Source organism: Microbispora sp. CA-135349, assembly GCF_050947365.1.
Classification (GTDB): Bacteria; Actinomycetota; Actinomycetes; order Streptosporangiales; family Streptosporangiaceae; genus Microbispora.
This window is the reverse complement of record NZ_CP192001.1, coordinates 5,279,998-5,337,668: the sequence shown is the minus strand read 5'-3', so window position 1 is coordinate 5,337,668 and position 57,671 is coordinate 5,279,998. Positions and strand designations below refer to the sequence as shown.

At 71.6% G+C, this 57,671-nt stretch carries 47 protein-coding genes and 1 pseudogene (2 of these 48 only partly in view); 27 read left to right on the top strand and 21 right to left on the bottom strand.

The window, feature by feature from the left end; all coding sequences use genetic code 11:
* The 4 genes from menC to ACQPZZ_RS24590 all read right to left on the bottom strand — a co-directional run.
* Window positions 1-510, bottom strand: partial view of an o-succinylbenzoate synthase gene (menC, locus tag ACQPZZ_RS24605; RefSeq protein WP_432922512.1) — the beginning only. Its footprint begins 591 nt before the window's first position; 510 of the gene's 1,101 nt are visible here — the first part of the coding sequence; it begins with the start codon at window positions 508-510; the stop codon falls past the left edge of the window.
* A gap of 53 nt (window positions 511-563) precedes the next feature.
* A complete protein-coding gene (locus tag ACQPZZ_RS24600; RefSeq protein WP_432922509.1) occupies window positions 564-1,970 on the bottom strand; it encodes a gluconate:H+ symporter in 1,407 nt (468 codons plus the stop codon).
* A 106-nt stretch (window positions 1,971-2,076) separates the two neighbouring features.
* Window positions 2,077-2,721, bottom strand: coding sequence for an MBL fold metallo-hydrolase (locus tag ACQPZZ_RS24595; RefSeq protein WP_432922506.1), 645 nt, complete (start codon window positions 2,719-2,721; stop codon window positions 2,077-2,079).
* A gap of 36 nt (window positions 2,722-2,757) precedes the next feature.
* Window positions 2,758-3,648, bottom strand: a complete 891-nt coding sequence (locus ACQPZZ_RS24590) for a maleylpyruvate isomerase family mycothiol-dependent enzyme (protein ID WP_432922503.1) — start codon at window positions 3,646-3,648, stop codon at window positions 2,758-2,760.
* A gap of 271 nt (window positions 3,649-3,919) precedes the next feature.
* Between ACQPZZ_RS24590 and uvrA the strand changes: the two genes are divergently transcribed.
* The 11 genes from uvrA (at window position 3,920) to ACQPZZ_RS24535 (ending at window position 17,215) form a co-directional block, all read left to right on the top strand.
* Window positions 3,920-6,760 (top strand): excinuclease ABC subunit UvrA, encoded by a 2,841-nt coding sequence (uvrA, locus tag ACQPZZ_RS24585; RefSeq protein WP_432922500.1) that lies wholly within the window; start codon window positions 3,920-3,922, stop codon window positions 6,758-6,760.
* A 160-nt stretch (window positions 6,761-6,920) separates the two neighbouring features.
* A complete protein-coding gene (locus tag ACQPZZ_RS24580) occupies window positions 6,921-7,361 on the top strand; it encodes a Rieske (2Fe-2S) protein (protein WP_432922497.1) in 441 nt (146 codons plus the stop codon).
* A gap of 157 nt (window positions 7,362-7,518) precedes the next feature.
* Entirely contained in the window at window positions 7,519-9,570 is a 2,052-nt protein-coding gene (uvrC, locus tag ACQPZZ_RS24575) for an excinuclease ABC subunit UvrC (RefSeq protein ID WP_432922494.1), read from the top strand.
* 249 nt (window positions 9,571-9,819) lie between these two features.
* Complete coding sequence (gene rapZ, locus ACQPZZ_RS24570) at window positions 9,820-10,689, top strand: RNase adapter RapZ (protein WP_346228915.1); 870 nt, start codon at window positions 9,820-9,822, stop codon at window positions 10,687-10,689.
* A gap of 533 nt (window positions 10,690-11,222) precedes the next feature.
* On the top strand, window positions 11,223-12,185 hold the full coding sequence (locus ACQPZZ_RS24565) for a gluconeogenesis factor YvcK family protein (RefSeq protein ID WP_432934516.1): 963 nt from the start codon (window positions 11,223-11,225) through the stop codon (window positions 12,183-12,185).
* A 63-nt stretch (window positions 12,186-12,248) separates the two neighbouring features.
* Window positions 12,249-13,229, top strand: coding sequence for a DNA-binding protein WhiA (gene whiA, locus ACQPZZ_RS24560; RefSeq protein WP_079319876.1), 981 nt, complete (start codon window positions 12,249-12,251; stop codon window positions 13,227-13,229).
* 215 nt (window positions 13,230-13,444) lie between these two features.
* Window positions 13,445-14,449, top strand: a complete 1,005-nt coding sequence (gene gap, locus ACQPZZ_RS24555) for a type I glyceraldehyde-3-phosphate dehydrogenase (RefSeq protein WP_363641034.1) — start codon at window positions 13,445-13,447, stop codon at window positions 14,447-14,449.
* Window positions 14,449-15,636 carry a phosphoglycerate kinase gene (locus ACQPZZ_RS24550; protein ID WP_363641036.1) on the top strand — a complete coding sequence of 396 codons (1,188 nt, stop codon included), beginning with the start codon at window positions 14,449-14,451 and terminating at the stop codon, window positions 15,634-15,636. The genes gap and ACQPZZ_RS24550 overlap by 1 nt, the downstream gene beginning before the upstream one ends.
* Window positions 15,637-16,416 (top strand): triose-phosphate isomerase, encoded by a 780-nt coding sequence (tpiA, locus tag ACQPZZ_RS24545; RefSeq protein ID WP_363641038.1) that lies wholly within the window; start codon window positions 15,637-15,639, stop codon window positions 16,414-16,416.
* A 145-nt stretch (window positions 16,417-16,561) separates the two neighbouring features.
* Complete coding sequence (secG, locus tag ACQPZZ_RS24540) at window positions 16,562-16,792, top strand: preprotein translocase subunit SecG (RefSeq protein WP_363641040.1); 231 nt, start codon at window positions 16,562-16,564, stop codon at window positions 16,790-16,792.
* 75 nt (window positions 16,793-16,867) lie between these two features.
* Window positions 16,868-17,215: an RNA polymerase-binding protein RbpA gene (locus ACQPZZ_RS24535; protein WP_363641042.1), complete on the top strand. Its 348-nt coding sequence runs from the start codon at window positions 16,868-16,870 to the stop codon at window positions 17,213-17,215.
* A gap of 46 nt (window positions 17,216-17,261) precedes the next feature.
* On the opposite strand, the gene ACQPZZ_RS24530 is transcribed toward ACQPZZ_RS24535, so the two are convergent.
* Entirely contained in the window at window positions 17,262-18,149 is an 888-nt protein-coding gene (locus ACQPZZ_RS24530; protein ID WP_432922487.1) for a LysR family transcriptional regulator, read from the bottom strand.
* Window positions 18,150-18,266: 117 nt separating this feature from the next.
* Between ACQPZZ_RS24530 and ACQPZZ_RS24525 the strand changes: the two genes are divergently transcribed.
* Window positions 18,267-19,160 (top strand): MBL fold metallo-hydrolase, encoded by an 894-nt coding sequence (locus ACQPZZ_RS24525; RefSeq protein ID WP_432922484.1) that lies wholly within the window; start codon window positions 18,267-18,269, stop codon window positions 19,158-19,160.
* Between the two features lie 475 nt (window positions 19,161-19,635).
* Here ACQPZZ_RS24525 and ACQPZZ_RS24520 read toward each other — a convergent pair whose 3' ends face one another.
* On the bottom strand, window positions 19,636-21,240 hold the full coding sequence (locus tag ACQPZZ_RS24520) for an amidohydrolase (RefSeq protein WP_432922481.1): 1,605 nt from the start codon (window positions 21,238-21,240) through the stop codon (window positions 19,636-19,638).
* Window positions 21,241-21,310: 70 nt separating this feature from the next.
* Entirely contained in the window at window positions 21,311-22,726 is a 1,416-nt protein-coding gene (locus tag ACQPZZ_RS24515) for an NAD(P)/FAD-dependent oxidoreductase (RefSeq protein WP_432922478.1), read from the bottom strand.
* 197 nt (window positions 22,727-22,923) lie between these two features.
* Between ACQPZZ_RS24515 and ACQPZZ_RS24510 the strand changes: the two genes are divergently transcribed.
* From ACQPZZ_RS24510 to ACQPZZ_RS24500, 3 genes are read left to right on the top strand one after another with little or no spacing between them, the layout of a single operon-like run.
* Entirely contained in the window at window positions 22,924-24,000 is a 1,077-nt protein-coding gene (locus tag ACQPZZ_RS24510; protein ID WP_432922475.1) for a GNAT family N-acetyltransferase, read from the top strand.
* A 56-nt stretch (window positions 24,001-24,056) separates the two neighbouring features.
* A complete protein-coding gene (locus tag ACQPZZ_RS24505; RefSeq protein ID WP_432922472.1) occupies window positions 24,057-26,216 on the top strand; it encodes a sensor histidine kinase in 2,160 nt (719 codons plus the stop codon).
* On the top strand, window positions 26,194-27,132 hold the full coding sequence (locus ACQPZZ_RS24500) for a hypothetical protein (protein ID WP_432922469.1): 939 nt from the start codon (window positions 26,194-26,196) through the stop codon (window positions 27,130-27,132). Before ACQPZZ_RS24505 ends, ACQPZZ_RS24500 begins: the two co-directional genes overlap by 23 nt.
* A gap of 202 nt (window positions 27,133-27,334) precedes the next feature.
* Here the strand turns inward: ACQPZZ_RS24500 and pgl are convergent, their stop codons facing one another.
* The 6 genes from pgl to tkt all read right to left on the bottom strand — a co-directional run bounded on the left by pgl (window position 27,335) and on the right by tkt (window position 35,761).
* Window positions 27,335-28,114, bottom strand: coding sequence for a 6-phosphogluconolactonase (gene pgl / locus ACQPZZ_RS24495; protein WP_363641068.1), 780 nt, complete (start codon window positions 28,112-28,114; stop codon window positions 27,335-27,337).
* Complete coding sequence (locus ACQPZZ_RS24490) at window positions 28,111-29,034, bottom strand: glucose-6-phosphate dehydrogenase assembly protein OpcA (protein ID WP_363641070.1); 924 nt, start codon at window positions 29,032-29,034, stop codon at window positions 28,111-28,113. The genes pgl and ACQPZZ_RS24490 overlap by 4 nt, the downstream gene beginning before the upstream one ends.
* Before the next feature lie 37 nt (window positions 29,035-29,071).
* Window positions 29,072-30,592, bottom strand: coding sequence for a glucose-6-phosphate dehydrogenase (gene zwf, locus ACQPZZ_RS24485; protein ID WP_432934514.1), 1,521 nt, complete (start codon window positions 30,590-30,592; stop codon window positions 29,072-29,074).
* Between the two features lie 280 nt (window positions 30,593-30,872).
* Window positions 30,873-32,498 carry a glucose-6-phosphate isomerase gene (locus ACQPZZ_RS24480; RefSeq protein WP_432922464.1) on the bottom strand — a complete coding sequence of 542 codons (1,626 nt, stop codon included), beginning with the start codon at window positions 32,496-32,498 and terminating at the stop codon, window positions 30,873-30,875.
* Window positions 32,499-32,505: 7 nt separating this feature from the next.
* Window positions 32,506-33,609 (bottom strand): transaldolase, encoded by a 1,104-nt coding sequence (gene tal, locus ACQPZZ_RS24475; protein WP_363641074.1) that lies wholly within the window; start codon window positions 33,607-33,609, stop codon window positions 32,506-32,508.
* Window positions 33,610-33,619: 10 nt separating this feature from the next.
* Window positions 33,620-35,761: a transketolase gene (gene tkt, locus ACQPZZ_RS24470; RefSeq protein WP_363641076.1), complete on the bottom strand. Its 2,142-nt coding sequence runs from the start codon at window positions 35,759-35,761 to the stop codon at window positions 33,620-33,622.
* 213 nt (window positions 35,762-35,974) lie between these two features.
* Here tkt and ACQPZZ_RS24465 point away from each other — a divergent pair, with 213 nt between their 5' ends.
* From ACQPZZ_RS24465 to ACQPZZ_RS24450, 4 genes are all read left to right on the top strand, one after another.
* Window positions 35,975-36,928, top strand: a complete 954-nt coding sequence (locus ACQPZZ_RS24465; protein WP_432922460.1) for a heme o synthase — start codon at window positions 35,975-35,977, stop codon at window positions 36,926-36,928.
* Window positions 36,929-37,070: 142 nt separating this feature from the next.
* The gene (locus ACQPZZ_RS24460) at window positions 37,071-37,895 is read left to right on the top strand and encodes a hypothetical protein (RefSeq protein ID WP_432922458.1); all 825 of its coding nucleotides are present in this window, start codon (window positions 37,071-37,073) and stop codon (window positions 37,893-37,895) included.
* Window positions 37,883-38,647: a protein kinase domain-containing protein gene (locus ACQPZZ_RS24455; RefSeq protein WP_432934512.1), complete on the top strand. Its 765-nt coding sequence runs from the start codon at window positions 37,883-37,885 to the stop codon at window positions 38,645-38,647. The genes ACQPZZ_RS24460 and ACQPZZ_RS24455 overlap by 13 nt, the downstream gene beginning before the upstream one ends.
* A gap of 40 nt (window positions 38,648-38,687) precedes the next feature.
* Entirely contained in the window at window positions 38,688-39,377 is a 690-nt protein-coding gene (locus ACQPZZ_RS24450; protein WP_432922455.1) for a hypothetical protein, read from the top strand.
* Here the strand turns inward: ACQPZZ_RS24450 and ACQPZZ_RS24445 are convergent.
* Window positions 39,304-40,146, bottom strand: coding sequence for an IS5 family transposase (locus ACQPZZ_RS24445; RefSeq protein ID WP_432922452.1), 843 nt, complete (start codon window positions 40,144-40,146; stop codon window positions 39,304-39,306). The genes ACQPZZ_RS24450 and ACQPZZ_RS24445 overlap by 74 nt on opposite strands.
* A gap of 299 nt (window positions 40,147-40,445) precedes the next feature.
* Window positions 40,446-41,306 (bottom strand): enoyl-CoA hydratase/isomerase family protein, encoded by an 861-nt coding sequence (locus tag ACQPZZ_RS24440; RefSeq protein ID WP_432922449.1) that lies wholly within the window; start codon window positions 41,304-41,306, stop codon window positions 40,446-40,448.
* A 154-nt stretch (window positions 41,307-41,460) separates the two neighbouring features.
* Between ACQPZZ_RS24440 and ACQPZZ_RS24435 the strand changes: the two genes are divergently transcribed.
* Window positions 41,461-42,078: a TetR family transcriptional regulator gene (locus tag ACQPZZ_RS24435; protein WP_432922446.1), complete on the top strand. Its 618-nt coding sequence runs from the start codon at window positions 41,461-41,463 to the stop codon at window positions 42,076-42,078.
* Window positions 42,079-42,595: 517 nt separating this feature from the next.
* On the opposite strand, the gene ACQPZZ_RS24430 is transcribed toward ACQPZZ_RS24435, so the two are convergent.
* Window positions 42,596-44,146 (bottom strand): N,N-dimethylformamidase beta subunit family domain-containing protein, encoded by a 1,551-nt coding sequence (locus ACQPZZ_RS24430; RefSeq protein WP_432922443.1) that lies wholly within the window; start codon window positions 44,144-44,146, stop codon window positions 42,596-42,598.
* Between the two features lie 145 nt (window positions 44,147-44,291).
* Between ACQPZZ_RS24430 and ACQPZZ_RS24425 the strand changes: the two genes are divergently transcribed.
* The 3 genes from ACQPZZ_RS24425 to ACQPZZ_RS24415 all read left to right on the top strand — a co-directional run bounded on the left by ACQPZZ_RS24425 (window position 44,292) and on the right by ACQPZZ_RS24415 (window position 48,465).
* Window positions 44,292-45,605, top strand: a complete 1,314-nt coding sequence (locus ACQPZZ_RS24425) for a PrsW family intramembrane metalloprotease (protein WP_432922440.1) — start codon at window positions 44,292-44,294, stop codon at window positions 45,603-45,605.
* 361 nt (window positions 45,606-45,966) lie between these two features.
* On the top strand, window positions 45,967-47,181 hold the full coding sequence (locus tag ACQPZZ_RS24420; protein WP_432922437.1) for a CaiB/BaiF CoA transferase family protein: 1,215 nt from the start codon (window positions 45,967-45,969) through the stop codon (window positions 47,179-47,181).
* 231 nt (window positions 47,182-47,412) lie between these two features.
* A complete protein-coding gene (locus ACQPZZ_RS24415) occupies window positions 47,413-48,465 on the top strand; it encodes a lytic polysaccharide monooxygenase auxiliary activity family 9 protein (RefSeq protein WP_363641090.1) in 1,053 nt (350 codons plus the stop codon).
* 377 nt (window positions 48,466-48,842) lie between these two features.
* Here ACQPZZ_RS24415 and ACQPZZ_RS24410 read toward each other — a convergent pair whose 3' ends face one another.
* Window positions 48,843-49,583, bottom strand: coding sequence for a SanA/YdcF family protein (locus ACQPZZ_RS24410; RefSeq protein WP_432922433.1), 741 nt, complete (start codon window positions 49,581-49,583; stop codon window positions 48,843-48,845).
* Between the two features lie 6 nt (window positions 49,584-49,589).
* Entirely contained in the window at window positions 49,590-50,597 is a 1,008-nt protein-coding gene (locus ACQPZZ_RS24405; protein WP_432922430.1) for a COX15/CtaA family protein, read from the bottom strand.
* A 138-nt stretch (window positions 50,598-50,735) separates the two neighbouring features.
* Between ACQPZZ_RS24405 and ACQPZZ_RS24400 the strand changes: the two are divergent.
* A pseudogene (locus tag ACQPZZ_RS24400) lies at window positions 50,736-51,341 on the top strand (GntR family transcriptional regulator); the annotation flags it as partial.
* Window positions 51,342-51,452: 111 nt separating this feature from the next.
* On the opposite strand, the gene ACQPZZ_RS24395 reads toward ACQPZZ_RS24400, so the two are convergent.
* The 3 genes from ACQPZZ_RS24395 to ACQPZZ_RS24385 form a co-directional block, all read right to left on the bottom strand.
* Window positions 51,453-52,364 carry an EamA family transporter gene (locus tag ACQPZZ_RS24395; protein ID WP_432922427.1) on the bottom strand — a complete coding sequence of 304 codons (912 nt, stop codon included), beginning with the start codon at window positions 52,362-52,364 and terminating at the stop codon, window positions 51,453-51,455.
* Window positions 52,365-52,492: 128 nt separating this feature from the next.
* Window positions 52,493-53,209: an ABC transporter permease gene (locus ACQPZZ_RS24390; protein WP_432934510.1), complete on the bottom strand. Its 717-nt coding sequence runs from the start codon at window positions 53,207-53,209 to the stop codon at window positions 52,493-52,495.
* A 56-nt stretch (window positions 53,210-53,265) separates the two neighbouring features.
* Window positions 53,266-54,222: an ABC transporter ATP-binding protein gene (locus ACQPZZ_RS24385; RefSeq protein WP_432922424.1), complete on the bottom strand. Its 957-nt coding sequence runs from the start codon at window positions 54,220-54,222 to the stop codon at window positions 53,266-53,268.
* A 262-nt stretch (window positions 54,223-54,484) separates the two neighbouring features.
* On the opposite strand from ACQPZZ_RS24385, the gene ACQPZZ_RS24380 reads away from it, so the two are divergent.
* The 3 genes in view from ACQPZZ_RS24380 to sufD are tightly spaced (each overlapping or abutting the next) and all read left to right on the top strand, a layout consistent with a single transcriptional unit that may run on beyond the window.
* Window positions 54,485-55,297 (top strand): helix-turn-helix transcriptional regulator, encoded by an 813-nt coding sequence (locus tag ACQPZZ_RS24380; RefSeq protein WP_432922421.1) that lies wholly within the window; start codon window positions 54,485-54,487, stop codon window positions 55,295-55,297.
* Window positions 55,294-56,706 carry a Fe-S cluster assembly protein SufB gene (sufB, locus tag ACQPZZ_RS24375; RefSeq protein ID WP_432922418.1) on the top strand — a complete coding sequence of 471 codons (1,413 nt, stop codon included), beginning with the start codon at window positions 55,294-55,296 and terminating at the stop codon, window positions 56,704-56,706. The genes ACQPZZ_RS24380 and sufB overlap by 4 nt, the downstream gene beginning before the upstream one ends.
* Window positions 56,706-57,671 carry the 5' portion of a Fe-S cluster assembly protein SufD gene (sufD, locus tag ACQPZZ_RS24370; RefSeq protein WP_363641100.1) on the top strand. It continues 159 nt past the right edge of the window, so 966 of the gene's 1,125 nt are visible here — the first part of the coding sequence; its start codon is at window positions 56,706-56,708; its stop codon lies off the right edge, out of view. Before sufB ends, sufD begins: the two co-directional genes overlap by 1 nt.

The window sequence follows — 57,671 nt, the reverse complement described above, 5'->3', positions numbered from 1 at the left end:
CGGCGTCACGTCCCACCCCGGTCCGATCTTCAGCTTGACCCGTACGTATCCCTCCGCGACGTACGCGCCGACGGTGTCGAGCAGTTCGTCCACCGAGCCCGAGATCCCGACCGAGACACCGCAGGGGACGCGGTCGCGGGTGGCGCCGAGGTATCGGGCGAAGGACTCGCCGGTGATCCGGAGCGACGCGTCGAGCACCGCGGCCTCCAGCGCCGCCTTGGCCATCCGGTGGCCCTTGAACGGCGCGAGGGCGGGGCCGACGGCCTGGGGATCCAGCCTGCGGGGGAGCGCGGGAATCAGGAAACGCCGCAGCACGTCGGCCGCCGCGTCCACGTACTCGGAGGAGTACAACGGCTCGGACATGGCGACGCACTCGCCCCAGCCCTCGGCCTCCGGCGTCACCACCCGCACCAGCAGGACGTCGCGTGCGGTCTCGGTGCCGAACGACGTCCGGAACGGCGCGACGAGCGGCATCGCGATCCGGCGCAGTTCGATTCCAGTGATCTCCATGAGGTGCCCGGCTCCAGGGAAGGGACGGTGTGCGCCGTTCACTATACGGACGTTCAGACCACCAGTCCGAGCAGGAGCACGCAGCAGAACGACACCACGGAGATGACCGTCTCCATGATCGACCAGCTTCTGATCGTTTCGCCGACCGACATCCCGAGATACTCCTTGACCAGCCAGAACCCGGCGTCGTTCACGTGGGAGAAGAACAGCGACCCGGCGCCGATGGCGAGCACGAGCAGGGCGACGTGCGCGGGGGACTGGCCGGCGGCCAGCGGCGCGGCGATCCCGGCGGCGGAGATCGTGGCGACCGTGGCGGAACCGGTGGCCAGCCGGATCCCGACGGCGATCAGCCAGCCGAGCACGAGCACGGGCACGTTCGCGCCCTGCGCGGCCTCGCCGATGACCTTGCCGACACCCGAGTCGACCAGGGTCTGCTTGAATCCTCCGCCAGCGCCGACGATGAGCAGGATCCCGGCGATCGGCGGCAGCGAGTCGGCGATCGCCGAGGAGATCCGGGCCCGGTCGAAGCCCGCGGCGCGGCCCAGCGTGAACATCGCCACGATCACCCCGATCAGCAGGGCGACGAGGGGAGTGCCGAGGACGTCGAACACGGTGCGCACCGCGTGGTCCTCCGGCAGGGCGATCTCCGCGACGGCCCGGCCCAGCATGAGCACGACCGGCAGCAGGATCGTGGCCACCGTGACGCCGAAGCCCGGCCGGGGGCGGTCCGCGTCCTCCGGCGCCGTGTCCCCGGGCTTCTGGACCTGCTCGCGTTCGAGCCGCTCGGGCGGCGCCGGCCGCACCCATCGGGCGGCGAACCTGGCGAACAGCGGGCCGGACACGATCACCGTCGGGATCGCCACCAGCAGGCCGAGCCCGAGCGTGAGCCCGAGGTCGGCCTTGAGCGTGTCGATCGCGACCAAGGGCCCGGGATGCGGGGGCACCAGGCCGTGCAGGACGGACAGGCCCGCCAGGGCGGGGACCGCGATCAGCAGCAGCGGGCGGCCGCTGCGCCGGGCCACCAGCAGGATGACGGGCATCAGCAGGACCAGCCCGATCTCGAAGAACATCGGCAGACCGATGAGCACCGCGATCAGCGTCATCGCCCACGGCAGCGCCCGGTCGCCGCTGCGGCGCAGGATGCCGTCGACGATCTCCTCGGCGCCGCCCGAGTCGGCCAGCAGCTTGCCCAGCATCGCCCCGAGGGCGATGAGCACGCCGACGCCGGCCACGGTCGAGCCGAGCCCGCCGGAGAAGCTGTCGATCAGCTTCTCCGGGGCCATGCCGGCCACCAGGCCGAGCACCCCCGAGCCGAGCGCGAGGGCGAGGAACGGGTGGGCCCGCAGCTTCGTGATCAGCAGCACGATGACCGCGATGCCGGCCAGGGCGGCCACGATGAGGCGGGTGTCGTGGCCGCTCCACGCGGCCGCGCTCGCGAGGGGGGTCACGAGGGGGGTCATCTGGGGGCTCCTCCGACGGTTCGTGCGGTAGCCGCTGCCCCGCAGGAGCCCCCTGAATCACGCGGACCGGATCAAGCGCCCGGCCGGCCGCCCGGCCGGGTGTGCGTCACCAGCCGCGGGCCTTCCACTCGGGCAGGTGCGGCCGCTCGGCGCCGAGGGTGGTGTCCCTGCCGTGGCCGGGGTAGACCCATGTCTCGTCCGGCAGGCGGTCGAAGATCCGCTCGACCACGTCCGTGAACAGCTGCTCGAACCGTGCCGGGTCCTTCTGCGTGTTGCCGACGCCGCCGGGGAACAGGGAGTCGCCGGTGAACAGGTGGCGGTCCTGGTAGAGCAGCGCGATCGAACCGGGCGTGTGGCCGCGCAGGTGGATGACGTCCAGCGTCACCACGCCGACCGTGACCCGGTCGCCGTGCTCGACCTCCCTGGTCACCTTCACCGGCAGCTCGGGGGCGTCGAGAGGGTGGGCGACGGTCTGCGCGCCGGTGGCCCGGGCGACGTCCTCCAGGGCCCCCCAGTGGTCGGGGTGCCGGTGAGTGGTCACGATCGAGCTGATCGGCATGTCGCCGATGAGTTCGAGCAGCCGGTCGGGCTCGGCCGCCGCGTCGACCAGCAGCCCGTCGCCGGTCTCGGCGCACCGCAGCAGGTACGCGTTGTTGCCGAAGTCGCCGACCTCGATCTTCGAGATCGTCAGCCCCGGGATCTCTCGTACGTCGGCGGGCCCGCCCTTGGTGACGTCTCCGGTGTAAGTCATGATCGTTTCCTTTCTGCTACTGGACGGCGGACTGCTCTAGTAGGCGGTGGGCGGCCAGGACGACGGAGGCTCGGAGGGCAGCCCCGCCGGGGACGGCTTCGGCCAGGCCGGCGGGGTCGGCAGCCCCCCGGCCGCGTCGTGCCGGAGGCGCGCGCCGAGATGGTCGTGCCGGGGGCGCGCGCCGAGATGGTCGTGCCGGAGGTGCGCCTCGGGGACGTCGTGGGCGGGGCGCGCCTGCGGCGAGCCGAGGAGCCGCAGCCCCGCGCCGTCGGTCCTGCCGGCGAGCCACGCGAGCAGCTCGCGCGGCGTCCCCTCCACGACCGGGCCCTCGCCGAGTCCCGTCCAGATCCGCACGACCTCGCCGGTGCCCGGCTCGCGGGCGACGACCTCGCTCACCGGGCTCTCGCTGCCGAGCCAGAGCATCGTGTCGTACAGCTCTCGTCTCACGTACGTTTCCGGCCAGTCGGCCCATCCGTAGCCTGCCCCGAGGTCGGCGTGGTGCACCTCGACCTCCCTGAGACGGCGGATCGGGACGTACCAGGCGGGGTGCTCGGGCGGGGTCATCCCCGAGACCGGCGCGGTCCACGCCTCGGCGGGCATCCGCCCGGCCGCCGCCGCGAACCGCTCGGCACTGTCGCGCAGGTCGGCGAGCTGTTCGGCGGCCGGGCGGGCGGCGCCCGCCTCGATTCCGGCCTCGCGGGCCCGCGCCGAGGCGTACTGCGGGATGCGCACCCCGGTGCGTGCCCACTCCAGCAGGTTGACGCAGCTGTCGGCGTTGCGGGCGATGTGCGCGAGCACGTGTCCCCTCGTCCAGCCGGGCAGCAGGGACGGCGCGCGCAGATCCTCGTCGGTGAGGCGGGCGGCGGTCGCCAGCAGGCGTTCGGTCGCCTCGGCCAGCTCTCGCTCGATCTCGTCGATAACGGACATGGAAAGAATCATGGACCCTGGAGTCCCCCGCCGCCGTCCACGGGCGCGCGGGGGAAGAGGACGGCGCTCCCGGCGGTTGTATGAGCAGGGGTTTCGCGCGGAAGACAGGCACGGGTTTGACGAAGCTCATACCCTGGTTCACGGAGCGTGTCCCACGAAGCACGCGGGGCCGCCCCCTCCGGCCGCCGGACGACGCCCCCCGAAATTGTCGGTGGCTCTGGATAGCCTGCCCGTGCACCTCCATTCACCTCATCGACCTATCGGGACCACCGTGGCTGACCGCCTGATCGTGCGTGGCGCACGCGAACACAACCTGAAGGACGTCTCGCTCGATCTCCCGCGAGACGCTCTGATCGTCTTCACCGGGCTCTCGGGCTCCGGCAAGTCCAGCCTGGCCTTCGACACGATCTTCGCCGAGGGACAGCGACGGTACGTGGAGTCCCTGTCCGCGTACGCCCGGCAGTTCCTGGGCCAGATGGACAAGCCCGACGTCGACTTCATCGAGGGCCTGTCCCCGGCCGTCTCCATCGACCAGAAGTCCACCAGCCGCAACCCCCGTTCGACCGTCGGCACGATCACCGAGGTCTACGACTACCTGCGGCTGCTGTGGGCGCGCATCGGCAAGCCGCACTGTCCGCAGTGCGGCCGCCCGATCGCCCGCCAGACGCCGCAGCAGATCGTGGACCGTGTGCTCGAACTGGAGGAGGGCACCCGGTTCCAGGTCCTCGCCCCGATCGTCCGCGGCCGCAAGGGTGAGTACGCCGAGCTGTTCCGCGAGCTGCAGACCAAGGGCTACGCCCGGGCCCGGGTCGACGGCACCATCGTGCGGCTGGAGGAGCCGCCCACGCTCAAGAAGTACGAGAAGCACGACATCGAGGTGATCGTTGACCGCCTGTCGGTCAAGGAGAGCGCGCGGCGCAGGCTCACCGACTCGGTGGAGACCGCGCTGCAGCTGTCCGGCGGCACGATCACGCTCGATTTCGTCGACCTTCCGGACGACGACCCCAACCGTGAGCGCTTCTACTCCGAGCACCTCTACTGCCCCTACGACGACCTGTCGTTCGAGGAGCTGGAGCCCAGGTCGTTCTCGTTCAACTCGCCGTTCGGCGCCTGTCCCGAGTGCACCGGCCTCGGCACCCGCATGGAGGTCGACCCCGACCTCCTCGTGCCCGACCCCGAGCGCACGCTCGGCGACGGCGCGATCAGCCCGTGGGCGAACGGCCACACCAGTGACTACTTCGTGCGGCTGCTGGAGGCGCTGGGCAACGCGCTCGGCTTCGACCTCGACACCCCGTGGGAGCGGCTGCCGAAGAAGGCGCAGAAGGCGATCCTGCACGGCCACGACGAGCAGGTCCACATCCGCTACAGCAACCGGTACGGCAGGCAACGCTCGTACTACACCGACTTCGAGGGCGTGATCCCCTGGGTCCAGCGCCGGCACGCCGAGTCGGAGAGCGACGCCAGCCGGGAGCGGTTCGAGGGCTTCATGCGCGAGGTGCCCTGCCCGGCCTGCAAGGGCCGCCGCCTCAAGCCGGTCTCGCTGGCCGTGACCGTCGGTGACGCCTCGATCGCCGAGGTCTCGGGGATGTCGATCGCCGACTGCGCGAAGTTCCTGTCCGGCCTGCGGCTGTCGGAGCGGGACATGCACATCGCCGAGCGGGTGGTCAAGGAGATCAACGCCCGGCTGGGCTTCCTGCTCGACGTCGGCCTCGACTACCTCACGCTCGACCGTGCCGCCGGCACGCTCGCGGGCGGCGAGGCGCAGCGCATCAGGCTGGCCACGCAGATCGGCTCCGGTCTCGTCGGCGTGCTGTACGTGCTGGACGAGCCGTCCATCGGCCTGCACCAGCGCGACAACCAGCGTCTGCTGGAGACGTTGATCCGGCTGCGCGACATGGGCAACACGCTGATCGTGGTCGAGCACGACGAGGACACGATCGCCGCCGCCGACTGGGTGGTCGACATCGGCCCCGGCGCGGGCGAGCACGGCGGCCAGGTCGTCGTGTCCGGCACCGTGCAGGACCTGCTCGCCAGCGAGGAGTCGCTGACCGGGGCGTACCTGTCGGGCCGCAAGGCGATCACGGCGCCGGAGGTCCGGCGCCCGCGGGACAAGAAGCGGCAGCTCGTGGTGAAGGGCGCCCGTGAGCACAACCTGAAGGGGGTGGACGTCGAGTTCCCGCTCGGCGTCTTCACCGCTGTCACCGGCGTCTCGGGGTCCGGCAAGTCGACGCTGGTCAACGACATCCTGTACGCCGCGCTGGCCAAGGAGCTGAACGGCGCGAAGACCGTGCCCGGCCGGCATTCCCGGGTCGTCGGCACCGACCTGGTGGACAAGGTCGTCCACGTCGACCAGTCGCCGATCGGCCGCACGCCGAGGTCCAACCCGGCGACGTACACGGGCGTCTTCGACCACGTGCGCAAGCTGTTCGCGGCCACCACCGAGGCGAAGGTCCGCGGTTACCTGCAGGGCCGGTTCAGCTTCAACGTCAAGGGCGGGCGCTGCGAAGCGTGCGCCGGCGACGGCACCATCAAGATCGAGATGAACTTCCTGCCGGACGTCTACGTCCCCTGTGAGGTCTGTCACGGCGCCCGCTACAACCGCGAGACGCTGGAGGTCCATTACAAGGGCAAGACGATCTCCGAGGTCCTCGACATGCCGATCGAGGAGGCGCTGGAGTTCTTCGAGGCGATCCCCGCCATCCGCCGCCACCTGAAGACCCTCAACGACGTCGGTCTCGGGTACGTGCGGCTTGGCCAGCCGGCGACCACGCTGTCCGGCGGCGAGGCGCAGCGGGTGAAGCTCGCCTCCGAGCTGCAGCGCCGTTCGACCGGCCGCACCGTGTACGTGCTGGACGAGCCCACCACCGGCCTGCACTTCGAGGACATCCGGCGGCTTCTCGGCGTGCTCAACCGGCTCGTGGACGCCGGTAACACGGTGATCGTCATCGAGCACAACCTCGACGTGATCAAGACCGCCGACTGGATCGTCGACATGGGGCCCGAGGGCGGGTCCGGGGGCGGCAGGGTCGTCGCCGCCGGCACGCCCGAGGAGGTCGCCAGGGTCGAGGAGAGCCACACCGGGGCCTTCCTCCGCAAGATCTTGGGCGTATGAGTATTCGTCTCATTATTTCTCCCTACTCTTCTCCTTCCGACCGCGTCGTCGAACCGGCCACGGGGTGATGGCCGCGCCTGAGGACACACAGGGTGACGCGTCGCGAAGGGGAAGGACCCGGGGCCGTGGAGGTCCCGGGCGCCATCAGGGAAGGAAGAGCATGACGGATACGACACGCCGGACCGTGATCTTCGGCGCCGGAGGCGCCGGGCTGGCCGTGGCGCTGAGCGCGTGCGGCGCCTCAGACGGGGACGACACGACGGCGTCGGCCGGCCAGAGCGGTGCGTCCGAGGGTGGTCAGGCGGCCCAGGCCGGGGGTGAGATCGCGAAGACCGCCGACATCCCCGAGGGCGGCGGCAAGGTCTTTAAGGACCAGGACGTCGTCGTCACCCAGCCGGCGGCCGGCGAGTTCAAGGCGTTCAGCGCGACCTGCACCCACCAGGGCTGCCCGGTCGCCAGAGTCGCGAACAACGAGATCGTCTGCCCCTGCCACGGCAGCAAGTTCAGCGCCAAGGACGGCTCCGTGACGAACGGCCCGGCGACCAAGCCGCTCGCCGAGAAGAAGATCACAGTGAGCGGCGACAGCATCACCCTCGCCTGACGGGGGCCGCCGGGTCCGCCGTCCCGGCGGACCCGGCGTCCGGGGGTGGCGAAGGCGCGGTGGCGGCGGGCTCGTCTTTCACCGTCGCCGGGGACGGCGGGACCGCCGGCCCGGATCGTCGGCAGGGATTGTCAGCAGGGCCCAGTAGTCTTTGGGTGTGGCGGATCCGGCAACCTATCGACCGGCGCCCGGATCGATTCCCGAGTCGCCAGGCGTCTATCGCTTCCGCGACCCGGGCGGCCGGGTGATCTACGTGGGCAAGGCGAAGAGCCTGCGGCAACGGCTCAACTCATACTTCGCGGACTTCGCCGGCCTGCACCCGCGGACGCAGACCATGCTCACGACCGCGGCGTCCGTGGACTGGACGGTGGTCGGCACCGAGGTCGAGGCGCTCCAGCTCGAATACTCCTGGATAAAGGAGTTCGACCCCCGGTTCAACGTCAAGTACCGCGACGACAAGTCGTACCCGTACCTGGCCGTGACGATGGGGGAGGACTTCCCCCGGGTGCAGGTGATGCGCGGGGCCAAGCGGAAGGGCACCCGCTACTTCGGCCCCTACTCGCACGCCTGGGCCATCCGGGAGACCGTCGACCTGCTGCTGCGCGTCTTCCCCGTGCGGACGTGCTCGGCCGGGGTCTTCAAGCGGGCGGGGCAGATCGGGCGGCCCTGCCTGCTGGGATACATCGACAAGTGCTCCGCGCCCTGCGTCGGCAGGGTCACCCCGGACGAGCACCGAGCCCTCGCCGAGGACTTCTGCGACTTCATGGCCGGCAACACCGGCCGCTTCATCAAGCGGCTGGAGCGCGAGATGCGCGAGGCGGCCGCGGTGGAGGAGTACGAGCGGGCCGCGCGGCTGCGCGACGACATCCAGGCGCTGCAGCGGGCCCTGGAGAAGCAGACGGTGGTGCTCGGCGACGACACCGACTGCGACGTGATCGCCCTGGCCGAGGATCCGCTGGAGGCGGCGGTCCAGGTCTTCTACGTGCGCGGTGGCCGCATCCGTGGCCAGCGTGGCTGGGTGGTCGACAAGGTCGAGGAGGCCACTCCCGGCGAGCTGGTGGAGCAATTCCTGCTCCAGATGTACGGCGAGGCGGCGATTCCCCGCGAGATCCTCGTGCCGGCGCGGCCCCCGGACGAGGCCGCGCTGATCGAGCTGCTGAGTGAGCAGCGGGGTTCCCGCGTCGACCTGCGCGTTCCCCAGCGCGGCGACAAGAAGAGCCTCATGGAGACCGTTGAGCGCAACGCCAAGGAGTCGCTCGCGCAGCACAAGCTGCGCCGTGCGAGCGACCTGACCACGCGCAGCCTGGCCCTGCAGGAGATCGCCGACGCCCTCGACCTCGATCAGGCGCCGCTGCGGATCGAGTGCTACGACGTGTCGCACATCCAGGGCGAGAACGTCGTGGCCTCGATGGTGGTCTTCGAGGACGGGCTGGCCCGCAAGAGCGAGTACCGCCGTTTCTCCATCAGGACGACGGAAGGCGACGTCGCCTCGATATACGAGGTCATCTGCCGGCGGTTCAAGCGTTACCTGGAGGAGCGGGCGGCGACGGGCGAGCTGGACGCGGAGACGGACGACGCGGCCGGGCATGACGGGGCGGGCTACGACGGGGCAGAGCACGAGGGGGCAGAGCACGAGGGGGCAGAGCACGAGGGGGCAGAGCACGAGGGGGCAGAGCACGAGGGGGCGTGGCGCGGCGGTGCGGCGACGCCGATCGACCCGGAGACGGGCCGTCCCCGCAAGTTCGCCTACCCGCCCAACCTGGTCGTGGTGGACGGCGGCCCGGCGCAGGCGGCGGCCGCCCAGCGCGCCCTCGACGAGCTCGGCATCGACGATGTCGCGGTGTGCGGGCTGGCCAAGCGGCTGGAGGAGGTCTGGCTGCCCAGCGACGACCAGCCGGTGATCCTGCCGCGCAGCAGCGAGGGCCTCTACCTGTTACAACGCGTCCGCGACGAAGCGCACAGGTTCGCTATCACCTACCATCGGACGAAGAGGTCGAAATCGCTCAAGGAGAGCGCGCTTGACCAGGTGCCGGGCCTCGGTCCGGCACGCCGTCAGGCCCTGCTGCGTCACTTCGGTTCGGTGAAGCGGCTGCGGGAGGCGAGCGCCGAGGAGATCCGCGAGGTCCCCGGCATCGGCCGCGCGACCGCCGAGGCCATCGTCGCGGCGCTGCGCGGTGAAAGCCCGTCCCCGGCGGGGCAGGGGTCGTGACGTGTCCGCGCCGGCGTCGCGGCACGTTCCGTCCCAGGCAGGGCGGCAGGAAGGGCGCCGTGGGAGTCGCCCGGCGCGGCGGTGGCGCGATCAGGTGAAGAGGTGTCATGCTCCGGCACCAGAGAGTCGTTCCCACGGGGGAACGGACCCGGTTTCCGACGGGGGTCGGCCACCCCGGCGTGGGTGGCGGAAAGCGGACGGGGCTGACGTTGGGCGGGCTGACATGGGCGGCAGGACGGTGAGCGGGCGATGAGCACGACTGAGCCGGCATTCGTGGTGATCACCGGAATGTCGGGGGCGGGGCGCAGCACCGCCGCGAAGTCTCTGGAGGACCTCGGCTGGTACGTGATCGACAACCTGCCGCCGGGGCTGCTGTCCTCGCTCGCCGAGGAGGCCGGCCGGGTGAACATGGCGACCGACCGCGTCGCCGCCGTGGTCGACGTGCGCAGCCTCGCCTTCACCACCGACCTCAACGCGGCCATCGAGGAACTCGACGGGCGGGGTGTCGGCGTCCGGGTGGTGTTCCTGGAGGCGAGCGACGAGGAACTGGTCCGCAGGTTCGAGAACGTCCGGCGTCCCCACCCCCTCCAGGGTGACGGGCGGCTCGTCGACGGGATCGACCGCGAGCGCGGCATCCTGCGCGAGGTCCGCGCCAACGCCGACCTCGTCATCGACACGTCCCTGCTGAACGTGCACGAGCTGCGCAAGAAGATCGTGTCGTTCTTCGGCGGCGAGGACCGCCCGGGGCTCAAGGTCAACGTGGTGTCCTTCGGCTACAAGTACGGCCTGCCGGTCGACGCCGACCTCGTCGTGGACTGCCGGTTCCTGCCCAACCCCCACTGGGTGCCGGAGCTGCGGCCGATGAACGGGCTCGACGCGCCCGTGCGCGACTACGTGCTCAGCCAGCCCGGGGCCAAGGAGTTCCTCGACGGATACGAGGAGGTTCTCGGCGTCGTCGCCGCCGGATACACGCGTGAGGGCAAGGGCTACGCCACTCTCGCCGTGGGCTGCACCGGAGGAAAGCACCGCAGCGTCGCGATGGCCGAGCAACTCGGCGCCCGGCTGCGGGAGCGCGGCATGGACGTCCAGGTCAGCCACCGGGACGTGGGCCGCGAGTGACGGTCGCCGCCCGGGCCTGTCCGCGCCGGCTCGGCGGGAGCCGATCCCGTCGTCACAGCGTCGCGGCCGTAAGCCGGGCCGGCGGGATGCGCATGTGGTCCGGCGGGACGGGTCGCGCCCCGATTGCCCCGCTTCCGCGCGGGTAGCTGGAGCCTGGCGCACAGGCGGATCGGCAGGGCACCCCGCACGCCGCCCGCCCTGTCGCCGGGTCGCGAGCCGTCGCCGTGACCCCCGTCCGGCCGGCTCCGCCCCGGCAGCGCCGCGAGGGGCGGGCCGCCCCTTTCAGGGCGTACGGTGGCGGGCATGCGGCCCGTGGCCGGTCCGGGCCCGCGCGACGGCCGCCGAGGCGCGCGCGGCCGGTTCCGGCCACGGCGACCGGGTGAGCGTGACAGATCAGCACGACCTGAGCGCCACGGCTCCGCAGAGCGGTGCCCGTGGCGAGCGCGAGGAGGACGATGAAGGACCCCGCCCCGGACCCCGCGGACCCCTCCGTCCCCGATCATCCCCGCAAGTCCCCCACCTTCGGCGCATCGATGCTCCCTCCGCACTCCGTGACCGCCGCCGCGAGCGGTCCCAGGGTCGTCGCTCTCGGCGGCGGCCACGGCCTGTACGCCTCCCTGTCGGCCCTGAGGACCGTCACGGACGACCTGACGGCCGTGGTGACGGTCGCGGACGACGGCGGCTCCAGCGGGCGTCTCAGGCGTGAGCTGGGGGTTCTGCCGCCCGGCGACCTGCGGATGGCGCTCGCGGCTCTGTGCGGCGACGACGAGTGGGGCAAGACATGGAGCGAGGTCGTCCAGCACCGCTTCAGGAGCGAGGGCGAACTGCACGGTCACGCCGTCGGCAACCTGCTCATCGTCGCGCTCTGGGAACTGCTCGGTGATCCCGTCGTGGGCCTGGAGTGGGTGGGCCGGCTGCTCGGCGCGCACGGCCGGGTGCTGCCCATGGCCTCCGTGCCGCTCGACATCCAGGCGGAGGTCGATCTGGACGGGACGATCGCGACGGTGCGCGGGCAGGTCGCCTGCGCGCTGACGCCCGGGCGGGTGCGCTCCATCTCGCTGCTGCCGTCCGATCCGCCCGCCTGTCCGCAGGCGATCGAGGCGATCGAGGCGGCCGACTGGGTGGTGTTCGGGCCGGGTTCCTGGTTCACCAGCGTCCTGCCCCATCTCAAAGTGCCGGAACTGGCCCGGGCGCTGCACGAGACGAGCGCCAGGCGGCTGGTGATCCTCAACCTCGCGCCGCAGGCGGGGGAGACCGACGGCTTCTCGCCGGAACGGCACCTGGAGGTGCTCAGGGAGCACGCCCCCGCGCTGGTCGTCGACGCGGTGGTCGCCGACGGCGGGGTGGTCGCCGATCCGAGGGCTCTGGAGAAGGCGGCGTACGCGATGGGCGGCCGAGTCGTTTTGGCCGATGTGGCCGCCTCTGACGGATCCGACCGGCACGACGGACCACGTCTTGCCGCTGTCCTGGATGAGATTTTCCGTGAGAAGCGGTGATTGCGTGCTCACCAGGTGCGAGAGACTGACGGGCAGAGTCTGTTTGGGGGAGGACACGCGCTGATGGCCATGACGGGTGTGGTGAAAGACGAGCTGAGCCGCCTTCCGGTGCTCAAGCCCTGTTGCCGGAAGGCGGAGGTCTCCACGCTGCTGCGCTTCGCCAGCGGGCTGCACCTGGTGGGCGGGCGCATCGTGATCGAGGCCGAGCTCGACACCAACGCCACCGCCCGCAGGTTGATCAAGGACATCGGCGAGGTCTTCGGACACAAGGCCGAGGTGCTGGTGCTGGCGCCCGCGGGGCTGCGCAAGGGCTCGCGCTACGTCGTGCGCGTCTACAAGGACGGCGAGGCGCTGGCCAGGCAGACCGGCCTGATCGACAACCACGGGCGCCCTGTGCGCGGGCTGCCCCGGCAGGTCGTCTCCGGGGCCACCTGTGACGCCGAGGCGGCCTGGCGGGGCGCGTTCCTCGCGCACGGCTCGCTGACCGAGCCCGGCCGGTCGATGTCGCTGGAGGTGACCTGTCCCGGCCCTGAGGCGGCGCTGGCCCTGGTCGGCTCGGCGCGGCGACTGAAGATCCACGCCAAGGCCCGGGAGGTGCGCGGTGTCGACCGCGTGGTGGTGCGCGACGGCGACGCGATCAGCGCGTTGCTGACCCGGCTCGGCGCGCACGACAGCGTGCTGGCCTGGGAGGAGCGGCGGATGCGCCGCGAGGTGCGGGCCACCGCCAACCGCCTGGCCAACTTCGACGACGCGAACCTGCGCAGGTCGGCCCGGGCGGCCGTCGCCGCCGGGGCGAGGGTGCAGCGGGCGCTGGAGATCCTCGGCGACGACGCCCCCGAGCACCTGGTGATCGCGGGCCGGCTGCGGGTGGAGCACAAGCAGGCGTCCCTGGAGGAGCTCGGCCAGATCGCCGACCCGCCGCTCACGAAGGACGCCATCGCCGGGCGCATCCGGCGCCTGCTCGCGATGGCCGACAAGCGCGCCCAGGACCTCGGCATCGCCAACACCGAAGCCAACCTCACCGCCGACATGCTGGCGCAGTAGCGCTTGGAGCACGCCGCGCGCCGCCGGTTCGCCTCCGGCGGCCGCGCGACGCCCGGGCGGGAAAGGGCCCGCTCACGGGCCCGTCCGGCCTGACACGCCGTCAAAGTGCGGCCCGGTGGTCTACACCAATTTGGGTCCGATAAGGTCTGTCATTGAGGTTTAACACAGCCCTGGCGCCGGTACACCGGCGCACGACGTACGAGGAGATCGGATCCGTGAGCATCCGCGTAGGCGTCAACGGCTTCGGCCGTATCGGCCGCAACTTCTGGCGCGCTGTGGCGGCCAGCGGCAAGGACATCGAGGTCGTCGCCGTCAACGACCTCACCGACAACGCCACGCTGGCCCACCTGCTGAAGTACGACAGCATCCTGGGCCGCCTGCCGTACGAGGTCAAGTCCTCGGCGGACGAGATCACCGTTGACGGCAAGGCGATCAAGGCGTTCGCCGAGCGCGACCCCGCCAAGCTGCCCTGGGGCGACCTCGGGGTGGACGTGGTCGTCGAGTCGACCGGTCTGTTCACCGACGCCACCAAGGCCAAGGTGCACGCCGACAACGGCGCGAAGAAGGTCATCATCTCCGCTCCGGCGAAGAACGAAGACGTGACGATCGTCATGGGCGTCAACCACGAGAAGTACGACCCGGCCGCTCACACGATCATCTCCAACGCCTCCTGCACCACCAACTGCCTGGCCCCGATGGCCAAGGTCATCAACGACACCTTCGGTATCGAGAAGGGTCTGATGACCACCATCCACGCCTACACGCAGGACCAGAACCTGCAGGACGGCCCGCACAAGGACCTGCGCCGCGCCCGCGCCGCCGCGCTGAACATCGTCCCGACCTCCACCGGCGCCGCCAAGGCCATCGGCCTGGTCCTGCCGGAGCTGAAGGGCAAGCTCGACGGCTACGCGCTGCGCGTGCCGATCCCGACGGGCTCGGCCACCGACCTCACGGTCGAGGTGCGCAACGAGACCAGCGTCGAGGAGGTCAACGCCGCGATCAAGGCCGCCGCCGAGGGCGCGCTCAAGGGCTACCTCAGCTACACCGAGGACGAGATCGTCTCCAGCGACATCGTCACCGACCCGTCGTCCTGCATCTTCGACGCCGGCCTCACCAAGGTCATCGGCAACCAGGTCAAGGTCGTCGGCTGGTACGACAACGAGTGGGGCTACTCCAACCGCCTCGTGGACCTCATCGAGTACGTGGGCGCCTCGCTCTGATGATCGGAATCGACGAGCTCGACGTGAAGGGCCGGCGCGTGTTCGTGCGCGCCGACCTCAACGTCCCCCTCGACGGGGAGACGATCACCGACGACGGCCGCATCCGGGCGTCGGTGCCGACCATCAAGAAGCTGGTCGAGCGCGGCGCCCGGGTCGTCGTCGCCGCCCACCTCGGCCGCCCCAAGGGCTCGGTCACGCCGAAGTACTCGCTCGCCCCGGTCTCCCGGCGGCTGGCCGAGCTGCTCGGCGAGGACGTGGCGTTCGCCACCGACGTGGTCGGCGAGTCCGCGCAGAGCGTGGTGGCGGGCCTGCGGGACGGGCAGGTCGCCCTCCTGGAGAACCTGCGCTTCGAGCCGGGCGAGGAGTCCAAGGACGACGCGGTCAGGGGCGAGTTCGCCGGCAAGCTGGCCGCCCTCGCCGAGCTCTACGTCGGCGACGGCTTCGGCGCGGTGCACCGCAAGCACGCCAGCGTCTACGACCTGCCCAAGCGGCTGCCGCACGCGGCGGGCGACCTCGTCCTCGCCGAGGTCGAGGTGCTGCGCAAGCTCACCGAGGACCCGGCCAGGCCGTACGTCGTCGTGCTGGGCGGTGCGAAGGTCTCCGACAAGCTCGGCGTGATCGCGAACCTGCTGTCCAAGGTGGACCGCCTGCTCATCGGCGGTGGCATGGCCTACACCTTCCTCAAGGCCCAGGGCCACGAGGTGGGCAAGTCCCTGCTGCAGGAGGACCAGATCGACCAGGTCAAGGGCTTCCTCGAGGAGGCGGCCTCCCGCGGCGTCGAGCTGGTGCTGCCGCTGGACGTGCTGGCCGCGACCGAGTTCGGTCCCGACGCGCCGCACGAGGTCGTGGACGCCACCGCGATCCCGGCCGACCGCGAGGGCCTCGACATCGGCCCCCGCACCCGTGAGCTGTTCGCCTCGAAGCTGGCCGACGCCCAGACCGTGTTCTGGAACGGCCCGATGGGCGTGTTCGAGTTCGACGCGTTCTCCGGCGGCACCCGTGCCGTCGCCCAGGCGCTGGTCGACTCCAAGGCGTTCACCGTGGTCGGCGGCGGCGACTCGGCGGCGGCCGTGCGCAGGCTCGGCCTGCCCGAGGACGGCTTCTCGCACATTTCCACCGGTGGCGGCGCGAGCCTCGAGTACCTCGAAGGCAAGACGCTGCCCGGACTCGCGGCGCTGGAGGAGTAGATGTCCCGCAAGCCGCTGTTCGCCGGCAACTGGAAGATGAACCTCAACCACCTCGAGGCCATCAATCTGGTGCAGAAGCTGGCGTTCACGCTGACCGACCGCGACTACGACAAGGCGGACGTCGCGGTCATCCCGCCGTTCACCGACCTGCGTAGCGTGCAGACGCTGGTGGACGCCGACAAGCTCCGCATCGCCTACGGCGCGCAGGACCTGTCGGCGAAGGACTCCGGGGCGTACACCGGGGAGATCTCCGGGGCGATGCTCGGCAAGCTCGGCTGCACCTATGTGCTCGTGGGGCACTCGGAGCGGCGGCAGTACCACGCCGAGGACGAGGCCCTGTGCAACGCCAAGGTCAAGGCCGCCTACCGGCACTCGCTGACGCCCATCCTGTGCGTGGGCGAGGGGCTGCCGGTGCGCCAGGAGGGCCGTCACGTCGAGCACACGCTGGCGCAGCTCGACGGCGCGCTCGAGGGCGTCCCGGCCGAGCAGGCGAAGTCCATCGTGATCGCGTACGAGCCGGTCTGGGCGATCGGCACCGGCGAGGTCGCCACCCCGAAGGACGCCCAAGAGGTGTGCGGCGCGATCCGGGTGCGACTCGCCGAGCTTTACGGTGACGATGTGGCCTCTGTTGTCCGTATCCTTTACGGTGGCTCGGTGAAGTCGGACAACGTCGCCGGCATCATGGCGGAGGCCGACATCGACGGCGCCCTCGTGGGAGGGGCCAGCCTCGATGCGGGAGAATTCGCCAAGATCTGCCGATTTGGCGAGACTTCCAGCTAGCTGAGCCGTTCGGGGGGTGCGACTTGACAACAGGTCGTACCCTCGTAGGACACAACTGAATCGTCACGCGATGGCATCGTGCTCTCGCATGTGGATGACGCCGTGCACCCGCGTCGTGCACGCCCGGATATAGGACAGGTCTACGGTGATACTCGGAATTTCCATCGCCCTCATCCTGGCGAGCTCCTTGATGGTGCTGCTCGTGCTGCTTCACAAGGGCAAGGGTGGCGGCCTGTCCGACCTGTTCGGCGGCGGCTTCTCGTCGTCCTTCGGCGGATCGTCGGTGGTCGAGCGCAACCTGGACCGTCTCACCATCATCACGGGCGTCGTCTGGTTCGTCTGCATCATCGCGCTGGGCCTGCTGCTCAAGCCGTAGCGGACGGCCTCCGGCCACGCGTGACAGAGATTCACCTCCCCCCGTCCGCGGGGCGATCGAGCAAGGAGTTCATCGGTGGGTAGTGGCAACGCGATCCGTGGCAGCCGAGTCGGCGCCGGCCCCATGGGAGAGGCCGAACGCGGCGAGGCCGCCCCCCGTGTCCGGGTCTCGTTCTGGTGCGCGAACATGCACGAGACGCGCCCGAGCTTCGCCAGTGACGCGGCCGTCCCCGAGCTCTGGGACTGCCCGCGGTGCGGACTGCCGGCCGGGCAGGACCAGTCGAGCCCGCCTGCTCCGCCGAAGAACGAGCCGTACAAGACGCACCTCGCATACGTGAAGGAGCGTCGTAGCGACAAGGACGGCGCGCAGATCCTCGCCGAGGCGCTGGAGCGGCTGCGCTCCTCCTCCCGCCCGATCTACTGATCCGGACGACTGTGAAGGCCCTTTCCGCCGCCGGCGGGAAGGGCCTTCACGTTTGCGCGGGTTCCCGCGTCGCGGAGCGGTACACGGCCGCGGCGATCTGGGTGAACGAGCGGACGAGCGGGTTGACGTCGTCGCTGTTCCAGGCCACGACGAGGCGGCTGGGCGGCATGTCGGCCAGCGGAACCGATGTGAGCCCCTCGGGCAGCGCGTGAGTCGCCGGCGCCAGCCCGACCGTGCCGTTCCACAGAACGGCCTGGAGGCACTCGTGAACGGTGCGCACCACCGGGCCGTCCCTGAGTTCGCCGCCGGGCGTGACGGCGTTCCAGTAGGCGCACCAGACGGGATCGACGCCGTCGGGCAGCCGGAACCACGGCCGGTCGGCGAGATCGCTCAGCCGCAGGGTCTCGCGGCGGGCGAGCGGATCGTCGGCCCGCAGGACCACCCCCATGGGGTCGGTGCGCAGCGGGTGGGTGGTGATTCCGGTGTCGTCGAAGGGCGCCCTGGTGATCGCGACGTCGACGAGGCCGGCCCGAAGGCCCGTCGTCGGGTCGGTGAAGTCGGCTTCGCGGACGCGGACCCGGACTTCGGGGTGACGCCGGCGGAAGGCCGCGGCGAGGCGGGCTCCGGCCTGCTCCGCGCTGTCCGCGACAGTGCCGATGGTCAGGGTGGCGGCGCCGGCCGCGGCGGCGACCCGGGCGCGCACCCGCTCGGCCTGCTCCAGCAACGCGCGTGCCTCGTCGTAGAGCGCGGCGCCGGCGGCGGTCAGTGTGACGCCGGTGGGCGAGCGGTGGAGCAGGAGGGCGCCGAGGTCGGCCTCCAGGTGCCGTACGGCGCGGCTCAGCGGCGGCTGGGTCATGTGCAGGCGGGCGGCGGCCCGTCCGAAGTGGCGCTCCTCGGCGACGGCCACGAAATAGCGCAGCGAGCGTAGGTCCATCACCGGCGACGATACCGGCACGGTATCCGGCCTGCGCAACCGGTGTTGGACCCGGCGGAGCATCCCGTAATGGACTGGAGCGGCCCAGTTGTCAGGCTCTCCATGAGGATGGATGCGATGTCCGAATATCTGCTGCCCGAGCCCGTCGTGCGTACCGAGGAGGTGCGTGAGCTCGCCCGCGACCTGATGGTGATCCCCAATCGCGGGGTGCAGCTGGTGCCCAACATCGGCGTCATCGGCGGCACGCATTCCGTGCTCGTCGTCGAGACCGGAATGGGCCGGCGAAACGCCGAGACCGTGCTCGCGTTCGCGGCGGAGTACGCCGCGGGCCGCAGGCTGTACCTGACGACGACGCATTTCCATCCGGAGCACGCGTTCGGGGCGCAGGTGTTCGCCGGGGAGGCGACGTTCCTGCTCAACCGGGCGCAGGCCGAGGACCTGTCCACGAAGGGCGCCGCCTACCTCGAGATGTTCAGAGGGCTCGGCGAACCGGTCGCCCGGCAGCTGGAGGGCGTCGAGATCGCCGCCCCGGACGTCGTCTACGACGACGCGTACGACCTGGACCTGGGCGGCCGGGTGGTGCGGATGCGGGCCACGGGCCGCGCGCACAGCAAGGGCGACCAGGTGATCACGATCCCCGACGCCGGGGCGATGTTCACCGGTGATCTCGTGGAGGCCGGGCAGTTCGCCATCTTCCCGTGGTTCCCACCGCACGACACCGACGTGTCCGGCACCCGGTGGATCGCGGTGATCCGGCGGCTGGCCGACGCGTCACCACGGGTGGTGGTGCCCGGCCACGGCGACGTCGGCGGCCCGCAGCTGCTCGCCGACGTCCGCGACTACCTCGAACTGCTGCGTGACGAGACCTGGGTGCGCAGGGACTCGGCCGTGAGCGAGCGGACGATCGTCGAGGAGGTCACCGCGCTCATGATCGAGCGGCACCCTGAGTGGGCCGGCCGGGAATGGATCGAGAAGGGCGTCGGCTGCCTGTGCGCCGAGCATCCCGCGTGACGCACGCGGCGGCGCCCGCGGGGGAGCGCGTCAAAGGCTTCCCCGCTTGGCCGGACGACCGTCGGTCTTCCGGTTTCCGGTGCCACGTCGAGGGAGAACATCGATGACGACATCGGCCACTCAGGCCCACACCGGACCTGCCGGCCTGCCGTACCGGCTGGCATAGACCGGCCTGATGACGGGCGCGGCGTCGGCCGCCGTGCTCGCCCTGCTCGACCTGTTCAGCTCCGTTCCGCCGCACGACCGGCTGGTCGGCGCCGCCGGCTACGCCTTCACCGCGGACGGGTTCCCCCTCGCCCTGGGCATGCCGGTGTCGGTCGCGCGATCCACGCGCTGCACGGCGGCCGGGACGGTCGTCCCGGCTCGGTGGCGCTCGTCCTCACGACGGCCGGCATGCTCGGCTTCCTGCCTCCGCTCGCGGTGTCGCTCGTCAGCGGCGACGCCCTCGCCGGGGACCGCTGAGGCGCCGTCTCCGTCAGCCGTGCACCTGTTCGCCGTCGAGGAAGGTCATGACGACCTCGGTCGTCCAGATGTCCTTCGGGTCGAGGGCGAAGGGGTCGCGGTCGAGGACGACGAGGTCGGCCGGGCGGCCCTCCTCGATCACACCGGCGGGGGAGCGGTTGATCCAGGCGGAGCCCTCGGTGTAGGCCGTCATGATCGTCCGCAGGTCGAGGCTCTGCTCGGGCAGGAAGGGCGTCTGCGCCGTGGGGTACGTCGCGTGGACCGAGCTGCCCGGCTCGGTGCGGTTGACCGCCACGTGCATGGCCTCCAGAGGGTTGGCCGAGGAGACCGGCCAGTCCGAGCCGCCGGCGAAGCGGGTGCCGTGCCGTACGAGGTCGGCGAAGGGGTACTGCCAGGACGACCGCTCCTCACCGAGGTAGGGGATGCACAGCTCGTCCATCTGCAGGTGGTGGGTCGCCCAAAGAGGCTGCAGGTTGGCCGTGACGCCCAGCTCGGCGAAGCGCGGCACGTCCTGCGGCGTGATGATCTGGACGTGGGCGATGTGGTGCCGGTTGGAGGGGTCGGTGCCGGTCAGCGCGTCGAGCGCCTCGCGCACGGCTCGCTCGCCGATGGCGTGGAAGTGCACCTGGAAGCCCAGGGCGTCCAGCTCCTTGACGCATTCGCCGAGCAGCGCCGGGTCGACGTACGACAGGCCGGTGCCGCCGCAGCGGCAGTAGGGCTCGATGACGGCGGCGGTGAAGTTCTCCGCGATGCCGTCCTGCATGATCTTGACCGAGGTCGCCCGGAACCGGTCCAGGCCCTTGGCCGTCGCGCGCCGTTCGACCAGGTCGGGGATCTGCTCGGCACCGCGGGTGCGGTCCCACCACAGGGCGCCGACGACCCGCGCCCGCAGCCGTCCGGAGGAGGCCGCCGAGAGGTAGGCGGGCAGCTGGTCGTCCGACCCGGCGTACGACCCCACGATGGCGTCCTGCCAGCCGGTGATGCCCAGCGAGAACAGGTGGGCCTGTGCGTCCATCAGGGCGGCGTCGACGTCGGCCGGGGTCGGGCGGGGAGTGAGCAGGCCGACGAGGTCCATCGCGCCCTCGTGCAGCACACCGCTCGGCGTGCCGTCCGGGTCGCGCTCGATGCGGCCGTCCGCGGGGTCGGGGGTGTCCCTGGTGATCCCGGCGAGCTCCAGCGCCCGCGTGTTGACCCAGGCGGCGTGGTGATCGCGCTGCACCAAGTACGCCGGGCGGTCGAGGAAGTCGAGCTGGGAGCGGTGGGGAAGTCCGCCGGGGAACGCCGACATGTCCCAGCCGCCGCCGTCGATCCACTCCTTGCCGGGGTTGTCCGCGGCGTAGCCGGCGATTTCCCTGGTGTAGGCCTCGAGGCCGTACACCTCTGCCAGGTCGCATCTGGCCCGCTCGAGCCCGGCCTGCACCGGGTGGACGTGGGCGTCGGTGAACCCCGGTGTCAGCAGGCCGCCGCCGAGGTCCACCGGTTCGGCGGCGGGCGCCAGCCGTACGAGGTCGGATTCGGCGCCGACGGCGGCGATCACGCCGTCGCGGACGAGGACCGCCTCGGCGAACCCGCCGGGGACGAAGACGCGGCCGCCGCGGAACAAGATGGTGGAGCTCAAGGGTGTCGTGTCCTTCTGTGTGATGTACGGGCGTCCGGCGAACAGTGCAAGATCACGGAGGAGGAGGGGGTCAGTGACCGGTGATCGTGTCGGCGATCCTGGCCAGTACGGACGTCCTGGTCATGCCCCTGTTCTCGCGGGCGTCGGCCAGGCGGTAGAGACGGTACATCGAGTGGACGCCGAGCCAGCGCAGCGGCTCGGGCTCCCAGGCGCGCACCCGCCGGTCCACCCACGGCATCCGGATCAGGTCGGTGTCGCGGCGCAGCACCAGGTCGCGGAGCGTGCGCCCGGCGAGGTTGGTGGTGGTCACGCCGTGCCCCGTGTAGCCGCCCGCCCAGCCGAGGCCGGTCGCGTGGTCCACGTGGACGGCCGAGCACCAGTCGCGCGGCACGCCCAGCACGCCCGACCAGGCGTGCTCCACCCGTGACCGGGCGACGGCGGGGAAGAACGCGACCAGCAGGTCCCACAGGGCGTCCACGGTCCAGCTGTGCGTGTGCCCCCGCTCGTCGACCCTCGACCCGTACAGGTAGGGCCTGCCGCGGCCGCCGAAGGCGATGCGGTCGTCGGCCGTCCGCTGCGCGTACATGTAGTAGTGCGCCATGTCGCCGAGCAGCTCGCGGCCCTGCCAGCCGATCTCCGCCCAGACCTTCTCCGGCAGCGGCTCGGTGACGATCATGGAGCTGTTCATCGGCAGCCAGTCGCGGTGGTGGCCGGCGATCGTCGCGGTGAACCCCTCGGTGCAGCGCAGCACGTGGTCCGCCCGCACGGTCCCGTACGGCGTGACCGCCGCCGCGGGCTGCCCCGCCCCGCCCGGGACGATCTCGGTGACCGGGGTCCGCTCGTAGATCTCGACGCCCAGGTCACGTACGGCCCGCGCCAGGCCGCGGGCGAGCTTGGCGGGCTGGATCCTGGCGCAGTGAGGGCTCCAGGTGGCCCCCATGGCGTCCGCCACGCGCAGCCGGTCGTTCATCTCGTCGGTGGTCAGCAACCGGACGTCGTCGCGGTCCCAGCCCCACTCGCGCTGCGCGGTCAGTTCCTCGCGCAGCCGCAGCGCCTGCGCCGGGCCCCGGGCGACGGTGAGCAGGCCGCCCTTGACGATGTCGGCGTCCACGCCCTCCTCGCGGGCGACGCGGATGACCTCGTCGATCGCCTCGAACATCGCGCGCTGCAGCCGCCTCGCCGCGTCCCGGCCGTGGGTCTTCGCATACCGATCGGGCGATCCGGCCAGCGCGCCGGTCAGCCAGCCGCCGTTGCGCCCCGACGCGCCGAACCCGGCGAACTCCTTTTCCAGCACGACGACCCGCAGCGACGGGTCGGCCTTCTTCAGGTAGTAAGCGGTCCACAGTCCGGTGTAGCCCGCGCCGACGACGGCCACGTCGGCCCGCAGGTCGCCGCCGAGGGGTTCTCCGGGGGCCGGCACCCCCAGCGCCCGATACCAGAAGGACACCTCACCGTTGACGAAACCGGGGGACAGGGGAGCGGTCATGATGCACATCCTGCTATATCCGTGACAATCCCGCCATTCGGCCACGGATGTCGTGGAAATCCGGCGAGACACATGCGGATAACGGTAGTCGTAACGCGCCACAGTGAAAGGAAACGGGTGGCTCACCGCCGTGTAGCACAGGGGTAACAGCGCTCCGGCAGGCTGAAGGCCGGCGCAACGGAGGGGAGCGGGTACCGATGGGGTTCTTCCGGATTCGTACGACCGTGGACGAACGGCCCGGGCGGCTGGCGTCGCTGGCGACCGCACTGGCCGACAAGGGCGGCAACATCCTCGGCCTGTCGGTGCAGCCCGACACGGACGGCACGGTCGACGAGTTCGTGACGGACATCCCGGCCTCTCCCGAGGCCGTACGCGAGGCGCTGGAGGCCGCGGGCGGACGGCGGGTGCGGATCGTGCCCGCCACCGCGCACGAACTGACCGACGAGCCGACGCGGGCGCTGCTGCTCGCCGCCCGGCTGCGCTCGGCTCCCTGGCGGCTGCCGGAGATCCTGGCCGAGCTGCTGCGCGCCGACGACGCCCGCTGGGTGTACGGCGCGGCCCCCCGCCGGGCGCGGAACGGGGAGGACGAGGGGGACGGCGATGAGATCGCGGAGCTGCCCGACCCGACCCTGCTCGTGGTGCCCGTCGCGCCCCGCCGGTCGATCCGGCTGCGACGTGCCGGGCTTCCGTTCACGCTGACGGAGGCGGCCCGCGCCGCGGCGATGGCGAGGCTGGCGCAGCCGCCGGCCGAGCCGTCCGCGGCCGAGGGGCCGGTGCGGCTCGCCGACGGTGCGGAGGTGCAGGTCAAGCCACTGACGTCGCTCTATCGCGAGGCACTGCGCGACCTGCATGAGCGCTGCTCGCCCGAGACGCGCAGGTTCCGCTACTTCACCGCCAACCCGACCCTGCCGCCGCGCCTGTTCGAGCGGCTGTGCGACCGCGCCCGCGGCCAGTCGCTCGTCGCCGGTCACGACGGGCAGGTCGTCGCCCTGGGCTCGTTGATCTTCACCTCGGACCCCGGCATCGCGGAGATCGCGTTCCTCGTGGAGGATCGCTGGCAGGGCCGGGGGCTCGGCACCCGGCTGGCCCGCATGCTCCTGGCCCAGGCCAGGGACCTCGGCCTGGCCGAGGTGCGGGCGACTTTCCTGCACGACAACACGCGCATGCGCAGGCTGCTCGGCTCCCTCGGTGCGACGCTCACTCCCACCGAGGATCCCGGTGTGATGGAGGCGCGGCTCGCCGTGGGCGTGCTGACGACGGCGTCCCCGAGCTGACGTCGTGACCGCGCGAGCCGCGGCCGATTCGCGGTCGTTCGCTTACGGTGCTTGTCGTGCGGGGGACGATGCGGCCGTTGGCGGACGGCGGCGCGGCGGCCGGCGTCGTGCTGGTTTTCTGGGCGGGGCCGACGGCCGGTGCCGGATCGTGGCCGTCGGCGGTCACGGGGGCGGTGCTGGCCGCGGTGACGGCCGGCGCGATGGTGCTGCGGCGGCGGGCGCCGTTGGAGGCGACGGTGGCCGCCGGGGTCGCCACCGTCGCCGCCGCCGTGCTGGGAGTCTGCCAGGATCCGATGCTGGCCGCGGCCTGGTGTCTGTACCCGCTGGCGATCGAGCGGGCACGCCGTACGCGGGTCGTGGTCGCGGTGCTGGCCGGGGTCTTCGCGGGCCTCGCTCTGGTCACCGCGGTGCCGGAGCAGGACGCGCTCGGGCTGGGGCGGCAGGTGACGCTCGCCGTGGCCGCGCTGAGCGTGGCCTGGGTGCTGGGCACCACCACCGGCAAGCAGATCGCGACCGCGCGGGAGGCGGAGCGGATGCGGGTGCAGCTGGAGGTGGCGCGGGACGTCCATGACGTGGTCGGGCACGCGCTCGGGGTGATCCTCGCGCAGTCGGGGGTGATCCTCAGCCTGCCGGACACCCGGGAGGAGGAGTTGCGCGACACGTTGTCGGAGGTGGAGACGCACGCGCGCACGGCGCTGGAGGACGTCCAGGGGCTGGTGCGTCAACTGCGCCGCCCGGACGGCGGGCCGGACGGGGGGCCGGGGCGCGGCCCGGCCGGCCTCGACGGGCTCGCGGAGATCGTCCGGGCGGCCCGGGCCGCCGGCATCGACGTGGAGACCCGCATCGACGAGGGCCCGTCCCTCGACGAGGGGACGAGCGTGGTGGTGTTCCGCGTCGTGCAGGAGGCGTTGAGCAACATGGTGCGGCACGCCCCGGGCGCGCTGCACCGTGCGGGTCCATCGGGAGGGCGACGTGCTGGTGGTGCGGGTCCGGGACGGCGGTGCCCGGACAGCGGGCGGCGGGCAGGAGTTCCGGGCCGGCCAGCTCGGGATGTCCCTGCTCGCGGTTCCGCGGCGGGGGCGTCTGGTCGTCGCGAAGACGCTCGCCGCGGGCGGCTTCCTGCTGTTCGCCGCCGTCGTCATCGCCGCGATCAGCGCGGCGTTCACGTACGTCACCGTCAGGGACTGGGACCCGGGTCTGGTGGTGAGCGCGGACGCGTGGACCGCCCGGGCGAAGTTCCTCGCCTTCAGCCGGCGGGACGCGCGATGACCGCCGTCGAGCCCGGCCGCGTCGCGGGCGGCATCGGGGTGCCCGATCTCGTCCGCGCCGAACTCACCAAGATCTGCACCCTGCCCGCGACGTGGATCGCGCTCGCCCTCGCCCTGTCGGCCGGCACGCTGCTCGGCCTGCTGGCCGCCACGGACGCCGTACGCGTCGCGGGCCAGGACGGGCAGGTCGCGATCGCCCGGCTCGGCACCGTGCTGTCGGCCCCGGTGTACGCCTTCGTGGCCGTGCCGGTCTTCGCGGCCGGCGGGGAGTACCGGACCGGCCAGGTGCGGGTGAGCCTGCTGGCGGTGCCGGACCGCAACCGGTTCTTCCTGTCGAAGCTCCTGGCGATCCTGGCGGTGATGGCGGCCACGGCGCTCCCCGTCGTGCTGCCGGGCCATCTGGCCCGGCACGCGCTCGGTGACGCGGGCGAGACGGCCGGTGGCCTGTTCGCCAAGGCGGCGGCCTACCTGTTGCTCGGCTCGGTGGCGTACGGGTTCGCCGTGCCGGCGAGGACCGGTCGTCACGCCGTTGGCCGTGCTGGTCGTCCTGCCGATCCTCGCGTCCCCGCTTCTGGGGGGCCTCGCCCCCGGGATGGTGCGGTTGCTGCCGCACGAGGCGACGCTGAGCTTCCTCGGCGTGCCCGAGGGGCCGGAGCTCGCGCTGGCCCGGCCGGTGGGGCTGTCGGTGGTTGTGGCGTGGACCGTGACGGTCGTCGGCGCCGCCTGGGCGGCCACCGTCCGGCGCGACGGCTAGGAAGTGTCCTACCGTCCGGGGCCGAGCACGGGGCGGCTGTCGACTCGCGGCTACCTGGTGTGGCACGGCGCGCGGAGGCGGCACGGGCCGTGGCATGGCTGTCCGGTGCCGGAATGAGAGATACCGCCGGTGCCGGTAGAACGGCACGGGAAACTCAGGTACAGGTGGTCTGTGGACTTCGACGAGGCGGCTGATCGGCTCTACGGCATGATGCCCGAGGACTTCACCGCGGCCCGTGACGCGCTCGCCAAGGAGGCGAAGGCGGCCGGCGACGCCGCGCTGGCCAAGAGGATCAAGGCCCTGCGTAAGCCCGCCGTCGTCGCCTGGGCCGTCAACCGGACGGCCCGCGAACAGAGCCAGGAGCTCGGCCGGCTGCTCGACCTCGGCCGCCGGCTGCGGGAGGCCTGGCGGGCACAGGACGCGGACGCCCTGGCCGAGGCCGGACGCGAACGGACCCCGCTCATCGCCCGTCTCGTGCGATCCGTGCGCGAGGTGGCGGAGACGGCCGGGCATCCGCTGGCCTCCACGGCCGAGCTGGAGATCGAGCAGACCCTCGACGCCGCCGTCGTGGACGAGGACGCGGCCGAGCAGGTGCGCCGGGGACGGCTGAGCCGCCCCCTGAGCTACAGCGGCTTCACTCCCGCCCCCGTCGTACGGCCCGCACCCGAACCGGCAGCACGCGAGCAGCCCGCACCGAAGGCGCGAGACAAGGGCACCGTCCGGCCGTCGAAGGCCGAGCGCCGGGCCGCCGAGGAGGAACGCGACAGAGCGGAGCGGGAACGGCTGGAAGCGGAGCGCGAACGCCGCATCGGGAGACTGGAGGAGGCCCTCGCCGAGGCCGAACGAGCCGCCGCCGAGGCGGAGCGGGACCGTGCCGGCTGGGAGGCCGAACGGGCCGAGGCCGTACGCGAGCACGAGCGGCGCACGGTCAAGGTCGAGACGCTCGCGGCCAAGCTCGCCAAGGCCAGGACCAAGCTGAATTCGGCCGAACACCGGCTGGAGGTCGCCCGCCGGGAGGAGACGAGCGCAGAACGGGCCGCCCGTTCCGCCCGTGTACGCGTGGACGAGGCCCGTGCCGCCCTCGACGAGGCCCGCTCCGGCCGGGAATGAGGGCGCGGCGGGGAGGAGCGGAGCGGGCGGGAGGGAGGACCGCAGCGAAGGCCCAGCGGAGCGGGCTTCGCGAGGACCGGAGCTTCCGGCCGGCGCAGTGACGTCTCACCACGGGCGAGGCCGTCTCACCGTGGTGACGTCTCACATCGGAACGGCCGGGCGGGGGTGAGCCCCGGCCCGGCCGTTCCGATGTGATCTCCCGTCAGGGGGAGGCGATCCGTCCCAGAGACGGCGGGATCTTGTGCGCGGCGGCGCGGTCGAGCAGGAACAGCGTGCGCTGCCGCCCGCGTGCCCCGGCGGCCGGGATCTGGAAGGGCCCGGCGTCGGACAGCGCCATCCTGACCGCCTGCGCCTTCTCCTCGCCCGCGGCGACGACCCAGACCTCCCTGGCGGCCCGCAACGCGGGGAACGTCAGCGACACCCGGGTCGGCGGCGGCTTGGGGGAGCCGTGCACGGACACGACCGGCCGCTCCTCCTCGTAGACCGCGGGCTTGTCGGGGAACAACGAGGCCACGTGCCCGTCGGGGCCCATGCCGAGCAGCAGCACGTCGAACGAGGGCACCGGCCCGTGGTCCTCCGGCCGTGCCGCCTTGGCCAGCTCCACCGCGTACGCGTCGGCCGCCTCCTCGGCGGTCATCCCCGAGTCGGGGCCCGGCATGGGATGCACCCGCGCCGGGTCCACGTCGACGTGGTCGAGCAGGGCCTGGCGGGCCCCGGTCTCGTTGCGCTCGGGGTCGCCGGTCGGCAGGAACCGCTCGTCGCCCCACCAGATGTCGAGCGCCCGCCAGTCGATGGCGTCGCGCGCCGCCGTCCCGGCGAGGGCGGCGAGCGTCGCGATGCCCACGCTGCCGCCGGTCAGCACCAGGTGCGCGGAACCGCGGGCCGCCTGGGTGTCCACCAGCCGTGTGATGAGGCGGGCGGCCACGGCCTGGGCCAGCAGTTCGGCGTCGCGGTGGACGATGACGCCGGGAACGTCGCTCACCCGCCCCCCTGACCCTTCATCTCCGCCAGGCGGCGGATCGCGGCGGCGTAGATGTCGTCGGGGTCGAGCCTGCGCAGCTCCTCGGCCAGCAGCTCCGAGGTGGGCCGCCGGGCCAGGGCGACCCGCCGGTCGGGGTTGCCGGGCCGCGACAGCGTGGCGAGCCTGGCGTCGCTCCTGCTCACCGTCAGCTCGCCCCCGCCCTCGATCGACAGCCGTACGCCGGTCAGGCCGGGGCCGGAGGAGTCGGCGACCTCGATCGGCGCCTCCAGCCGGTCGCACAGCCAGGCGGCCAGCAGCGGCGCGCTGGGGTTGCCCGCCGCGGCCTCCACCACACCCCTGGTGATCTTCCCCATGGGCTGGTCGAAGGCGGCGGCCAGCAGGCTGCGCCACGGCGTGAGCCGGGTCCAGGTCAGATCCGTGTCACCGGGGACGTAGCTGCCGGCCCGCGAGGAGATGGCGGCGACCGCGTCCCCGGCCGATTTGGCGTCCATGATCCGCCGGCTGCCCAGGTGCCCGACCGCGTTCTTGGCGGGGACGTCGGGGCATTCGCCCGGCCACCACACCACCACCGGCGTGTCGGTGAGCAGCAGCGGCGTGATCACGGAGTCGGCGTGCTCGGTCAGCTCGCCGTACAGGCGCAGCAGCACGACCTCGCCCGGCGCCGACTCGCCCACGCGGATCTCCGCGTCCAGCCGGTTGGGCTCGGCCGGGTCGCGGTTGATCACCATGAGGATGCGCGAGGGGTGCTCGCGCGCCGCATCGGTGGCCGCGCGCAGCGCGTCGTACTGCCCCGCCTCGTCCACCACCACGACGAGCGTCAGCACCATGCCGACGGCGGGCGCGCCCATCTGGTGCCGCAGGCGGGTGAGCGTCGAGGAGATCTTCGACGCGGTCGTCTCGGTCAGGTTGAAGGTCGTCACACCGCTCTCCGCTCGATCCGCCCCGGATGCGTCTTGCTCACAACCGCCTCCAGGCGCGTCCGTCCCTGGCCAGCATCGCGTCGGCCGAGGCCGGCCCCCAGGAGCCGGACTCGTACCCTTCGGGCTGGCCCTGGGAGGCCCAGAACTCCTCGATCGGGTCGAGGATGTTCCACGACAGCTCCACCTCCCGCTGGTGCGGGAACAGCGGCGGGTCGCCGATGAGCACGTCGAGCAGCAGCCGCTCGTACGCCTCGGGGGAGGACTCCATGAACGACTCGCCGTAGGCGAAGTCCATGTTGACGTCCCTGACCTCCATGGCCGTGCCCGGCACCTTGGAGCCGAAGCGCACCGTGATGCCCTCGTCCGGCTGCACGCGGATGACCAGCGCGTTGTGCCCGAGGATCTCGGTGTCGTCCTTGCTGAACGGCAGGTGCGGCGCCCGCTGGAAGACGACGGCCACCTCGGTCATCCGGCGGCTGAGCCGCTTGCCGGTCCGCAGGTAGAACGGCACCCCGGCCCACCGGCGGTTGGCCACCTCCAGCTTCACCGCGGCGTACGTCTCCGTGGCGGAGTCGGGGGAGATGCCCTGCTCCTCCAGGTAGCCGACGACGGGCTCGCCGCCCTGCCAGCCCCGCGTGTACTGCCCGCGGGCGGTGCCGGTGGCCAGGTCGGCCGGCAGCTTGACCGCACGCAGCACCTTCTCCTTCTCCCGGCGCAGCGCGTCGGCGTCGAAGGAGGTGGGGTCCTCCATCGCGACCAGCGCGAGGAGCTGGAGCAGGTGGTTCTGGATCACGTCACGGGCCGCGCCGATGCCGTCGTAGTAGCCGGCCCGGCCGCCGATGCCGATGTCCTCGGCCATCGTGATCTGGACGTGGTCGACGTAGCCGCGGTTCCAGATCGGCTCGTAGAGCGTGTTGGCGAAGCGGAGCGCCAGGATGTTCTGGACGGTCTCCTTGCCGAGGTAGTGGTCGATCCGGAAGACCGAGCTCTCCGGGAACACCGCGCTGGTGGTCTCGTTGAGCTCCCTCGCGCTCTTCAGGTCGTGTCCGAACGGCTTCTCGATGACGACCCGGCGCCAGGAGCCCTCGGGCCCCTTGGCCAGGTTCGTCCGCTTGAGCTGCTCGATCACGAGCGGGAAGAACTTCGGCGGCACCGACAGGTAGAAGGCGTAGTTGCCGCCGGTGCCCCGGGTCTCGTCGATCTCCTTCAGCATCATGGCGAGCACGTCGAAGGCGCCGTCGTCGCCGAACTCGCCGGGGCAGAAGTGGATGCCCTCGCTGAGCTGCTTCCAGACCTCCTCGCGGAACGGCGTCCGCGCGTGCTCCTTGACCGCCTCGTACGTGACCTGGGCGAAGTCCTCGTGTGCCCAGTCGCGGCGGGCGAAGCCGACCAGGGAGAAGCCCGGGGGCAGCAGCCCCCGGTTCCCCAGGTCGTAGATCGCCGGCAGCAGCTTGCGCTTGGCGAGGTCGCCGGTGACGCCGAACAGCACGAGCACGCACGGCCCGGCCACCCGCGGCAGGCGCCGGTCGCGCGGGTCGCGCAGCGGGTTGGCAGCCATGGTCACTTCGGTCGTCGCGGTCGTGGCGGCCTGAGCGGCGGCCAGGACCACACGCTCGGCGGCCGTCAGGTCGTCCCCCACCTGTTGCGGCAGCTCCTCTCCCGCCTGCCGCGCAGTGCTGCCAGGCACCTCGGGCGCAGTGCCACTGCGCGCATCGGGCGTGGCGCCGCCGCCCGCCTCCGGCTCCTGCCGGGCGTCGTCGGCGGGGGCCTGCGGCTCCTGTTGCTCCGTCATGTGTCCTCCCTGCGGACGGGCCCTTCGCCTGTAACGCATCGCATGGTCAGAGCTCCTCCGCCACGGAGAGCAGGTGCCTGACTCCGGCGACGCGATCGGTGAGGTGCAGGCGGACGGCCGGACGGCCACGGGAGGTGAGGGCTCCCAGGTCGCCCAGCGCCTGCGCGAGCTGCAGCCTGCCCAGCGTGTACGGCTTGCCGGGGACCTCGACGTCGTCGGTCACCGCCCCGGTGATCTGCAGGAACACGCCCGCCTCGGGCCCGCCCTTGTGGTACTGGCCCGTGGAGTGCAGGAAGCGCGGCCCCCAGCCGAACGTGACCGCGTGGTCGGTCCGGTAGTCGAGCAGCGCCCGCAGGGTGGCGACGTCGGCGCTCGCCCAGGTGTCGGTCATCTCCTCGAAGGACGCCTCGCCGACGACCGCCGCGTCGAACGCCGCCTCGCGGTCGAGGTACGCCATGACGGCCAGGTAGCCGCGCTCGGGGATCGCGCGCAGCAGCCAGGTGAGGACGTCGGCCAAATTCTTGAGGTCGCCGGGCACGTCGCCGTACACCTCGACCGGGCCGTCGGTGAGCATCGGAGTGCCGGTCGGCAGCGGGCCGTCCCCGGCCTCCTGCAGGATCCGGGTGGTGTTCTCCTTCGACTCGGCGACGTTCGGCTGGTCGAACGGGTTGATGCCGAGCACCCGGCCCGCGACCGCCGTCGCGTACTCCCAGACGAGGAACTGCGCGCCGAGCGGTCCGTCGACGGTCGTGCCGCTGTCGGGGCCGATGGTCACGAGGAACTGGTCGCCGGCCTCGGCCGCCTCCGCGCCGACGACGGGCAGGATGCCCTTGCCCTCCTTGCCGGTCGACTCGGCGATGAGCTGCTCGATCCAGTCGGGCAGGCCGACGATGTCGGAGGGCGCGTCGCGCAAAATGAGCTTGTCGCGCCCCTGCAGCGCCCGCGCGCCGAGCAGCGCGCCGAGCTCCAGGCCCGGATTGCCCTCGTCCTGCGCCAGCAGCGGAGCCACCGCGGCGGCGTCGTCGAGCAGCCTGGCCACGTCGGCGCCCGCCAGGGCGCTCGGCACCAGGCCGAACGCGGTGAGCGCGCTGTAGCGGCCGCCCACGTTCGGGTCGGCGAGCACGACCGTGTATCCGGCCTCGTCGGCCGTGCGCTCCAGCGGGGAGCCGGGGTCGGTGACGACCACGATCCGCTCGGCCGGGTCGATGCCGGCGTCGCGGAACGCCTGCTCGTAGACGCGCCGGTGGCTGTCGGTCTCGATCGTGCCGCCGCTCTTGCTCGCCACCACGACGATCGTGCGGTCGAGCCGGTCGGCGAGCGCCCGCCGCACCTGGTGCGGGTCGGTGGTGTCGAGGACGGTCAGCGGCGCGTCCTCGGTGGCGCAGATCACCTCGGGGGCGAGGGAGGAGCCGCCCATGCCGGCGAGCACGACGTGGTCCAGGCCCGCGGCCCGGGCCCGCTCCACCAGCGTGTCGATCTGCGGCAGCAGCTCACGGCTCGTCTGCGGCAGGTTGAGCCAGCCCAGCCGGATGGAGGCCTCAGGCTGCGCCTGCGGGCCCCAGAGGGCGGGGTCGCCCGCGGCGAGAGCCGCGGGCACCCCCTCGGCCACGAGCTTGTCCTTGACCGCGGTGACGGCGTCAGCCTCGTCGCCGAGGGTCACCTCGATTGTCATATGAAGATCAGGCCTTCCGCAGTTCGCCGTCGACGGTCTCCAGCAGCTCGCTCCAGGACGTCTCGAACTTCTCGACGCCCTCCTCCTCCAGCGCGCGGACGACGTCGTCGTAGTCGATGCCGGCCTGCTTGAGCGAGGCCATGACGTCCCACGCCTGCTGGTAGAAGGGGCGGATCGTGTCGCCGGAGATCCGTCCGTGGTCGGCCGTCGAGTCCAGCGTCTTCTCCGGCATCGTGTTGACGACGCCGGCCGTGACGAGCTGCTCCACGTACAGGGTGTCGGGGAAGTCGGGGTTCTTCACACCGGTGGAGGCCCACAGCGGCCGCTGCGGGTGCGCCCCGGCCGCGCGCAGCGTCTGCCAGCGCGGCGAGTTCATGACCTCCTCGTACGCGGCGTACGCCAGGCGGGCGTTGGCCACGGCGGCCTTGCCCTTGAGCTCGGCGGCCTCCGGCGTGCCGACCTTGTCGAGGCGCTTGTCGATCTCGGTGTCGACGCGGCTGACGAAGAACGACGCGACCGACTCGATCGTGGCCAGGTTGAGGCCGTTGGCCTTGGCCTTCTCCAGCCCGCTCAGCCAGGCGTCCATCACCTGACGGTACCGCTCCAGCGAGAAGATCAGCGTGACGTTGACGCTGATGCCCTCGGAGATGGCCTGCGTGATCGCCGGCAGGCCCTCCACGGTCGCCGGGATCTTGATGTGCACGTTCGGCCGGTCGACCAGCCACCACAGCGCGCGGGCCTCGGCGATCGTCGCCTCGGTCTTGCGGGCCAGGCGCGGGTCCACCTCGATCGACACGCGCCCGTCGACGCCGCGGGTGGCGTCGAAGACCGGCCGCAGCACGTCGGCCGCCCAGCGGATGTCGAACGTGGTGATCGCGCGTACGGCCTCCTCGACCGTCACGCCGCGGGTGGCGAGGTCGCGCAGCTGCGCGTCGTAGGCGTCACCCTTGCTGAGCGCCGAGGCGAAGATCGTGGGGTTGGAGGTGACACCCGTCACGTTCTTGTCGCGGATCAGGGCGGCGAGGTTGCCGGAGCGCAGCCGCTCCCGGCTGATGTCGTCGAGCCAGATGGAGACTCCGGCGTCGGTCAGCCGCTTCAGATTCTCATTCATCCTTCGTCCCTCAGTTTCCGGTCGTCTCGCCCTTGTCGGCGCCCGTCTTGGCCAGGCTGGCCTTGGCGGCGGCGACGACGCGGTCGGCGGTGAGGCCGAACTGCTCGTAGATCGTCTTGTACGGCGCGGAGGCGCCGAAGTGGTCGAGACCGAGGACCTCGCCCGCATCTCCCACGAACTCGCGCCAGCCGAGCGTGATTCCCGCCTCGACCGCGACCCGCGCCTTGACGGCGGGGGGCAGCACGGTCTGCTTGTAGGCGGCGTCCTGCTCACGGAACCACTCCACGCACGGCATCGAGACCACGCGGGTCGGGATGCCCTGCGACTCGAGAATCGTGCGGGCCTCGACGGCGAGCTGCACCTCGCTGCCGGTGCCGATGATCACGACCTCGGGCTGACCGTTGGACGCGTCCTGCAGGACGTAGCCGCCCTTCGCGACGGCGTCGGGGTCGCCCGCGCCGTCCAGGTTGGGGACGTTCTGCCGGGTCAGGGCGAGGCCCGCTGGGCGGTCGTTGTTCTCCAGAACGGCCTTCCACGCGGCCGCCGTCTCGTTGGCGTCGGCCGGGCGGACGACGTCGAGGCCGGGGATCGCGCGCAGCGCCCACAGGTGCTCGATCGGCTGGTGGGTCGGGCCGTCCTCGCCGAGACCGATCGAGTCGTGCGTCCAGACGTAGGTCACCGGCAGCTTCATCAGCGCGGCGAGCCGCACCGAGGGCCGCATGTAGTCGCTGAACACCAGGAACGTGCCGCCGTAGGGGCGGGTGCCGTTGTGCAGCGCGATGCCGTTCAGGATCGCGCCCATGCCGTGCTCGCGGATGCCGAAGTGCAGCGTCCGGCCGTACCGGTTCCCGGGGAACTCCTTGGTCTGGTACTCGTCCGGGATGAAGGACGGCTCGCCCTTCATGGTGGTGTTGTTGGACTCCGCCAGGTCGGCCGAACCGCCCCACAGCTCCGGCAGCACCGGCGCGAGCGCGCTCAGCACCTCGCCGGACGCCTTTCGGGTGGCGACCTGCGAGCCGATCTCGAACGACGGCAGGGCCTTGTCCCAGCCCTCGGGCAGCTTGCGCTTGGAGATCCGGTCGAACAGCTCCGCCCGCTCGGGGCTGGCCTCGCGCCAGCTCTGGTACCCCTTGTCCCACTCGGCGCGCAGGGCCCGGCCGCGCTCGACGACCTCACGCGCGTGGCTCAGCACCTCGGCCGGGACATCGAAGCTCTTGTCGGGGTCCAGGCCGAGGACGCGCTTGGTCGCGGCGACCTCGTCGGCGCCCAGGGCCGAGCCGTGGATCTTGCCGGTGTTCTGCTTGTTGGGCGCCGGCCAGCCGATGATCGTACGGAGCTTGATGAACGTCGGCCGCTCGGTCTCCGCGCGGGCCGCCTCCATCGCCTCGTACAGCGCCTGGACGTCCTCCTTGTACTCGCCCGTGGCGGTCCAGTCGACCTCCAGGACCTGCCAGCCGTACGCCTCGTAGCGCTTGGCGATGTCCTCGGACAGGGCGATCTGGGTGTCGTCCTCGATGGAGATGTGGTTGGAGTCGAAGACCACGGCCAGGTTGCCGAGCTTCTGGTGGCCCGCGATCGCGCTGACCTCGTGGCTGATGCCCTCCTCGAGGTCGCCCTCGGAGGCGAAGCACCAGATCATGTGGTCGAACGGCGAGGTGCCGGGCGCGGCGTCCGGGTCGAACAGGCCGCGCTCGCGCCGGGCCGCCATGGCCATGCCGACCGCGTTGCCGATGCCCTGGCCGAGCGGGCCGGTCGTGGTCTCCACGCCGGCCGTGTGGCCGTACTCGGGGTGGCCCGGAGTGAGGCTGCCCCACTGCCGGAGCGCCTTGAGGTCGTCCAGGGTCAGGCCGTAGCCGGACAGGTACAGCTGGATGTAAAGCGTCAGGCTCGAATGCCCGCAGGACAGGACGAACCTGTCCCGTCCCGCCCACTTGGGATCCGAGGGGTCGTGACGCAGGACCCGCTGGAAAAGAAGGTAGGCGGCGGGGGCGAGGCTCATAGCGGTGCCGGGGTGACCCGATCCCGCCTTCTCCACGGCGTCCATCGCCAGGGTCCGCACGACGTCGACCGCCTGCCGGTCAAGGTCACTCCACTCAAGGCTTGCGCTGCTCAACTGCTCGATCCCCTCTTGTTTTCGCGCCGGTTCTGGCATTTCCCGCCCACAGGGGACCCTAACGGGTTCCTCGTAATACCGTTTGGTAGCCACCTCGGTAAGGGTGCCTGCGGCTTCGGCCCCGGTTCGGGGACCACCTGCGGTGGCGACTACAGTGATTGACCAAGTGCCGGCCGCTGCCCGGAGACAGGCTGCCCGGAGATCCGCCCTAATCAGAGGTTACGCGTTGACCCCGCACGTGTTGGAAGCGCCTTGACGGTCTTGACGAACAAGCAGACGGTGGCCCCCATCGGGTCCACCGCGACGGCCACGGCTCCCCGCTCCGTCGGGGCGCTCGTGAAGGCCTACGTGGCGCTCACCAAGCCCCGGATCATCGAGCTGCTGCTGATCACGACCCTGCCGGTCATGTTCCTCGCGGCGCACGGTCTTCCCGATCTGTGGATCGCCACCGCCACCATGGTGTTCGGCACCCTGTCGGCGGGCAGCGCCAACGTCCTGAACTGCTACATCGACCGGGACATCGACCGGACGATGCGGCGCACCCGCAGGCGGCCCCTCGCCAAGCACGACGTGTCGCCGATGGGCGCGCTGGTTTTCGGTGTGATTCTCGGCACTCTTTCCACGCTCGGACTCGCGCTCGCGGTCAACGGGCTGGCCGCGGTGCTGTCGCTGGGCGCGATCCTGTTCTACGTCTTCGTGTACTCGCTGGTGCTCAAGCGGCGCACCTCGCAGAACATCGTGTGGGGCGGCATCGCCGGCTGCATGCCGGTGCTGATCGGCTGGGCCGGCATCACCGGAGAGCTGTCGTGGGCCCCGGTCGTGCTGTTCGGCGTCGTGTTCTTCTGGACGCCGCCGCACACCTGGACGCTCGCCATGCGATACCGCGAGGACTACGCGGCGGCCGACGTGCCCATGCTCCCGGTGGTCACCACCGAGCGCCGGGTCGTTCAGCAGGTCGTCGCCTACACCTGGGCCACCGTGCTGTGCTCGCTGCTGCTGTGGCCGATCGCCGGCACCTCCCTGCTCTACCCGGCGGCCGCGCTCGTGCTCGGCGTGGTCTGCCTGGTGGAGGTCTACCGCCTCCTCGGCCGGGTGAACGCCGGCAAGACCGGCGTCGACCTGCGCCCGATGCGGTTCTTCCACTGGTCGAACATCTATCTGGCGCTGCTGTTCCTCGCCGTCGCGCTCGACTCTCTGCTCGTCTGACCCTTTCCGGCCCGGCCGCCGCTTCCGGCCGGCTGGAACGCGCCGCCGCACGGGCCGTGGCGTTCCTGCGAAAGCAGGAGAGGTCCCATCCGAACGTCGGACGGGACCTCTTTTTTGTGCCGGTTCAATTCCGGAGAACTGGGTGCCGACGGCGGCCTGGTCGGGACCCGAGGACGACTGGCCCGAGGCTCCGCCCTACTGGATCTGGTGGGTGAAGGACCCGGCCGCCGCCACGGAGGTCGAGGCGACGCCAGGTCGGGCCGAGCCCGCGGACGGCACGCCGCCACGTGTCCGGGTCGCGCTCATCGCCACGGCGGTCGCTCTCGTGGCGATCGTCGGGACGTTCGTCGCCGTCGGGGACGACGGGACGGGAACGGACCCGGCAGGCGCGGTGGCCGAGGCGCCCGCGGGGACGGCGCCCGAATCCGTGTCGGCATCGGCGGCCCGGGCCGCTGCCGCGGCTGACACCCCGGAACCGGAGCCGGACGCGGAGAGCATCCCGACTCGGGAGCAGGCGGCGGCCGTCGACGCGTTGCTCGACCAGAGCAAGCCCAGCCGCGGAACGTTGCGGCAGGCCCTGAGCCGGATCCTGCGGTGCTCCGAGGTCGCCGAGGGGGTCGAGGCCATCGAGAGAGTGACCGGTCAACGAGGCGGGCAGGCCGGCCAGGCCGAAGAACTCGAGACGGACGCCCTGCGGGACGGGGACGAGCTCAAGGACGCCCTCGTACGGGCGCCGATCACCTCCTACCGGGCGGACAAGGCGTACCTGAAGTGGGCCAAGCGGTATCGCGACGGCGGATGCCGGGGGCGTACCGTGGGCGACTCCGCGTACGACGCGGGCAACGCCGCGTCCGAGGACGCCACCGCGGCCAAGACCGAGTTCGTGCGGCTGGGGAATTCCGCGCCCGATTCGCGCGGGAGACCGCGGTCGCCGGCAGAGTCGCCGGTGCGTGCATCGCCCATGTGATCGAGGCCGACACCACCGCCGAGAAGCCCTGGCTGGCCATCGAGTACGTCGCCGGGCCGACGTTGGACGCCTACGTACGCGGACACGGCCCGTTGGCCGCGGACGGCCTGTACGGTCTTGCCGCCGGTCTGGCGGAGGCGATCGTGTCCATCCACGCCGCCGGTGTGGTGCACCGCGACCTGAAGCCCGCCAACGTCATCCTGTCTCCGGACGGACCGCGCGTGGTCGACTTCGGCATCGCCAGGGCCCTGGACGAGACCGCCATGACGAGCACCGGTGTGATCGTCGGCTCGCCCGGGTGGATCAGCCCGGAGGAGTACCGCGGGGACGACGCCGGGCCACTCGCCGACGTCCACAACTGGGGCCTGCTGGTCGCCTACGCCGCGCCCGGCGCAGGAGGAGACCGCCACCCTGGTCGAGGACCCGGCGGGGGACGTCACGGCGCGGCTGGACCGGACCTGGGTCCTGCCCGGCGTCGGCACGACGCCCTGGCCACCGGCTCGATTCACCACTGGCCCTGCTCCCGCTTCCGCCCGGCGCGGTCTGTGGGCACTGGCGGTCATCGCTGCCGGTGCCGTCGCCATCGCGCTGCTGATCTACGCGCTCCCTCTCCCGGACGCGCCCCCGGCGCACCGGGCCCCTGGCGTTACGCACACGGCGCCTGCCGCGGCCGGAGCCGTCCCGGCCGCCGTCACCTCGCCGAGCCCCGCGGCGCCGCCCAGTCCACCGCCCCTGGCCTACGCGGCGGCTGACAGGAACACGCTGGTCGCTTTCGACGCGGAGACCGGCGAGGTGCGCAAGAGCATCACGCTGCCGGTCGAGGACGTCGACAGCTTCCAGTTCGACCAGGAGGACTCGACCCTCTACTTCGCGGAGAACCGGTACGACGGGGATCCCGTCACCGGGACTCCTCTCGGCGGTCACCTCTACCGGATGGGAGAAACCGGAACGGCGGAAGTGATCGCCACCGAGAGAAACGCCGGCATCGGCGTGATCGCCGTTCGCGGAGGGACCCTGGCCTATGCCTCCTTCGCCGCAGGAAAGGCGTCATACGACTCGGAGTCGAATCTCCACGTGGTGAAGAACGGCGAAGAGGTCAGGCGCGTCTACGTCGGTGCGATCGCCGTTTTGGGGCTCTCCCTGGCACCGGACGGCAGCATCGGAGTCACCACGCATGATCTCGGCGCAGGTGGCACCACCCACGTCTTCGTCGTTCCGCGAGACAAGACCGGCCTGGGCGACGGAGTGGAGGTGTCGCCCGGCGGTGATCCGGATTGCCGCTTGTCCGGGATCACCTGGGTGGGCGAGCAGTGGGTGGCGTTGGAGGACCGTCTCGAATGGGGAGGGGGGAAGTGCCGGGACGGCGCTCATCTGGTCGCGATAAGAGGTGGCGCGGGAAGGGGTGCGGTCATGGTCGGCGGTTCGGGCGTTCGTCCCAGCGGTGAGTCATCCATGCTCGCCGGATCAGGCTGCGCACGGTGATGATCGTGTCGGTGAGGTCGAAGAATGCGTTGACAACGGGGGCGCGCGGCTCGTAGCAGCGGGCGAGCCGGTGGAAGGCGTTCTGCCATGCATGGGTGCGTTCGACGTGCCAGCGCTGATTGGCCTGGATGGGCGCCTTCTCGCCTTTGTACGCGATGCGGCCGTGCAGGCCGCGTTCGTCGAGCACCGTGCGGGTCTTGTTCGAGTCGTAGCCGGCGTCCAGGTGGACGGTGACCTCGTCGGGCAACGGACCCAGGTCGTCCAGGAGGTCCAGGGTGGGGGCGAGCAGCGGGGAGTCATGGCAGTTGGCGCCGGCCAGAACGCGACCCAGTGGAATGCCGTATCCGTCCGTCATTCCTGAGCGTTTCAAGCCCTGTTTGCCGCGATCGACCGGGGAACGCCCGGCCACCTCACCGCCTCCTGGAGCTTTGGTGATGGAGCCGTCTACGGCGATCTGGTCGAGGACGAGACCGACGATCCGGTCGTTGGCGTCGAGCGCGATCTGCTTGAGTCGGGCGAAGACGCCCAGTCGTATCCATTCGTCGCGGCGGCTGCGGATCGTGGTGGCCGAGCAGGTTGTGTCGGCGATCGCCTCGTAAGAACAGCCGAAGCGCAGCAGTTGCAGCATCTTGTCGAAGATGATCCGGTCGCTGATGCGTCGGCGGTGGCAGCCAAGTGGATGGTCCGGGTGGTATTCCGGCCGCTCGGGCAGCAGGACCGCGAATTGGTCCCAGAGTGGCTCGGTCAGCCATGATGGAAACGCAGGCACAGGTCTCCTCGGTGATCACAGAGCGTCAGCAACTCCATGATCAACGGGACCTGTGCCCGCTCGGCTACCTACCTTCCCAACCGTGCCTATCCGCGCGGCCGAATAGCGTCGTCAAGCTTACGGCTACTTGCGCCATCCACTCCCCTGCCCGCCGTTTCCGGCGCTTGAGCCGGTCGTGTTCCCGGCAGGCCCAGCGAACCAGGGTGGTCGACCTCACCACTCGACAACGCGCGTGCCGACAATGGCTGAGGAACTCTTCCCGCGGAGCCTCTGCGCACGGATGGCGAGAGCTTGGGCGCTCAGATGCTGTTGGCGATGCGCTCGTGGTCCCTTTCGCCCTCGCGGGTCTGGATACCGGCAGCGAGCAGTTTGTGGGCGAGCTCGGTGACCTCGTCGCCGAACGCCGCGAACAGGGCCTTGTTCTCGACGGCATAGGCCGCGTGGGGGATCGGTTGCGCGATCGTGTCGACGGTGGTCTTGACAGCGGAGATCACTTCTGGCCGTAGGCCGGCGATCCGCCTGGCAAGGGCGTCGACGAACGCGTCGAGCTCGGCGGCGGGCAGAGCGCGGTTGATCAGGCCGTAGCGTTCCGCGAGTTCCGCGCCGACGAGTTCGGCGCCGAGGATGAGCTCAAGGGCACGGGCCCTGCCCGTCAGGCGCGTCATGTTCACCGTGCCGCCGCCTCCGGGGAGGATCCCCATCAAGGACTCGGGCTGTCCTTGCCCCGACTTGCCGATCGCCGCGAATCGCATGTCCAGGTACATGAAGAACTCGTTGCCCGCGCCGCGCGCGAAGCCCGCCAGCTTGCCGATGGTGACCTGCGGCAGCGAGCGGACCTCGTCGCTCATCGCCTGGAGGATGTTCATGCCTTCCGGGACGGTCGAGCCCGGCGCGGCCGCGATCGCAGCGCGAGTGGCTGCAGGCAGCGCGTCAGGGTCGGTGAGGTAGGCCATGTCACCGTGCGCAACGAAGAACTCCGGGTCAGCGCTCTCGAAGACAATGACGCGGATGTCGGCGTCGTCCCGCACACGCGCGACGAATGCCCGGAGTGACGGCAGGAGGACCGCGTCCATCAGATTGAGCGGCGGGTGATCGATTGTCACCGTGGCGACCCCGTCCGAGACGTCGATCGTCAGGGCGGGAAGGTCTTCGTAGGTCATGAGGTGGCTCCATATCGCGGTAGGGGACGGCCCGTGACCGGGCCGCCAGCCGGGGACAGCGTCGCGAATCTCAGCATCGCGATTGACACTGAGTATCAGATTAGGAACCTGTATCCGAAAAAGCAAGCGAGTGTGTCGAAGTACACTCTTCCCCATGAGCGCAGCGCCAGTCGGTACCCGTGAGATCAGCCGCCACGCGGTGCGAGCAGAGCTGGCCCGCGTCGCGTTCAACCGGTTCTGCCTCACCGGCTTCGACCAGGTCACCTTCGCCGACCTCTCCGAAGCCGCCGGAGTGTCGCGGAGCACCTTCCTGCGCTACTTCGGCACCAAGGAAGACGTGGTCCTGTTCGTCTTCGACCCTGTCGGTGACGTCATCACTGACGCGCTCGATGCCGAGCGGGCCAACCAGGACGACTGGAGCAGGCTGCGCAACGCCCTGGAGTCAGCCGTGAGGTTCCTCGTGCGCGACGTCCAGGAACTCGTGACGATCCTCGGCCTCATCGAGCAGACCCCAGCCCTGTGCGCACGCCTCCGCGAGAAGCAGGCTGAATGGCGACCAGAGATCGTCGCCCGACTGCAGAAGACAACCTCCTCGACCGACGGGTCATCGGTCATCGCCAACGTACGCGTAGCGGCGGCGCTCGAAATCTTGTGGATCGTCCTCGGGCAATGGAGTGCGAGCGACGGCCAAGAGGACCTCGGCAAACTGCTGGACGCTGCGTTCGCCGCCTTCTCGATCCCGGCACGCCAGCAGACGGACGCTCCGTTGTAAAGGGCCGAGGCGGCGGCTTCCTCGGCGGTGCCGAAACGGCCGAAAGGAGTGGGCGACCCGGCGGCGGTGATCGCGTCGTCGGAGTCCAGCCCCGGCCGCGAGTGCAAGAGTGGGGTGTCGATCCGGACGAAGCGGACGGTGTCCACGCCCAGCCGTGCGGGGCCGCCGAGGCCCCCCACAGCACCTATCTGCGCGACCTCTAAATCCCACTACGCGCGAAATAGCTTCGGTCGGCCCAAAGCTGCCGAAGAATTCCCCCTACGCGCTTCAGGAGGATCTCTACGGGCGGGTCTACGCATGGGGGGACAAGAGCTTCATCGTGAACGGATCGGGGTTCAGGGGCGTCCCCGGCCCTCGGTACCGGTGCGGGAAAGCCGGGGACTCCTGTCTCGAAGGAGGCGGGATCTGGCCGGCCGCTGCTCTCTGACGCCCTGTCAGCCGGCCCAGGCGCGGCCACCCGGCGACCGACCAGACCCGGCCGGGGTCGTGGACGGCCCTGCCGGCGACCGCGTGGGCGTCAGCGGCGGTAGGTCTTCCGTACGTTGTCGTCGGGCGTGGGAAGGCGCTCGGCGGCGGGGCCCTCGGCGAAGCCCTTCAGCAGGTTGGTCGTCGCGGTGGTGACGAAGGCCCGCGTACGCGCGTCGATCCCGTGCGCCCGCGGCAGGTCGCGGGTGCGTGCCATGAGCGTCTCGGCCCACCGCATGGTCCCCGAGGCGAACACCCCGGCCCCGCTCCGCGCCGTGTAGTAGGCGGCGTCGGCGAAGCTGGGCCGCCCTGCGCAGGTCACCGGCGAGTGGGCGAGGATCTGCAGCGGCCTCGGCGTCGGCACGTCCGTGTTGACCCGGTCGTACTCCACGCCCACAAGGTGCGGGAACGCGTCGCCGCGGCGCACGCCGGTGCCCTCGAAGATCCAGTGGCCGGGCTCGTGCACCACGAAGGGCGCGTCCACGGGATATCCGTCGTAGTAGACCCCGATGAGGGACGACTCGGGATCGGCCTTCGGCGCCGCCCGGAAGTCGGTCGTCGCCAGCGACGGGCGCGTGCGGACCAGCGGGTCGCGGTCCACCGCGGTCTTGTAGCAGACCACCAGCTTGCCGTCCTCCTCCATCCGCACCCGGCGGTAGCAGGTGTTGGCGCCAAGGAAGGCCAGGTTGGCGCCGGCGTCGCGGGCCTCGGTCACGGTGCGGCGCACCCCGGGCGTCCAGTACTCGTCGTGCCCGAGGAAGATCACCGCGGAGGCGCCGGTGAGCACGTCGTCGCCGGCCTCCAGGTCCCCGCCCGTCGTGTACGCCAGGGGCAGGCCGAGCCGCTCGGCCAGCGCCACCACCGGCCGCTCGTGGATGAGGAACTTCTCCATCCCGGTGCTGTCGTAGGGTCGGTCGAAGCTGACCGCGAGCGAGCGGCTGTCGTAGCGGCCGTCCTCGCCGTAGTAGAGGCTGTAGCCGCCCCACCGGTTGTACGCCTGCCAGGTCGGGGTGGCGTGGACCAGGACCGTGCGGCCCGCCCCGGAGGCCGAGCGCACGACCAGCGGCACGTACCGCTGGTGGCCGCGCTCGGTGTCCAGCCGCAGCAGGTAGGCCCCCTCCGGCCAGCCTTCGGTGGTCACGGTCAGGGTGCGCCGCCACCCGGCCCGTATGGTGCGGGTGTCGCCGACGAGCCGTCCGCGGCCCTGGTCGCGTCCCCTCATCCACCCCGAACGCCACACCCGGCGGGCGAGTGTCCCGCCGTACCAGCCCATCCGGTAGGCCGTGACCCGGTAGCGGCCCTCGGTGGTGGAGACGTGCAGCCCGAACTTCTCCCCGGGCAGCACGCTCGCGCGGTCGCTGTAGCCCTCGATCGCCTCATCGGGGCCGCGCCTGCGCACCCGCCAGTCCGGGTCGCCGGGCAGCAGCCGTTCCGCCACCGGCTTCCCGGCCGCCGCAGCGGGGGCGGGAGTGGGGGCGGGGGAGGCGGGAGCGGAGGCCTCGCGGGACCCGGGCGCGCATGCGGCGACCGAACCGACGGCGGCGGCGCACGCGACACGGAGGAATCCGCGACGTCCGAGCCCGTCACGTGGTGCGACATCCATGATCGCCCATTGTGCCCGCAACCGGGACGTGCTCGGGACAGGCCGCGCGACCGGCCTGCGAGATACTTGCCCCGGCACGGAATGCATGGGGATCTTTTGGGGCCGGAGGGGGACCGCGGCGGGCGTGGTCGGTTACAGTCGCACAGTGGCAGGCCTCGACCCCCGCGCCGTTCTCAGGGAGCGTCCGTCCATCGGCCTCATCGTGGGTCTGGTCGTCGCCGGAATCTGCGCCCTGGTGTCGTTCTCCTTCGACATCATCAACGGCGAGCCGGTCCAGTTCTTCATCGCGCTCGGGCTCGCCGTGGCCCCCGTGCCGCTGCTGCTCGCGGGCGTGCTCGCCCTCGACCGGATGGAGCCGGAGCCGCGCAGCAATCTGATCTTCGCGTTCGCCTGGGGCGCGGGCATCGCCGTCCTGCTCGCCGGCGTGCTCAACTCGCTCAACCTCGTCTACGTGGCCCATCAGCTGGGGGACACGACCAGCGCACGCAACCTCGTCGCCACGTTCGGCGCCCCGCCCGTGGAGGAGACGGCCAAGGGGCTGGTCCTGCTCGGGCTGCTGTGGTTCCGGCGGCAGGAGCTGGACGGGCCAACCGACGGGATCATCTACGCCAGCATGGTCGGGCTCGGCTTCGCCATGTCGGAGAACGTCAGCTACTACCTTGCCGCCCTGGAGGAGAACGGCGCGCAGGGGCTGGCCGCCACGCTCGTGCTGCGGGCCGTGCTGTCGCCTTTCGCCCATCCGCTGTTCACCTCCCTGATCGGCATCGCGGTGGCGTACGCCGCGCAGCGCGGCGGTGCGGTGGGGGTCGTCGTCATCGTCATCGGGTGGATCGGCGCCATGCTGTTGCACGGCCTCTGGAACGGCTTCGCCTCCTTCGCCGGCCTCGGCGGGCTCGCCATCGCCTACCTGCTGCTGATGGTGCTGCTCGTCGTCGAGCTCATCGTGATCTTCCGGGACAGACGGCGGATCGTCGGCCTGATCCAGCACTACCTGCCGCCGTACGAGCGCAACGGGCTGATCAACCAGGCCGACATCTTCATGCTGTCGTCCCTGCGCCGGCGGCGGCAGGCCAGGGCGTGGGCCAAGGCCCACGGAGGCAGAGCCGGGGCACGAGCCATGATCGACTATCAGGTCGCGTCCACCGAGCTCGGGCTGCTGCACGCCCGTGCGGCGCGGGGAGGGGTGGACGAGGAGACCTTCCGCGCCCAGCAGCGGTCGCTGGCGAACCTGATGGCCTACGCGCGGCTGTCGTTCCCGCTGCCCGAACGCCACCAGGCGAACGCCGCGCGAGGGGTGCCCCCGCCGGGATACGCCCCGGGGGCGCCGGCTCCGGGCCGATGGCCGGGCCACCCTCCTCAGCCGGGCGGACCCGGCTACGGGCCTCCGCCCGGGCCGCACGGGCACGGCCCGGCGCCCTCGGGGGACGGGCCGCAGGATCCGGGGCTGGGCAAGCCGTAGGCGCCGCCCGGCCGGAGGGCCGGGGCCTGCCGCCGCCGTGAGGGCGGTCAGAAGCGGAACGCATCGACGAACCGGTGGAGAAGCGCGGGGTCGCCTTCCACGCCACGCTGCAGTCGGCCATTGCCTGCTCGCAAGTCTTGGCGCCGGCGGGAGACGCGTCGCCGGGCTCGTCACCGGTTTCCTCTCCCGCCTCGGGCGCGCCTGCGTCCGTCGCCGTAGGCTGACGTCGGCGCGAGGCCGTACGCGCCGGCCGGTGCCGGGGCGTACGGACATCCCACGCACCGCCACGCCCGCGCTCGGGGACCGTGGCCGCCGGCCGGCCCGGACCGCGGCCCCGGCCGACTCAAGGAACGGAGTCGCCGTGTCAGGACCACTTGACGGTGTGCTCGTCGTCGACCTCACCCGCGCCCTCGCCGGGCCGCACGCCGCGATGATGCTGGGCGACCTCGGCGCCCGCGTCATCAAGGTGGAAAACCCCGGAAGCGGGGACGACACCCGCGGCTGGGGGCCGCCGTTCGTGCAGCCCGAGACCGGCGACCGCGAGTCGACCTACTTCCTGTCGGCCAACCGCAACAAGGAGTCGATCGCCCTCGACCTCAAGGACGACGCCGACCGGGAGGTGCTCACGGGCCTGCTGCGTCGCGCCGACGTGCTGCTGGAGAACTTCCGGCCCGGCACGCTGGCCCGGCTCGGGTTCGGCACCGACGTCCTGGCCGAGCTGAACCCGCGGCTGGTCACGCTGTCGATCAGCGGCTTCGGGCACGACGGACCGGAGGGCGGCCGGGCGGGCTACGACCAGATCGCCCAGGGCGAGGCCGGGCTGATGTCCCTGACCGGGCCGGGGCCGGACGACCCGCAGCGCGTCGGGGTCCCCATCGGCGACCTCCTGGCCGGCATGTACGGCGCCTACGGCGTGCTTGCCGCGCTCATCGAAAGGGAACGCACCGGCCGCGGCCAGGTGGTGCGCACCTCGCTGCTCGCGGCGATCGTCGGCGTGCACGCCTTCCAGGGGACGGCGTGGACGGTCGCCGGCCGGGCCGGCCGGCCGCAGGGCAACCACCATCCGTCGATCGCGCCGTACGGGCTGTTCCGCTGCAAGGACGGATCGGTGCAGTTGTCGTGCGGCAGCGAGTCGCTGTGGCGCCGGCTCTGCGGTGAGTTCGGCCTGGACCCCGAGGCGCCGGGGATGGCGACCAACGGCGAGCGCGTGGGCAACCGGCAGCGGGTGATCGAGCTGATCGAGGACGCGTTCGCGGAGCATCCCGCCGAGGAGCTGCTGGCCCGGCTGGCCGCGGCCGGCATCCCGGCCGGCAAGGTGCGCACGATCGATCAGGTCTACGCGTGGGAGCAGACCCTGTCGCAGGGGCTGCTCGTCGACGTCGAGCACGCCACCCTCGGCCGGCTGCGGCTGCCCGGCCCGCCGCTGCGCTTCTTCTCTCCCGGCCCGGACGGCGAGACGGAGACCACCCGCCGCGAGCACGCCGCGCCACCGGTGCTCGACGCCGACGGTCCCGCGATCCGGGCGGAGGTGGCCCGGAGCGCCGACGGCGTCCCCATGCCGCCTCAGGTGACCTGACGCAGCCCGCCGAGCCCGGGCCACCACGCCGCCGGCGACCGTGCCGGTCCCGGCTGGGCCGCTTGGCCCCGGCGGCCCGTACGTGTTTCAATCACTGTTGCGCGGTGGCCACATGATGGGTGGGCTCCAGGAGGGCGTGCGGCGATGCCGCATGCGTTCTTCTCGTACGACAGCCCCGACGGCGCGTCCTTTCGCGGAAGGCGTGCCCGCCCATCATGAGGAGAACCCCCTATGAGATCGCTGTCATTGAAATCCGGACGCAGGCTCGCCGTCCTCGCCGCGGTGGCGGCCGTGCTCGCCGGTCTCGTCGCGGTCCTGACGCAGACCGCCGCCGAGGCGCACGGCGCCCTGCAGGCCCCTGCGAGCCGCACGTACGCGTGTTACACCGACGGCCTCACCGGCGGCCAGATCATCCCGAAGAACGCCGCCTGCAAGGACGCCGTGGCGGCGGGCGGCACCCAGCCGCTCTACGACTGGTATGGCGTGCTGCGCTCCGACGGGGGCGGCCGCACCCGGGGCTTCATCCCCGACGGCCAGCTCTGCAGCGGCGGTTTCAGCAAGTACGCCGCCTACGACGCGCCGAGGACCGACTGGCCGACCACCACGCTGAAGGCGAACAGCACCTACGACTTCGTCTACGGTGCGTGGGTGCCGCACCCCGGCGGCTTCAAGCTGTACGTCACCAAGGACGGCTACAACCCGACCAAGCCGCTGACCTGGGCAGACATGGAGGAGCAGCCATTCCTCACGGCCGACCCGGAGCCCGCCGTCACCAACGGCGCCTACCGCTTCTCCGGCAAGCTGCCCAACAAGAGCGGCCGGCACGTCATCTACGCCGTGTGGTACCGGTCCGACAGCCAGGAGACCTTCTACGGCTGCTCGGATGTGAACTTCCTCAACGACGGCGTCTCGCCGAGCCCGTCGCCGCGCGTCTCGCCCGGCACGAACGACCCGTCGCCGACCCCCTCGCCCTCCCCGGCCGGGAACCCGGCGTGCACGGCCACGGTGAAGCTGACCAACACCTGGCAGGGCGGCTTCCAGGGCGAGGTCACGATCAAGAACACCGGCACGGGCCCGCTCAACGGCTGGTACGTCCAGTGGCAGATGTCGAACGGCGCGACGATCAGCCAGGCGTGGAACGGAACGTCGATGCAGAGCGGCCCGTTCGCGATGATCCACGCACCTGAGTGGAACTCCTCGCTGGCCCCGGGGGCCTCGGCCACCGCCGGGTTCCTCGGCGCCGGCTCGGCCACGCCGTCGATCAGCGACATCAGCTGCGGCTGACGCCGGTTCCCGCGGCGCAGGATCCGCGGGAGACGCCCGGGGGTGCCGCCTGGCGGCACCCCCGGGCGTTGCGCGATGGGTGGGCGGAGGAGGATCCGCCTCGTACCCGCGGTGCGATAGCCACTGTGGGTGTGGCCTCACCTCCCTCTGGGGTGGTGGGAGCGCTCCCACGTGGCCGGACCCTAACGCGCCGCGCCGCCACCGGCCAGCGGACCCGCCCCGGCCCGGCATGTCCGCCCAGCTCAGGGCGCGGCACGCGATGAAAGTTTCGCCACGGCCGCCCGTCGCGCCTCCCGCCACGGCCGCCCGTCGCGTCCCCTCGGTGGCCGCTCGCCACCGCCCTCGCCGCCGTCCCCGCCACGGTCCTGGAGGCGGAGTCAGCCGGCCAGCGCGCGGTCGAGCGCGGTCTCGCGCCGGCCGAGGAACCGTGGCGAGGAGTGCAGGACCAGGCTGTCGACCAGGCCCTTGGCCGAGGCGGGGAACTCCCTGACGGTATAGGCCATCGTCTCGACCGGCCAGTCGCGGCTCGAATCGTCACCGACGCCGAACGCGTCCAGCCCGGCCGTACGGCACAGCGCGACGGCACGGGCGAGATGGAACACCTGGGTCACGACGACGAGACGGGACGCACCGAAGATCGTCTTGGCCCGTACGCAGGAGTCCCACGTGTCGAACCCGGCGTAGTCCAGCACGATCTTTCCCGCCGGCACGCCCCGGGAGATCAGGTAGTCGCGCATGACCGAGGGCTCGTCGTAGTCCTTGCGGCTGTTGTCGCCGGACAGCAGCAGGGCCCGCACCCTGCCCGTGCGGTACAGCTCCGCGGCGATGTCGAGCCGGGCGCGCAGCATCGGGCTCGGCCGGCCGCGCAGGACGCCCGCGCCCAGCACGAGCGCGGCCGGCATCGCGGGCACCTCGGCGGTCCAGCGCGTGCCCGGCTCGGCCGTCACCCGGTGGGCGGCGCTGGTCAGCCAGACCCAGGTCATCGGCGCCAGCGGCAGCACGCTCAGGGCGACCAGGCACTGGAAACCCCGGCGCAGGGCCGTACGCGACCAGGTCCAGGGGCGGACGGCCCACGACAGGACGCCCTTGAGCGAGGAGGAGCCCGGCGATCCCTCCACCTGGGGTCACACCCCCGCGTGGTGGAGCTCCGGCTGCTCGGGAGCGAGGGCGGGCACCGGGCCCCGGGTCCGCAGCCGGAACACGACGCGCAGCGCGCAGACCCACACGAGCGTCGCTCCCAGCACGTGCAGGAGCACCAGGGCCGCGGGGACGGCCAGGAAGTACTGCACGTACCCGACCACGCCCTGGGACAGCTCCACTCCGAGCAGCACGAGCGCGGCGCGCCGGGCCCGGCCGGGGGAGCCGGTGACGTGGAGGGCGAACAGGAGGGCGAACGTCAGCCCGACGACGACGTAGGCGATGTCGGTGTGCAGCCGCACCACGCTCTGGATGTCGAAGCCGAAACGGGAGGCCGCCTCGTCTCCCGAGTGCGGCCCGGTGCCGGTCACCACCATCCCGGCCAGCAGCAGCGTGAGGGTGGCCGCGGCGAGCACGTATCCGAGCGTGCGGATGTCCCTGTGGACCACCCGCTCGGGAGGGGCGTCGCCCTCGCCGGCCCGGGCGAACAGCACGACGGCGGCGGCGATCATGCCGATGGACAGCAGGAAGTGGACGCTGACGGTCACCGGGTTGAGCATCGTGCGGACCACGACCCCGCCCCAGAGGGCCTGGACGACGACGCCGACCGGCTGCACCAGCGCGAGCCGCAGCAGGACCGGCCGGCCGCGTTCGCCCCGCGACAGCTTCCAGGCGGCGATCACACACGCGACCGCGACCGCGAGCACGAGGAACGCCAGCAGCCGGTTGCCGAACTCGATCGCCATGTTGACCGGCGCGTGCGTGTCGATCCTCGCGGGCACGAAGCTGTCCGGCGTGCAGCGGGGCCAGGTCGGGCAGCCGAGGCCGGAGCCGGTGACGCGGACGGCGGCGCCGGTGACGGTGATGCCGACGTTGACCACGATCGCCGCCAGGGCCCACCGCCGCATCGACTCGCCCGTGGGGGACATGAACGAGCGGTAGAAGGCGAGCAGCGTGCCGCGGATCCGGTCAGTCGTGGGATTCACGGAATTCATCGTAGGCGGCCCTGTGGGTGGTCCCCTCCCCGGCCCGCGCGCCGTCCGGCGAGGCCGCGCGCCGTACGCCTTGATCGTCACATCGGGACCGGCCGGTACGATCGGCCGTACGGAACCGAGGAGGGCGGTGGCCGGTCGATGGGCGGGACGTGGGACGGCCCGGGGGGCCGCACGCGTGACGACCTCCGCGGGCCGGGCGGCGGAGCACGGCGAAACCTTCGCGAGCAGGTGGCGCAGGCGCTGCGCGACGCGCTGGTGGCCGGGGAGATGCGGCCCGGTGTCGTCTATTCGGCCCCCGCGCTGGCGGCCAGATTCGGGGTCTCCGCCACACCGGTGCGCGAGGCGATGCTCGATCTCGCCAAGGAGGGCCTGTTCGAGGCCCTGCGCAACAAGGGCTTCCGGGTCGCGGAGGTGTCCGAGCGCGACCTCGACGAGATCATCGAGATCAGGCGGCTGCTCGAGGTGCCCACGGTGGCCCGGCTCGCGCGGGAGCGCCGGGCCGTGGAGGCGGAGGAGCTGCGCCCGATCGCCGAGGAGATCGTCTCGGCCGCCGGAAGGGGCGATCTGCTCGCCTACGTTGCCGCCGACCAGAGGTTCCATCTCGGGCTGCTGGCCCTGTCGGGCAACGCCCGGCTGGTCGGGACCGTCAGGGACCTGCGGGCCCGGGCCCGGCTCTACGGCCTGCGCGGGCTGCCCGACGCCCGGATGCTGGCGGCCTCGGCACGCGAACACCTCGACCTCCTCGACGCCGTCGTACGCGGCGACGCCGGGGCGGCCGAGAGCCTGATGAACCACCATCTCCGGCATGTGCGGACGATCTGGTCGGCCGGTCCGCCCCGGCCTGAGCGGTACGGCTCAGCCGCCGCCGGCGCGGGTGGCGCCGATGGAGGCGACGACGACGCAGCCGATCGCGGCCCACTCGCGGAGCTGGAGCACCTCGCCCAGGACGAACAGGCCGACGAGCGCGGCGGCGGCGGGCTCCAGGCTCATCAGGATGCCGAAGACCCGCTTGGGCATCCGGCGCAGGGCCTCGAGTTCCAGTGAGTAGGGGATGACCGAGGAGAGCAGGCCGACCCCCGCGCCGATCAGCAGGATCTCGGGCCGCAGCAGGTCGCTCCCGCCCGCGGTGACGCCGATGGGCGCGACGACGACCGTGGACACGATCATGGCGAACGACAGCCCGCTCGCGCCGGGGAAGCGGGTGCCCGTGGCCGCGGAGAACACGATGTAGGCGGCCCAGCACGTTCCCGCCAGCGCCGCGAACCCGATGCCGACCCAGCTCGCGGTCCCCGCTCCTCCCCAGGGGGCGAGCAGGATCACGCCCGCGGCGGCCAGCGCCACCCACAGCAGGTCGAGCCGGCGGCGGGAGGACACCACGGCCAGGGTGAGCGGCCCGATGAACTCGATGGCCACCGCGATCCCGATCGGCAGCCGGGCGAGGGCCTCGTAGAACGACAGGTTCATCAGGCCGAGGCTGAGCCCGAACGCGAGGCCGACGGCGAGGTCGCGGCGCGACAGCCCGCGTACCTTGGGCCGGGCGACGGCCAGCAGCATGACGGCGCCGGTCGCGATGCGCAGGAAGACCACGGCCGAAGGAGGCAGCTGTGTGAACAGGTTCTTGGCCAGGCCCGCGCCCACCTGGACCGACAGGATGCCCAGCAGCACCAGCCCCGGCGGCGGTATCGCGTTCGACGCGGCCCGGAGCGCCCTGCCCGGCGACGGCCTCATCCGGTACGGCTCGGCCCCCGGAAGGGATTCAGCGGTCATGCCGGCGACCCCACAAATTGCCATTGATCACGAACAATGCCCGCAATCATATGCGTGGCCGTGAGATCTCCGGTGCGGGCCCCCGGCGTCACTTCGGGCGGCACCGTGCCATTCCCAGCGGCCCCGTGTCACTCCCAGCGGAACGTACGGGCGGCCAGGGCGAGCGCGGCCACCGTCCAGCACAGCAGCACGAGCAGCGCGCCGCCGGGGAAGCCCCCGCCCGCGCTGAAGGCGGTCCGCAGGCCGGAGGTGAGCGCGCTGATCGGCAGCAGCCCGAGCACGTGCTGCACCCCGGCGGGGAACCTGTCCAGCGGGAACAGCACGCCGCCGAGTCCGAGCAGCACCAGGTAGACGAGGTTGGCCCCGGCCAGCGTGGCCTCGGCCCGCAGCGTGCCGGCCATGAGCAGGCCGAGGCCGCTGAAGGCCGCCGTGCCCAGCAGCAGGAGCGGCACGGCCCACAGCGGGTCGCCGTGCGGCGACCAGCCGAGCGCCAGCGCCACCACGACGATCACCACGACCTGCAACGCCTCCACGGCGACGACCGCGGCGGTCTTGGCCAGCAGCAGGCCGGTCCGCGACAGCGGGGTCGCGCCCAGGCGTTTGAGCACGCCGTACCTGCGCTCGAAGCCGGTGGCGATCGCCTGCCCGGTGAACGCGGTCGACATGACCGCCAGCGCGAGGATGCCGGGGGCGACGAAGTCGACGCGCGGGCCGCCGCCGACGTCAACCAGCGGGGCCGTGGAGAAACCGACGAGCAGCAGGATCGGGATGATCATCGTGAGCAGGAGCTGCTCGCCGTTGCGCAGCGTGGCCCGGATCTCCGCGCCCGCCTGGGCGAAGACCATCCGGCGCAGCGGCGCGGCCCCCGGCCGCGGCGTCAGGTCCAGCGTGGCGATCGTGCTCAACGCAGCTCCCTGCCGGTCAGTTCGAGGAAGACGTCCTCCAGCGTGCGCCGCTCGATGCGCAGGTCCTCGGTGGTCACGCCCTCGGTGGCGCACCAGGCGGTGACGGTCGCGAGCAGTTGCGGGCCGACCTGGCCCTCGATGATGTAGTGGCCCGAGGGCGACTCCTTGGCGGCGCTGCCCGGCGGCAGCGCCACCAGCAGTTCCTCCAGGTCGAGACCCGGACGCGCGCGGAACCTGAGCTGGCGTTCCGCGCCGGTGAGCGACTCGGGCGTTCCCTCGGCCACCACCCGGCCGTGGTCGATGACCACGATGTGGTCGGAGAGCTTCTCGGCCTCGTCCATCTGGTGGGTGGTCAGCACCACCGACACTCCGGCGGCGCGCAGCGCGGCGACCAGGTCCCAGCAGGCGTGCCGGGCCTGCGGGTCGAGCCCGGCGGTCGGCTCGTCGAGGAAGACCAGTTCGGGCCGCCCGATCACCGCCGCCGCGAGCGACAGGCGCTGCTGCTGGCCGCCCGACAACCGCCGGTACGGCGTACGCGTGTGGCCGGTCAGGCCGAGCACGCGGAGCAGGGCGCCGGGGTCGAGCGGGTGGGCGTAGAACCGGGAGACCACCCGCAGCCACTCGCCCGCACGGGCGGCGGGAGGGACCCCACCGGTCTGCGGCATGATTCCCAGGCGCGGCCTGAGCGCGGGGTCGGCCGGGTCGAGGCCGAGCACGCGCACGGTCCCGCCGTCCGGCCGGCGGAAGCCCTCGCAGATCTCGATCGTGGAGGTCTTGCCGGCGCCGTTGGGCCCGAGGATCGCCGTCACGGCGCCCCGGGCGCAGGCGAGGGTCAGCCCGTCGACGGCGGTGGTGCTCCCGTAGCGCTTGACCAGCCCGTCGATCTCGACCGCGGGCGCGCCGTCGTCCGCGCCGCCGAGCGTGCCCTCAGGCGTGCTGCCAACCCCCGGCACTCCCACCGGCCTCCCCTCGCAGGATCGACCGCCAGAGCCGGCCGGACGCGGTCGCTCTGGTCAATCGCCGACGGCATCGAGTCTAGGGAGCGGCGAGCGCGCCCTCGTCGGCGAGTGCCGCTATTCCAGCCCATGGCGGTAAAGGATGCGGAAAACTGTCGTCAGGCCAGGTTAGGTAAGCCTTGCCTGCGTGAGAAATTGCATCCCCATCGACCTCACCTTGGGTTTGTCGCCAGGGAAGGAATTACGGCACACTGATGTTGTGAAATACGTGCAGGGGAAGCAGGACGCCGAGAAGGCCGTGGTGACGCGGCCCGTTCCGGCATCCCCTGCGCACAGGGACGTCGTCAACAAGGACATCGGTGCCGAGCGCGGGACCCGCGCCAGGGTGGCGCGGCTCATCCTGGAGCACGGCCCGGTGACCGCCGCCGCGCTCGGCGAGCGGCTCGGGCTGACGCCGGCCGCGGTGCGCCGTCACCTCGACGCGCTGCTGGCCGAAGGCATGATAGAACCCCGTACGGCCCGCCCGCGCGGCCAGCGAGGGCGCGGCAGGCCGGCGAAGATGTTCGCCATCACCGACGCGGGCCGCAGCGCCTTCGTCCACGCCTACGACGACCTCGCCGGCAGCGCGCTGCGCTTCCTGGCCGAGCGTCTGGGCGGCGAGGCGGTGTCGGAGTTCGCGCGGGCGCAGGTGTCCGGGCTGGTCGGCCGGCTCGAGGCGCTGATGCGCGAGGTCCCGGCCGAGCAGCGGATCCGGGTGCTGGCCGAGGCGCTGTCCGCGGAGGGTTACGCGGCGTCGGCGTCCGCCACCGGCAAGGGCGGCGAGCAGCTGTGCCAGCACCACTGCCCGGTCGCGCACGTCGCGGCACAGTTCCCGCAGCTGTGCGAGGCGGAGACCGAGGCGTTCGCCCGGCTGCTCGGCACCCCGGTGCAGCGGCTGGCCACGATCGCCAACGGCGACGGGGTCTGCACCACCCATGTGAGTTCACACGCGCTCGCCGCACGGCACGCGCGTGCCGATCTATCGACCGCAGATCTTTCGAGTACATCGACGAGCAAGGAGTCCGGAAGGTGACTGTCACCGACCGCCCGGAGCTGGAAGGCCTCGGGAATTACAAGTTCGGCTGGGCCGACACGGACGTGGCGGGGGCCACGGCCCGTCGTGGGCTGTCCGAAGAGGTCGTCCGCAACATCTCCGCGCTCAAGAACGAGCCGGAGTGGATGCTCGACCTGCGCCTCAAGGGCCTTCGGCTGTTCGAGAAGAAGCCGCTGCCGACCTGGGGCTCCGACCTCACGGGCATCGACTTCGACAACATCAAGTACTTCGTCCGCTCCACCGAGAAGCAGGCCGCCTCCTGGGACGAGCTGCCCCCGGACATCAAGAACACCTACGACAAGCTCGGCATCCCGGAGGCGGAGAAGCAGCGCCTCATCGCCGGTGTCGCCGCCCAGTACGAGTCCGAGGTCGTCTACCACAAGATCCGTGAGGACCTCGAGGAGAAGGGCGTCATTTTCGTCGACACCGACACCGGCCTGCGCGAGCACGAGGAGCTCTTCAAGGAGTACTTCGGCACGGTGATCCCGGTCGGCGACAACAAGTTCGCCGCGCTCAACACCTCCGTGTGGTCCGGTGGCTCGTTCATCTACGTGCCGCCGAACGTGAACGTCGAGATCCCGCTGCAGGCCTACTTCCGGATCAACACCGAGAACATGGGCCAGTTCGAGCGGACGCTGATCGTCGTGGACGAGAACTCCTACGTCCACTACGTCGAGGGCTGCACCGCGCCGATCTACTCGTCCGACTCGCTGCACTCGGCGGTCGTCGAGATCGTCGTGAAGAAGGGCGCCCGCTGCCGTTACACGACGATCCAGAACTGGTCGAACAACGTCTACAACCTGGTCACCAAGCGCGCCGTGGCGTACGAGGGCGCGACCATGGAGTGGATCGACGGCAACATCGGCTCCAAGGTCACGATGAAGTACCCGGCCGTCTACCTCATGGGCGAGCACGCCAAGGGCGAGACGCTGTCGGTCGCCTTCGCGGGCGAGGGCCAGCACCAGGACGCGGGCGCCAAGATGGTGCACCTCGCGCCGAAGACCTCCTCGACGATCATCTCCAAGTCCGTCGCGCGCGGCGGCGGCCGCACGTCCTACCGCGGCCTGGTGCAGATCGACGAGGGCGCGGCCGGCTCGGCCTCGACCGTCAAGTGCGACGCGCTGCTGGTCGACCAGATCAGCCGGTCCGACACCTACCCGTACGTCGACGTCCGCGAGGACGACGTGTCGATGGGCCACGAGGCCACGGTGTCCAAGGTGTCGGAGGACCAGCTGTTCTACCTGATGAGCCGCGGCCTCGGCGAGGACGAGGCGATGGCCATGATCGTGCGCGGCTTCGTCGAGCCGATCGCCCGCGAGCTGCCCATGGAATACGCCCTGGAGCTCAACCGACTGATCGAGCTGCAGATGGAAGGAGCGGTCGGCTGATGGGCCTGGAGACCAAACCGCTGTCGACGCTGCATGAGAAGGCGTCGTACGACGTGGCGGACTTCCCGGTGCCGACGGGCCGCGAGGAGGAGTGGCGCTTCACGCCGCTGTCGCGGCTGAAGGGGCTGCACAACGGCACCGCCGCCGTCACCGGCGGCGTCGTGGTGGACGTCGAGGCGGCGCCCGAGGTGCGCGTCGAGACCGTCGGCCGCGACGACGCCCGGCTCGGCAAGGCCTACACGCCGGCCGACCGGGTCAGCGCGCAGGCGTACTCGTCGTTCGAGAAGGCCACCGTCGTCACGGTGCCGAAGATGACGGCCGCCTCCCGGCCCACCGTGATCAACCTGCGGGGGTCCGGCGCCGGCGCGGCCGCGTACGGGCACATCCTCGTGTCCGTCGAGCCGATGGCCGAGGCCGTGCTGGTCCTGGACCACCGCGGCAGCGCCGTCTACGCCGACAACGTCGAGTTCGACGTGGCCGAGGGCGCGACGCTCAAGGTGGTCAGCCTGCAGGACTGGGACGACGACGCCGTGCACGTCTCCCACCACCACGCGCGCCTCGGCAAGGACGCGACGTTCCGCTCGTTCGTGGTCACCCTCGGCGGCGACCTAGTTCGGCTGTCGCCCTCGGTGTCGTACACCGCCCCCGGCGGCGACGCCGACCTGACCGGGCTGTACTTCGTTGACGCGGGCCAGCACCTGGAGCACCGCCTGCTGGTGGACCACAGCGTGCCCAACTGCCGCAGCAACGTGACCTACAAGGGCGCGCTGCAGGGCGACGGCGCCCACGCGGTCTGGATCGGGGATGTGATCATCCGGGCCGAGGCCGAGGGCACCGACACCTACGAGCTGAACCGCAACCTCATCCTCACCGACGGCGCCCGCGCCGACTCGGTGCCGAACCTGGAGATCCTCACCGGCGAGGTCGCGGGAGCGGGACACGCGTCCGCCTCCGGCCGTCTCGAC

What these genes read in the sequence shown, in the direction of transcription:
- ACQPZZ_RS24565 (WP_432934516.1), top strand. Translation starts at nt 11,223, where the DNA reads ATGCTCCCTCCGCACTCCGTGACCGCCGCCGCGAGCGGTCCCAGGGTC.
- tal (WP_363641074.1), bottom strand. Translation starts at nt 33,609, where the DNA reads ATGAATGAGAATCTGAAGCGGCTGACCGACGCCGGAGTCTCCATCTGG.
- tpiA (WP_363641038.1), top strand. Translation starts at nt 15,637, where the DNA reads ATGTCCCGCAAGCCGCTGTTCGCCGGCAACTGGAAGATGAACCTCAAC.
- zwf (WP_432934514.1), bottom strand. Translation starts at nt 30,592, where the DNA reads ATGGCTGCCAACCCGCTGCGCGACCCGCGCGACCGGCGCCTGCCGCGG.
- ACQPZZ_RS24440 (WP_432922449.1), bottom strand. Translation starts at nt 41,306, where the DNA reads ATGACCTACGAAGACCTTCCCGCCCTGACGATCGACGTCTCGGACGGG.
- ACQPZZ_RS24550 (WP_363641036.1), top strand. Translation starts at nt 14,449, where the DNA reads ATGATCGGAATCGACGAGCTCGACGTGAAGGGCCGGCGCGTGTTCGTG.
- ACQPZZ_RS24595 (WP_432922506.1), bottom strand. Translation starts at nt 2,721, where the DNA reads ATGACTTACACCGGAGACGTCACCAAGGGCGGGCCCGCCGACGTACGA.
- ACQPZZ_RS24395 (WP_432922427.1), bottom strand. Translation starts at nt 52,364, where the DNA reads ATGACCGCTGAATCCCTTCCGGGGGCCGAGCCGTACCGGATGAGGCCG.
- ACQPZZ_RS24510 (WP_432922475.1), top strand. Translation starts at nt 22,924, where the DNA reads ATGGGGTTCTTCCGGATTCGTACGACCGTGGACGAACGGCCCGGGCGG.
- ACQPZZ_RS24530 (WP_432922487.1), bottom strand. Translation starts at nt 18,149, where the DNA reads ATGGACCTACGCTCGCTGCGCTATTTCGTGGCCGTCGCCGAGGAGCGC.
- rapZ (WP_346228915.1), top strand. Translation starts at nt 9,820, where the DNA reads ATGAGCACGACTGAGCCGGCATTCGTGGTGATCACCGGAATGTCGGGG.
- ACQPZZ_RS24515 (WP_432922478.1), bottom strand. Translation starts at nt 22,726, where the DNA reads ATGACCGCTCCCCTGTCCCCCGGTTTCGTCAACGGTGAGGTGTCCTTC.
- ACQPZZ_RS24435 (WP_432922446.1), top strand. Translation starts at nt 41,461, where the DNA reads ATGAGCGCAGCGCCAGTCGGTACCCGTGAGATCAGCCGCCACGCGGTG.
- ACQPZZ_RS24590 (WP_432922503.1), bottom strand. Translation starts at nt 3,648, where the DNA reads ATGTCCGTTATCGACGAGATCGAGCGAGAGCTGGCCGAGGCGACCGAA.
- ACQPZZ_RS24580 (WP_432922497.1), top strand. Translation starts at nt 6,921, where the DNA reads ATGACGGATACGACACGCCGGACCGTGATCTTCGGCGCCGGAGGCGCC.
- tkt (WP_363641076.1), bottom strand. Translation starts at nt 35,761, where the DNA reads ATGCCAGAACCGGCGCGAAAACAAGAGGGGATCGAGCAGTTGAGCAGC.
- whiA (WP_079319876.1), top strand. Translation starts at nt 12,249, where the DNA reads ATGGCCATGACGGGTGTGGTGAAAGACGAGCTGAGCCGCCTTCCGGTG.
- ACQPZZ_RS24430 (WP_432922443.1), bottom strand. Translation starts at nt 44,146, where the DNA reads ATGGATGTCGCACCACGTGACGGGCTCGGACGTCGCGGATTCCTCCGT.
- ACQPZZ_RS24415 (WP_363641090.1), top strand. Translation starts at nt 47,413, where the DNA reads ATGAGATCGCTGTCATTGAAATCCGGACGCAGGCTCGCCGTCCTCGCC.
- ACQPZZ_RS24405 (WP_432922430.1), bottom strand. Translation starts at nt 50,597, where the DNA reads ATGAATTCCGTGAATCCCACGACTGACCGGATCCGCGGCACGCTGCTC.
- ACQPZZ_RS24600 (WP_432922509.1), bottom strand. Translation starts at nt 1,970, where the DNA reads ATGACCCCCCTCGTGACCCCCCTCGCGAGCGCGGCCGCGTGGAGCGGC.
- ACQPZZ_RS24480 (WP_432922464.1), bottom strand. Translation starts at nt 32,498, where the DNA reads ATGACAATCGAGGTGACCCTCGGCGACGAGGCTGACGCCGTCACCGCG.
- ACQPZZ_RS24525 (WP_432922484.1), top strand. Translation starts at nt 18,267, where the DNA reads ATGTCCGAATATCTGCTGCCCGAGCCCGTCGTGCGTACCGAGGAGGTG.
- ACQPZZ_RS24390 (WP_432934510.1), bottom strand. Translation starts at nt 53,209, where the DNA reads ATGGTCTTCGCCCAGGCGGGCGCGGAGATCCGGGCCACGCTGCGCAAC.